Genomic DNA, 46,849 nt, shown 5'->3' on the forward strand with positions numbered 1-46,849 from the left:
AGATTACGTCCGTGTCTCCCCGCTCCCCGATGCGCTCACCGCGTTGACATCGCTGGCCGGATGGATCGAGGACTACAACGACAACCACCCCCACTCAGGGCTCAAAATGCGTTCGCCGCGCGAACATCGCGCACTGGTTTCTGCAACCGCCTAATTCCGTCCGGTAAAACGGGGGCCAGATCAGGTATAGACATCGAAGCAAGCGCTAATTGGCTGGACGCAAGAACCGGTTGGACGCTACCTTCCCGATCGGGAACGATCATCGTACGGCGCGGGCGTTCTGGAAAAGGACGGCATGCAGCCGGAAGATACCTTCAGGTGACGATGGAACGTTCTGACATCGTCCTACATGCGGTCGGGAAAGTCGCGGACCTTGTCGGGGGGAATGACAGCAGTATCGACTGCCAACCGACAGGCCGACCAGCGCGAGGATAGCCCAGTGTGGCAGCAGGCTAGCGTGGCAGGGTCATTGATCGTCTCCTGCCGGGTGCACTGCAAGGGAAGCGGGCCGCAGCGCGTTGAGTTCCGCGCGGGCGGCGACGAGGTCGCCGCGAAGGTCGGCGGAGCCGTGCGCCGCGGCCACCAGCGCGGCCGCGGCGAGCAGCCCGCCCTCCACCGCGCTGGCCGAATGCGAACCGCAGACGCGGCGGCTGTCGGCGTAGTCGCGGCCGCGCGCGAGCAATGCGGTCGCGCGGTCGGGCAGCAGTTCCGCCAGAATCAGCGCGAACGCCATGCCGTTGGCGGCATGGCCCGATGGATAGTCGCCGTTGGCGGCGAGCGCTGCCGTGCGGGGCTCGCAGATCGGCAGGTCGTTGCTCACGAACGGTCGCGCGCTATGCCAATGGCGCTTGGCCGCGCCGATGGCGGCGGAACGATCGGCGCCGAACCGGGCGAGCAATCGCGCGAGGACGGGCGTGCGGCCGATGTCGATCGCGAACCCGATCGCATCGCGGAAACGGGCCGGCAGGTCGTCGGACACGTCGGCCTGCGCCTGTCGCCAGCGCGGCGAACCGGCCAGCGCCCGCGCCTCGACGAAGCGGCGTGCATCCGCCAGTGCCGGGGGAGAGCCCGGCGCGGGCGGCCCCGGCAGGATCCGCGTCAGATCGGGGCGGTCCCGCGCGACGAGATAGCCGCCCAGACGCTCCACCGGCCCGTCGGTACAGCGCGTGGCGGCACGCACCGGATTGCAGCCGGCCGCCGCCCCGCCCGGCAGCATGACGCGATAGCCGCTCAGACGGCGATCCGGCCAGGGATAGTCCGTCGAGACATACTGCGCCCCGCTCGCCAGCGCCGCGTCGCGGCGGCGGGTGTCGCCATCGCGCGCCTCGCGCGTGCCGTCGTCGGCGCGGGTGCGGACGAGAAAGCCGGCGCGTACCGCCGCCGCGATCCGCGGCCCGTCGGCGACGGGGTCGTTGAGCGTGAGATAGGCCGCCGCCGGCGAGGCTTCGTCGGTGTTGACGAACATCGCGCGTCCTTCGAGCGCGCGTCGCGCGCCGCGATAGAGCGCGACCTTCGCCGGCCCCTCGTCGAGCGCGACGAGGACGCGCCCGCGCGCCTGCGCCAGCGTCGGCCAGCCCCCTGCCAGCACCGCGTCGCGCAGCGTCGGGCTGGTCCCCTGCACCTCGTCGGGGGTGATGAGGCGCCGGCCGGGCAGGCCGCTGCGCAGTTCGGTGTCGAGCATGTCGAAGCCGGCCGCGTCGAACCGTTCGGGGACGGGCGCCATCGGGCTCGCCTCGTCCTTGGCGTTGACGAGGATCAGGATCGCCGCGTGATCCGGATGCGCGTCGGACCATGTCCGTACCTCACGCAGGCAAGCGGCCAGCGTGAGGCAGGACGAGCCCCGGTCGATGCCGGGCATGTGCATCACCTTCAGCCCGGGCGCGGCCATGGCGGGACCATCGCCGGCCCGCGCATAGCGGCCGCCCGCATCGTCGCGGTACACATCCAGCTCGATCTGGCGCATCCCCGCGTCGAGCTGCGCAGTGAGGGGCCGGTGCGCATAGTCCAGCGCCACCGCCCGCGGATCGGCCGCGATCAGGCGCGCCATCACGGCGGGCGGGATCGCCTGCTTGTAGCTGTTGTGCGTGCCAACCGCGACGATGTCGTTGACCCGCAGCGCCGTGTCCTGCGCCCGCGCCGGTGCCGCCGTCGCGGCGACCAGCGCGATCACGCGCGCGGCGCGGATCACATCCGCCACCGTATGCCGGCGAGCAGTTGCCGGCCGCTGCGCGCATAGCTGCTCACCCGGTCGGAGCTGTCGACGAACTGGTCTTCCGCCTGATTGGTCAGGTTCACGCCCTCCAGCGTGACCGTGAAGCGCGGCGTGACGTTCCAGAACAGCGAGGCATCGACATAGGTCGCCGCGTTGACCCCGGCGATGTCGTTGCCGTTGGCCCCGGGAACCGCGGTCAGATAGCGGTCGCGATAGTTGATCGACGCGCGTCCGCCATAGACCAGTGTCTCGTAATACAGCGTCGCGTTGGCCGAGTGTTTCGACAGACCAACCAGCGGTTTGCGCACGCTGGTCGTCGCGGTCAGCGCATAGTCGGTATCCGAGCTGGTGTAGGTGTAGTTGGTGATCGCGCCCAGGTGCCGCAACACGCCGGGCAGGAAGGTGAACGCCTGTTGCGCGATCACCTCCACGCCCTTCAGGCTCGTGCCGGGGCCGTTGACCGGCTGGGTGAAGAAGAAGATGTCCTCGGGCCGCGCCACCTGCTGATTGCCGAGGAAGGCGATCGGATAGCCCGACGCGGCATAGGCCTGTTCGGTGGTGCGGTTGGTGATGAAGCTGTCGATCCGCTTGTAGAATGGGCCGACCGCGAAGAAGCCGTCGCGGGAGGGATAGAATTCCAGCGCGAGATCGACCGAATCGGCGCGGAACGGCTCAAGGTCAGGATTGCCCACCGACACGGTGCGCGTATTCACCTGCACCTGCCCGCCAGGCGTCAGCGATGTGAGCGTCGGGCGCGTGATGTTGCGGTTGGCGCTGGCGCGCAGCTGCAACCGGGGGGCCAGTTCGAAGACGAGGTTCGCCGATGGCAGCCAGTCGGTGTAGCTCCGCTCGAACGTCACGGGTTGCGCGACCCCGCCCACGACGACGGCACCGTTCGCGGTAGTCCGCGTCCGCGCGACGCGCACACCCGCATCACCGCGCACGACCATCCCCGCGAGTTCGCCGCGCAGGTCGAGTTGGGCATAGCCGGCCAGCACCTCCTCCTTGACGCGCCGGTCGTTCTCGCGATTGCGCGTCAGCGGAGTGGCGTTGGGGGCGATCAGCGACAGCGCCTTGTCGAAATCGACGTACATCCATTCGCGCGGCGCGCCCGCGGGCAGGTCGAGCGCCTTGCCGAAGGTATACGGCGATCGTGCGTACACCAGATCCGCGATCGTCCGGCCGCGCACGCTTGTCACGTCCTTCCCGAAATCGGCGGTGTCGAAGATGTAGCGGGTATGGCTCGCGCCCGCCCTGACTGTCACCGCGTCGTTCGTGCGATAGGCGAGGTTGAGCTTGCCGATCCGGTAGTCGTTGTCGACGACGTTGATGCGCGGCCGGTACAGGTCGAGCCGCAGCGCCGACGGATCGGTGAGCGAGAAGCCGTACGTCATCACCGGCACGCGATCGTTCGGGCGATAGTCATAGGCGAAATCGCGGTTGTTGGTCAGTGCCTGCAGCGTCCGCGTGTCGACCGTATAGTCCGACCCCTCGACGCCCGCGAGCAGGTCGACGGTCAGCCGGTCGGTCGGCTTCCATGTCGTCGTCAGCGCAATCTGGTGAAACTTCGTGTCGTTGCGGTCGCGGCGGTTGTCGATGCGGTTGTCGACGTTGCCGAATTCCGCTGCCACGATGTCGTTGCCCTGCGTGACCAGGCTGCGGATCGTCGTTTCCCGGATGCCGGTCGCATCGGTGCGGCTGAACGATTGAGCGTCGAGGAAATATTCCAGCCGGGTCGATTTCAGCCGCGCATACAGCACGTCGAGGTCGACATGCAGCGCATCGCTTGGCCGGAACTGGAACGCCCCGGTCAGGCCGAGCCGCTTCTGGTCGTGATCGAAGATGAAATAGCGCGGCGTCCGCGGGTAGAACAGCCGGTCGGAGCCGGTGCCGTTCAGCCGCGCGCGGGTCGCGGGATCGATCGCGGCCGACACGTTGGCAAGGGTCCAGCCACCGCTCGCCCAGCGCAGCGTCTGGTGACCGTCCTCGATCACCTGCCGCCGCGAATAGGCCGCCGACACCAATGCGCCCCATACGCCGTCGTCACTCGTCTTCGACACCACGAGCGCGGCCCGCGGGCCGACATCATCGGTGCGCGTCGCCCAGAACGCCTGCCCCGAGGCGACGACGTGGAAGCCGGGATTGTCGAACGGCCGCAGCGTGTGCAGGTCGACCGTCGCGGCGATGCCGCCTTCGTCCAGCGACGGCGACCGCGCCTTCACCACATCGATCCGGCTGAACAGTTCGGAAGCGAAGATGTTGAAGTCGAACGATCGCGACCGGTTCACCGCGCCACGCTGATCGGTGGTGCCGGTGGTCGCCAGCGCCTCCATGCCGTTCAACCGGACGCGGGTGAAATCGGCGTTCAGGCCGCGCACCGCGATCTGCCGGCCCTCGCCCGCGTCGCGCGTGATCTGCACGCCAGGAATGCGCTGGATGCTTTCGGCGACGTTGGTGTCGGGGAAGGCGGCGATGTCCTTGGCGAAGATGCTGTCGGTCAGCCCGATCGCATCACGCCGCGCGGCGATCCCACTTTCCAGACTCTTGCGCAGACCGGTGACGACGATGTCCTGTCCCTCGCCCTGCGCCGGGGCGTTCGCCGCATCCTGCGCCGGCTCGGGCGCGGCATGGGCGGATACGGCGACCGGGATCACCCGCGCCGGCGCCGCGCGAGGCGTCAGCACGACCAGATTGCCGCGGACCACCGGCACCAGCCCGGTGCCGCGCAGCATCGCGATCAGTGCGGCGCGCGGCGTCAGCCGCCCGGCCACGGCCGCCGCGCGCCGCCCCGCCGCATTGCCCGGCGCGACCATGACCTGAATGCCCGTCGCACGCGAATAGAGCGAGATGCTCTGCCTCAGATCACCGGCAGGGATCGCGAATTCAGCGTGCGCGGTCCATGATGCGGGCATCTGCGCCGCCATGGCGGCTTGCGGTACCAGTATCGCCATCGTCAGACTGAAAATACTGGCACCCATCATCGTCGAACGTCGCATGTATCTTTCCCCCAATCGGCTGCATGGCAGCCGTCACGAAAGGAAGACGTCAATCAACGACGGTACGGACATAAATAATTTATAGCATTTTTATGTCACTAATCATTCATTCCGGTGACAAGATCAGCGTAGATTTCGTTTCGGTTACGACAAATCCGTAGGTCATGCCGAGTGATCGTAACAGCGAGGGCGCGTCATCGATCCGAAACCGGCCGCTGATCGGCAGATCGGCCAATCCGGCTGGTGGTGATTGTACAATCGGCCCCGATTGCCGGTTGAGTATCGCCACCAGATCACCAAGCCGCAACCCGTCGACATCCAGCCAGCCCTGACGACGATCGTCGGCACGGGCATCGAAGCGTACCGCGGGGCCGGCATGTCCGCGCACGACATGCCCACGCCATCCCGCCGGCACCCGCTCGCTATATGTATCGTCCGTCCCGGCGACCCGCACCGCACCGCGATATACCGCGACATCCATTCGACCGACGGTGCGATCAATGTCGAACGCCGTGCCGAGTACGCGGACCTTGCCATCGCCTGCGCGCACCGTGAACGGCCGGGCGGGATCGTGCGCCACGTCAAAGAACGCCGCACCGTCCGCCAGCGTCACGTCCCGGGCCGTTTTCCCATAGCGGACGGTGAGTTGTGTCGCCCCTTCGAGGCGCACCCGCGTCCCATCGGGCAGCCGCACCGCGCGCGTTTCGCCCCGGCCGGTCCGCAGCGAGGCGATCCGATCCGGTGCCGGTCCAAGCCATGCCCGCGGAAGTCCGAACAGCACGACGAGCGCGACGACACCGGCCGTCGCGCCTGTCGTCACGCGGCGTCTGCGCGTCCGCAGTGCGCGCACCTCTTCGTTCGACAGCCGCCCGCGATCACGCCAGCTTGCGAGGGCGTCCGCCAGTTCCGGCGCGAAATCACGTTCCGTTGGCGCCATGTCATCATGATCGTTTCTCATGCGCCCTTGTCGATCCACAGATCGCGGCGACAAAGGGCCCGGCGCAAATCGGAGCGTGCGCGCGTCACATGCTTCTCGATCGCGGCAGGCGACAGGTCGAGATCCGCCGCGACCGTATCGATGGTATCGCCATCGAGCCGCCGCCGCAGGAACACCTCGCGCCGCAATGGTGGCATGGCCTCTATCGCCGCCACAAGGACATGGACGCGCTCCTGGTACAGCAGGACTTCGTCAGCCCGCAGCCGTGGGCATACAAGCGTTACCGGCACTTCGACCATCACCGGCCGCTTGCCGCTCTGCCGAAACCGGTCGCGGATGAGGTTCCCGGCCACCGCCAGGCAGAAGGCGGTGACGTCCTCCACCGTCCGCCGGGTGCGATAGGCATAAAGGCGGAGAAAGGTTTCTTGTACCAGATCGTCGCTGTCGCACCGGTCGCGTAGCCGGGACAGCGCAAAACGATGCAGCAAGGCGTACAGCGCCGGCTCGTCAACACCGCCTTGGCATGCCGCTGAATCCGGCGCTGTGCCGCTCGTCGATGCCACCCTGTCACTCCGCCCGTCGCTCAGCCTCGGCACCTAGGGATGCTTCGTGAAAGTGGAATGACAAGGGCGGGAGGAGCTCGCGGTTTCCGTATCGGGCGCAACGTTGCTCGTCCCGGGTCAGACCGCTGGCGACACCGGCGTCGCCTGTCATCCATGAGGGTTGCCGGCGACCGATGACCCGGACCCCGAAGGGCGGTGACAAATCCACCTAAGCGTGAGAACCTCTAAAGGATCAACGTCAAAATTGCTGGTGCTGCCGGTGAGGATTGAACTCACGACCTCAGCCTTACCAAGGATGCGCTCTACCACTGAGCTACGGCAGCACTCCGAGCCGGGGGAAACCCTCGGCGGCGGGAGGGGCCTATGTGCAGCCATTGGTCGGGATGTCAAGCGACGGTTGTCGAATTGGCCGCGAAAAGCGTAGAAAGCGCGAATGGACGACGATGAACGCAAGGCGCGGCTGGCACAGGCGCTCCGCCAGAACCTCCGGCGCCGTAAGGGGCAGGCGCGGGAACTGAACGATTCGCCGCCTTCTGCCGAACCCGACCCATCACCGCAGCGGTAATTCCTGCCGGGCAGGCGCGTTGACCGCGTCGACGTGGAGCGGCACGCTCGCCGCAACGAGGAATGGGAGAGGTGTCATGCGTCGCTGGTGGGTGCTGCTGGTCGCGTTGCTGGTCGGCCAGGGTGCGTGGGCGTCGCCGCTGCCGCCGTCCGGATCACCTGTCGCGGTGCATGGGCGGTTGGCCGTCAAGGGCAATCGGGTCGTCGATGGGCGGGGCGAGCCCTATGCGGTACAAGGCATGTCGCTGTTCTGGAGCCAGTGGCAGCCGCGGTACTATGATGCCGCGACGATCGACTGGCTGGTGCGCGACTGGCACATAACGGCGGTGCGGGCGGCGATCGGGGCGCAGTCGGGCGGCTATGACAAGCAACCCGATGTCGAAACCAGGCGAGCCGAGACGGTGATCGATGCGGCTATCGCCCAAGGGATCTATGTCGTGGTCGACTGGCATGCGCATCAACCGCGGGCCGACGATGCGGTGACCTTCTTCACCCATATCGCCCGCAAGTATCGCGGCGTTCCCAACCTGATCTACGAACCCTATAACGAGCCGCTGCCCGAACATGGCTGGGCCAAGGTGCTCAAACCCTATCACATCCGCGTGATCGGGGCGATCCGGGCGATCGACCCGGGCGCGTTCGTCGTGGCGGGCACGCGGAGCTGGTCGCAGGATGTCGACGAAGCGGCGGCCGATCCGCTGCCCTTTGCCAATGTCGCCTACACGCTGCATTTCTACGCGGCGACGCATAAGGCCGAGCTGCGCGCCAAGGCCGATCTGGCAATGCGGCGGGGCATTGCCCTGTTCGTCACCGAATATGGCACGACCGCCGCCAATGGCGATGCGCCGATCGATGCGGCGGAAACGCGTATCTGGTGGGAATGGTGCGCGAGGAACGGTGTCAGCTATCTGAACTGGTCGGTCGCGAACAAGGACGAGGCCTCGGCAATCCTGAAGCCCGGGACGCAGGCGGTGGCGGGATGGCGTGCCGGCGATCTGACCGGATCGGGGAAGCTGGTGCGGGGGCATCTGCGCACGCTTCGCTGACGGCGGCTTTCGTCGCGGTTCGGCGCATGGCATGGACGCGGGCATGACCGATCCCCGCCCGCTCGCCTATCGTCACACGCCCGGTGCCGGCCCGACGATCCTGTTCCTGCCCGGCTATGCGTCCGACATGGCCGGCACCAAGGCGCTGGCGATCGAAGCATGGGCCAAGGCGCGGGGGCAGGCGTTCCTGCGCTTCGACTATGCCGGATGCGGTGAGAGCCCCGGCGTGTTCGAGGAACAGACCCTGGCCGGCTGGGTCGACGACGCGCTGGCAATGATCGACTTGTGCGTCGACGGGCCGGTGGTGCTGGTCGGATCGTCGATGGGCGGCTGGATCGCATTGCTGGCGGCGCGCGCCCGGCCGGAGCGGATCGTCGGACTGGTCGGCATCGCGCCCGCGCCCGACTTCACCGACTGGGGCTTTTCGCAGGCCGAGAAGATGGCGATGCTGACCGAAGGACGGATCGAGCGGCCATCGCCCTATGCCGATACGCCGACCGTGTTCACCCGCGCCTTCTGGTCGTCGGGGGAGGCGAACCGGCTAATGCACGGCGATGTGCCAATCGACGTGCCGGTGCGGCTGGTACAGGGGCAGCGCGATGCCGATGTGCCGTGGGAGCGCGCGGTCCACCTCGCGTCGCGGCTTCGTTCAGCCGATGTGCAGACGGTGTTGGTCAAGGATGGCGACCATCGCCTGTCGCGCGACGGCGATATCGCGCTGATCCTGCGCGCCATCGAGGATGTGTTGAGCTGATGCTGTCATCGTTGCTGTTCCTCGCCCTGCAAGCCACCGCCGGGCCCCAGCTTCCGGCCGGGGCGACGCCCGAGGCCCGGTACGACCAGTGCGTCGATGCGGCGACGACGACGCCGGACGTGGCGGAGCGGATCGCGGGCCAATGGCGGCTGGCCGGGGGCGGGTTCCTTGCCCGCCAATGCCTCGGCATGAGCTATGCGACGCGGCAGAAGTGGAGCGCGGCGGCGGAGGCGTTCGAACAGGCCGCGCGCGAGGCGGAGGTGGCCAAGGACGTCCGCGCCGCCAATTACTGGGCACAGGCGGGCAATGCGCGGCTGGCCGATGGCGATACGATCGCGGCAGGCGCGGCGCTGGACGCGGCGCTGGCCAGCGGCGCGCTGACCGGACTGGCGCGGGGTGAGGCGCAGCTCGACCGGGCGCGGGTCCGCGTCGCGGCGGGCGATCTGGCGGGTGCGCGCGGCGATATCGACAGCGCGCTGAAGGACGCGCCGGCCGATCCCCTGGCATGGCTGTTGTCGGCGACGCTCGCGCGGCGGACCAGCGATCTTGCCCGGGCGCGAACCGACATCGCCGAAGCGGTGCGGCGGTCGGCCGACGATCCGTCGGTACAGCTGGAGCTGGGCAATATCGCCGGGCTGTCGGGGGATACCAAAGCGGCGCGCGCGGCATTCGAGGCGGTTCAGCGGCTCGCCCCCGACAGTGCGCAGGCAAAGGCCGCATCCGCCGCGCTCGATACCCTGCCGCCGGCCTGACGCGGTTGCGGGGATGCGACGGCGACCCGATATCCGGGTTCGAACCAACGGAGCCGTCGATGACCCGCTATCTCCATACCATGATCCGGGTGACCGACCCGGACGCCACAATCGCCCTTTTCGACATGCTGGGCCTGAAAGAGGTCCGGCGCATGGAGAGTGAGAAGGGGCGGTTCACGCTGATCTTTCTCGCCGCGCCGGGGCAGGAGGGCGTGGCCGAGGTCGAACTGACCCATAATTGGGACCCGGAGCCGTATGACGGCGGCCGCAATTTCGGCCATCTTGCGTTCCGCGTCGACGACATCTACGCCACGTGCCAGCGGTTGATGGACGCCGGGGTGACGATCAACCGCCCGCCGCGCGACGGCCATATGGCGTTCGTGAAGACGCCCGACGGCATCTCGATCGAGCTGTTGCAGGACGGGTCGCTGCCCGCCGCCGAACCCTGGGCATCGATGCCCAATGTGGGGACGTGGTGATGGAAGTCGTTCGCGTCCCCGTCCTTTCGGACAATTATGCGTGGCTGCTGCACGACGACGCGAGCGGTGAGACGGTGGCGATCGATCCGGGCGAGGGCGAGCCGCTGCTCGACGCGGCGGCGGCGCGCGGCTGGACGATCGGCGCGATCTGGAACACGCATTGGCATCCCGATCATGTCGGCGGCAACGCGGCGATCAAGGCGGCGACCGGCGCGGAGGTGACCGGCCCGGAGGCGGAGCGTACGAAGATCGCCGACCTCGACCGGGGCGTCGGCGAAGGCGCGATGCTGTCGGTCGGGGACGCGCAGGCGACCGTGTGGTCGGTGCCGGGGCATACCGCCGGGCATATCGCGTTCCATTTCGCCGACGAGGCGCTGCTGTTCACCGGCGATACGCTGTTCGCGATGGGCTGTGGTCGCTTGTTCGAAGGGACGGCGGCCGACATGTTCGGCAATATGCGGCGCTATGCCGACCTGCCCCCCGAAACGCGGGTCTATTGCGGGCACGAATATACGCTGTCGAACGGGCGTTATGCGCTGGTCGCCGAGCCGGACAATGCGGCCATCGTCGAGCGGATGCAGGCGGTCGAGGCGATGCGCGAAAGGGGCGAGGCGACGGTGCCGACCACGATCGGTGCGGAACTCGCCACCAATCCGTTTCTGCGCGCGGGGTCGGTCGAGGAACTGGCACGGCACCGCGCGGCGAAGGATGCGTTCTGATCGGATAAGGAGAGGCGGCATGAAGCGATTGGCATGGACAGCGGCGCTGCTGTTGGGTGCGTGTGCGACCCCGCAGCAACAGGCGGAGATGCAGGCGAAGGGCGACCGGCTGTTGGCAAAGACGCTGGAAGGGCGGGTCGCGGGCAAGCCCGAAAACTGCCTGCCGACGGGATTCATCGATGGTCCGCAGGTGGTCGGTGATTCGTTGATCTATCGTCAGAGCGGCAAGCGACTGTGGCGGACCCAGGTCCGCGACCGCTGCCCGTTCCTGCGCGACGATCAGATCGTGGTGTCGATCCTGTACGGGACCAATGTGTGCCGCAACGATCGCTTCCGGCTGATCGATCGCGGGGTGTCGATCCCGTCGGGCGACTGCACGTTCGGGGACTTCGTGCCGTACGACAAGGTGGGGTGACTCGCCCCGTTCCGTTTGGTTCGAGCTTGTCGAGAACTTGAGTGCCACGAGCAACCCGTTCTCGACGGACGCTTCTCGACTTCGCTCGAAGCTGCTCGAACTGAACGGGTTTATTTGGGGGGGGGNAGCGACTCAAATCCGTATTCCGCGCGATGCTGGCCAGCTGCTTGTCGACATAGGCGGCGTCGATCGTCACCGCCTGTCCCGCTCGGTCCTCGGCGTCGAAGCTGACTTCCTCCAGCAGCTTTTCCATGACCGTCTGCAAGCGCCGGGCACCGATATTCTCGATTTCCGCATTCACCTCCGCTGCGATCCGGGCGACGGCGGCGATGCCGTCGTCGGTGAAGTCGATGCTGACCTGTTCGGTCGCCAGCAGCGCGCGATACTGGGCCGGCAGCGACGCCTTGGTATCCGACAGGATCGCGATGAAATCCGCTTCGGTCAGCCCCTTCAGTTCGACGCGGATCGGCAGGCGACCCTGTAGTTCGGGCAGCAGGTCGCTGGGCTTGGCGACATGGAACGCGCCGCTGGCGATGAAGAGGACGTGGTCGGTCTTCATGGGGCCGTATTTGGTGGCAACCGTCGTCCCCTCGATCAGCGGCAGCAGATCGCGCTGCACGCCTTCGCGGCTGATCGATCCGCCGCCGCGCCCGTCGCTGACCGCGATCTTGTCGATCTCGTCAAGGAACACGATGCCGTTCGCCTCCGCGTCCGCCAGCGCGACGCGGCTGACCTCGTCCTGGTCGAGGCGCTTGTCGGCCTCTTCCTCGACCAGCTTGTCCCATGCGGCGCGGACGGTCAGCTTGCGGCGCTTCTGCTGGCCGCCGCCGAACGCCTTGCCCATCATCTCGGACAGGTTGATCATCTGTGGCGCGGCGCCGGGAATTTCGAACGGCATCTGCGGCGCGGCGTCGAGTTCGAGCTCGACTTCCTTGTCGTCGAGATGGCCGTCCGCGAAGCGCTGGCGGAAGGCTTCGCGGGTCGCCTCGCTGGCACCCTTGCCGGTCAGTGCGTCGAGTAGGCGGGCCATCGCCGCTTCCTCGGCCTTGTCCTTCACCGCGACGCGGCGGCGTTCGCGCTCCAGCCGGATCGCTTCCTCGACCAGGTCGCGGGCGATCTGTTCGACGTCGCGGCCGACATAGCCGACCTCGGTGAACTTGGTCGCCTCGACCTTCACGAACGGCGCGTCGGCGAGCTTCGCCAGACGGCGGCTGATCTCGGTCTTGCCGCAGCCGGTGGGCCCGATCATCAGGATGTTCTTTGGGGACACCTCGTCGCGCAGGTCGGGGCTGAGCTGCTGGCGACGCCAGCGGTTGCGCAGCGCCACGGCGACGGCGCGCTTGGCGTCCTGCTGGCCGATGATATGCGCGTCGAGCGCGGCGACGATCGCCTTGGGCGTCACATTGTCTTGCATGGGATGTCCGTCAGTTCGCGCTGTCGAGCGCTTCGAGGGTGACGCGATCGTTGGTGTAGACGCAGAGTTCGGCGGCGATGGCCAAGGCCTTGCGCGCGACCTTCTCCGCGTCGCCTTCATAATCTGACAGCGCGCGGGCGGCGGCGAGGGCGAAATTACCGCCCGAACCAATCGCGGCGATGCCGGCTTCGGGTTCGAGCACGTCGCCATTGCCGGTGACGACCAGCGTCACGTCCTTGTCGGCGACGATCAGCATCGCCTCCAGATTGCGGAGGAACTTGTCGGTGCGCCAGTCCTTGGCCAGCTCGACGGCGGCGCGCAGCAGCTGGCCCTGATGGCGTTCCAGCTTCGCCTCCAGCCGTTCGAACAGGGTGAAGGCGTCGGCGGTGGCACCGGCGAAGCCCGCGATCACCTTGCCATCGCCCAGCGGGCGGACCTTGCGCGCATTGGGTTTCATGACCGTCTGTCCGGCCGAAACCTGCCCATCCCCCGCGATCACCACCCGACCGCCGCGACGCACGGATACAATGGTGGTGCCGTGCCACACCGTCTCTTTGCTCATGGGCGCGGATATGGGGAGGGGGTTCGCCGGTGCAAGCGGGGGTGGTGGAGGGGCGGTCGCGAACGCTGTCGTTCCGTGTGGGGAGATTCCCCTCCACCAGCTTTGCTGGTCCCCCTCCCCGTGCCGGGGAGGATTTTAGCGTTCTACGCCCTTCGCCTTCCCCCATGCCCGTGCAGCGGTGTAGCCCAGGTAACCCGTGCCGAAGAGTGCGTACAATTCCTCCGGAATGCCGCGCAGATAGGCGGTCATGCCGCGGGCGATGCTCTCGGCCATGGCGGGCTGGACCGCCGAGATCAGGCCCATCGGGATCGCCCAGAGCAGCAGCGCGTACATGACGTAGAGGAAGCCGGGACGCGCGCGCGAGGTCCACGGATCGGTCGACTGCGCCTCCGCCACGATCGCCGAGAGTTGCGCCTTTACCCGTTCGAGATCGGCGCTCCCTTCGAGTTTGAGCAGTTCGAGCTTGGCGGCGTCCCTCGCGCGAGGGTCGGGAATCAGCTTGTCGAGCAGCGCCGCGATCGGCGCGATCAGGGTGTCGAGCATAAGTCCTCCCACAGGTTCAAAGGTCACAAAGGTCACACTCGCGACGTATCGACGCGGTGGGCCAGCCAGCCGTAGAGAAAGGCTTCGCTGGCGGGACGCGTTTCGGCGAGGCGGAGATAGCGTTCGCCCTGCAAGGCGTTGATCGCCTTTACCAAAACTGCTTCGGCAGCCGGGCCGCGCGTGGCGAGCAGGGTGTCGAGCGCGTACAACGTTTTCGCGCCGATGGCGCCATCGACCGCGACATCTGCCCAGTCGCGCTGCTCACGGTTCAGGGCGTTGAGCACGCGTTGCAGGAAGGTCGCGGCGACCGCCGGTCCCATGTTGACGCCGGTGTCGAACAGTTCGGCGGCAAGAGCGGGCGCGCGCGAAGCGACGCGGTCGAAGGCCGGGGCCTGCCAGTAGCTGCGACGGTAGAAGGTAGCGGCGGCGGCGCGCGGCAGTTCGCGGATCGGGCCGGCATATCCTTCGGCGCGGGCGACGGCCTGGGTAATGCCGAACCGCGTCGGACCGCCGCGATCGGCGGGGTGGTCGACATAGCCGCCTTCGCGGTCGATGACGTCTTCGATCAATGGGGTCGCGTCCATATTGTCCTCCTGTTGGATGGAGAACGTAACCAGAACGGTTCGTTGTAGGAAAGTCGGGTGGGTCGGCGTGGGGCCGATCGACCGGTCCGCGGTGTGGAGCTGTGCCGACCAATGCCCTATCGTCACTCCCGCGCAGGCGGGAGTCCATATACGCTGCGGTCGCCGATACACCAAAAGCCGTAGCGGCTATGGATTCCCGCCTGCGCGGGAATGACGAAAATACGTAGGAATCGCCGAAAGCCGATCCGGTCCTAGCTGAACAGCGCGTCGCGGCGGTGGCTGGCGGCAATTTCGGCCGGGGTCGGATGCCGCAGTACTCCGATCGTATCGGCATCGGGCGACCAGCGGATCAGCCTGGCGTCGGCGAATTGCCCCAGCCAATAGTCCATGCACCACCGTCCCCAGCGCGCGCGGAAGCGGGTCGCGTTGCGCAGGATCGCATCGAATTGGTGCAGCGGCGGAACATGAACCGCGTGATGCTGGTGCCAGGCGACCGCGCCGCCGACCCATGCCATCGGTACGCCCGCCGCCGCCAGCGCCCATGCGAAGTCGGTCTCCTCCCCGCCATAGCCGACATAGCCGGTGTCCATGCCGCCCGCCGCATCCCATGCGCCGCGTGGCAGGGCGAAGGACAGGCCCCATAGCTCGCCATGGCTCGGCACCGGGCGGACTTCGTCATCGGCGAGCGCAGGCTTGGCGGGATGGCGAACCGCCTGCGCCGGATCGACCGCGCCGGGCGGCAGGTAGCGGACCTCGCCCAGATAGCAGGCGGGATCATCGTCGAGCACCTCGGCATAGCGGGCAACCAGCGACGGCGACGGGATGCAGTCGACATCGAGGAAGATCAGGCTATCGCCGCGCGCCGCCAGGGCGGCCGCGTTGCGCGCCTCGGCCAGCGGCATCGGGTCGCCGGGCACGAACACTTCGCGCACCGGCACCCCTGGATCGGGCAGACTGGCGGGTGCGGCATCCTGCATATAGGCGATGACCAGCTCGTCGGGGGCGCGGGTCTGCGCGGCGATGCCCGACAACAGGTTGGCGAGGTGCGCGGTCCGCCCGCGCACCAGCGTGCAGACCGAGATCACGCCGACAGGCGCTGCTGCACCGGCTGCCCCCGGAAATGGGCGACCCCCTCCATGATCCCGAAGGCATAGCTGCGCCGCGCGACATAGCTGTGGGCGAGGTCGGGACGCTCTGCGAGGCCGTCCGAATAATTGCCGACGATGATCGCATGGGCGCAGGCGCGCAGCATTTCGACGTCGTTGCCGCTGTCGCCGGCGACGATCACCTGATCGCGGCGCATCCCCGCCCGCTGGCGGACATACTCGACCGCCGTCCCCTTCGACGCGGCGAGCGGCAGGATGTCGAGATAGCGGCCATGGCTGTGGATCACCGAGGCGGCGAAACCGGCATCGGCGAGCAGGTCGCGGACCCGCTGGGCGATGTCGGTTTCGCCGGCGGTGAAGTAACTCAATTTGTGGCTGCGCTGTTCGAGCGGGCTTTGCGGGCGCAGGTCGGACTGTGCGGCAAGCAGGGCGGCGATGGCCGCCCGGTCCCAGCCGGCATCGATCGTCGCCGTCCACGCATCGTCGCGGACATAGATTCCGCCATGGGCACGGTGATAGATTTCGGAGCCGACCGAGGTAATCATGACGGCGGGCGGCGCGACCTGATTCTGGGCAAGGATCGCCAGCGCGCTGTGCAGGCTGCGTCCGGTGGCGATGCCGAACAGCATGTCGTGCTGGTCGCCGTGCCACAGGTTGAACGCCTGCGCCGCTTCGGATTCGCCCAGCAGCGTGTTGTCGATGTCGGAGACCAGCAACAGGCGCGGGGTTTCCGCGACCGGGGCGGGCGGGGCGATCACCGCCTGCGCCAGTTCGGCATAGCGCGCGACATGCCCGTCCCAGTCGTACAGGTCGGCGGCGGTCGCCCCGGCGCGCGAATAGCGATCCCACAGCGCATCGTCGGACAGGATGGTCAGCATCGCCCGACCGATCGCCTGTGGATCGCGCGGGTCGACGAGGATGCCGTTCCCGCACCCTTCGATAATGTCGTTCGGCCCGCCGCTGTCGGTCGCAACTAGGGGCAGGCCCGACGCCGCCGCCTCCAGCAGCGTCAGTCCGAAGGGTTCGTTGAGCGCCGGGTTGACGAAGATGCCGCGCCGCGCGCGGGCATGGGCATAGATGGCGGGGACTTCGTGCGGGGCATGGGTCTTGGGGATCGCGACCGATCCGTACAGGTCGTAGCGGTCGATCAGCGCGAACAGTTCGGCCATGTTGCCGGCCAGTTCGGGTTCGAGGCTGCGCGGATCGTCGCGGGTGCCGGCGACGATCACCAGATTGGCGGCGGTCTGAAGCGCGGGGCAGCGGCCATAGGCATGGACCAGCGCGGCGAGGTTCTTCTTGCTGACCGGGCGGGCCAGCGCGAGGATCACCGGCTTCGACGGATCGGCGAGGAAGCGGTCGATCCGCGCATCGACCATCGGATCGGTACAGGTGCCCGCGAACATCGCCAGATCGCTGCCCGGCGGGATGATGCGGATGCGGCCGGGATCATAGCTGGCATAGCCGGCATATTGCACCTCCGCCTCGTCGCGGGACGAAGCGATGATCGCGTCGGCATCGGCGATCGCGCGGTCTTCGATGGCGATGCGGCGCTCCAGCCCCTGCGTCTCTGCACAGTCGGTGCCAAAAGCGATGCGCTTGACGCGTCCCAGTGAGTGGGCGGTGAAGAGATAGGGGATGCCCAGCCGCGCCTTGACCGCCGCCGCCACCGCGCCGGCATCGGCATAATGGGCGTGGATCAGGTCGGGGCGACGGTCCAGCCCCTCGATATGCGCGACCAGCGCGTCGACCATGCTGTCCTGTTCGCGCCACAGGGCTTCCTTGGGCAGATAGGCGTCGCTGGCCGAACGCAGGCGGACGATGCGCGTCGTGTCGTCGATCGGCTCCACCGCGTGCCAATAGCCATCGCCGAGCGCGCCGCCGCGAAAGGCGCGGGTGACGATATCGGTCCGGGTGATCGCATCGTTCCGACCGGTCGCGGCAACAAGATCAAGGAGGTAGCGGATGTGGCCGCCGGTATCGGCAGTGACGCCATATTCCACCTCGTGCGCACGAAGACAGCCCTGAAGCGCGAGATGGAGGATGAACATTACGGAACTTTCCCGTTAAAAAATACGGACTTGTGCCCGTCTTCACAGGAACCGTTCGGCTTTCGCTTGGTTCCGGTGGACGATGGTATCCCCGCTTCGGATCGCGCAGATCGCCCCCGTCATCTACCCCACGCCACCGGGCAGGACGGGCGGGACCGAACGGGTCGTGTCCGACCTGACCGAGGCGTTGATGGCGATGGGCCATCACGTGACGCTGATCGCCCCGAGCGACAGCGTGACCACCGCCCGCCATCTGTCGGCGCATCCCAGCCTGCAGGCGTTGCAGGCCTATCACGGTCCGGTCGCGCCGGGAGTGCCCGCCGCGCTGGAGGCGGCGCAGCTGGGGCTGCTGGCGCAGCACTGCCACGAATTCGACATCGTCCATTGCCATGGCGAGTTCGCCCATGCCGCGGTGCTGGGCAAGCGGATCGGGCAGAGCGTGACGACGGTCCACTGGCGGCTGGACGAGCTCGACCGCAAGCTGTTCTTCCACAGCTTTCCCGAATTGCCGGTCGTCGCGATCTCGGCGGCGCAGGCGCGCGACCTGCCGCGCGCCAACCGCGCGGGCGTGGTGCATCACGGCATTCCGGCCGAGCGGTTCTCGGCCGGTCCGGGTGGGCCGGGAGTCGCCTTTATCGGGCGGATGACCGACCAGAAGCGGCCCGATGTCGCGATCCGCGTCGCGCGCGCCGCCGGGCGGTCGATCCGGCTGGCCGGGGGCATCGATGTCGGCAATCCGCGCTATTTCGACGAACGGGTCGCACCATTGCTGGGCAACGATGCCGACCATGTCGGCGAGGTCGACGACCGCGCCAAACAGGCGTTGTTGGGCGAGGCGGCGGCGCTGCTGTTCCCGATCGACTGGCCCGAACCCTTCGGGCTGGTGATGATCGAGGCGATGGCCTGCGGGACGCCGGTGATCGCATGGGATCGCGGCAGCGTGCGCGAGGTCGTCGACAACGGCGTCACCGGCTTCGTCGTCAGGAACGAGGACGAGGCGATCGCGGCGCTGGCGCGCATCGATACGCTCGACCGGGCAAAGGTGCGCGAACGGTTCGAGGCGCGCTTCACCGCGACGCGCATGGCGGCGGAGTATGTGGCGCTGTACCGGCAACGGATCGCGCTGGCGCATGGGGCGGTGGCGTGAGGGTCGGGCTGATCAGCTGGGCCTATCCCCCCGAAAAGAGCGGCCTGTCGCGCGCTGCGCAGGAGATTGCGCAGGCGCTGGCCGAGGCGGGACATGACGTCCGCGTCGTGACGATGGACCGCCGCGACCGCAGCATGGACGGCGCGGTCGAGGTGATCGGCGCGCAGGTCGATGGCTGGCTGGCCCGGTTGCGGCGCTGGCCCGGCATCGGTCATGCGTGCGGCCCGGCGATGATCGCGCGGACGGTGCGGCGGCTGCATGCCGAGCGGCCGTTCGACGTGGTCGAGGCGACCAACTGGTATGCGCCGGGGCTGTGGGTCGCGCTCACCGGGCCGGTGCCGCTGGTCACCCGCAATTCGACGCCGGTCGCGACCAGCGCTGGGCGGCCCCGCACCCTGCGCGACCGGATCGACCGGTGGGCGGCGGTCGCGCTGGAGGCGCTGTCGGCGCGGCAGTCCGCCGGCCTGATCTCCAATACCGAAGCGCATGGTGCGAAGGTCGCGGCGCTGTACGGCACGGTGCCGCCGGGGCCGGGACATGCCGTGATCGGGCTGAGCCTGCCGCCCGCGATCGTGGCGGCCGGACAGGCCGCGCCCTATCCGCCGGGCAATGGCGCGCTGCGGATGTTGTTCGTCGGGCGCAACGAACCGCGGAAAGGAGCCGATGCGCTGATCGGCGCGCTGCCCGCGCTGGCGGCGGAGGCCGATGCCGGCACGCTGCCCGAGTTCCGGCTGACGATGATCGGGCTGCACCGCCACGAACTCGACCGGTTGCCACAGGCGGCGCTCCGGCGGATCGACGTCCATCACCGGGTCGAGGACGATGCGCTCCACGCCGCGCTAGCGGCGGCGGATATCGTCGTCGCGCCGTCGCGCTACGAGAGTTTCGGGCTGGTCTATCAGGAGGCGATGACGTTCGGCCGACCGATCGCGGCGTGCGGCGAGGATCCGAGCGCGAGGCTGTTCGTCGGCGGCAGCGGCGCGGGATTGCTGGCGCAGGATTGCACGGCCATCGCGCTGGGTGCGGTATTGCGGCGGATGCTGCGCGATGATGCGCTGCGGCTGGCGCTGTCGGCGGCGGCAAGGGTGGCGGCGGGGCGGTTCACCCGCGCCGGCCTCGCGGTGGAGACGGCGGCGGCCTATGTCGCGGCGGCGAACGGGCGGAGCAGGGCCGCCTCGTCGCTCGGGCGGCCGGCACCGGTCGACATGGCTTCGTAAACGCGCGACCGTTCGAGGACGCGCGACCGGCTGAGAAAATGGTCGATCGCCCCGGCAAGCGCGAGCGAGGTGCGTTCGAACGCCACCACCGGGCGTTCATGGACGATGCCGGCGAAGTGGACCTCGGCCCGGTTCAGCCGGTACTGGATGTCTGGCCACAGCGCCGATGGTACCCCGTCGACCCGGTTGCGGCGCGCCAAGCCTAGCGACTGCAGCCCATCGCGATCGGCCGCTGCGGTGAGCCAGCCGAGAGACGTCAGCAGCGCGACATCGGGCCGTTCGTCGGTATCGAGTTGCAGGATCCAGCCGGTCGTCAATGCCTGCACCCGGTTGCGTTGCGCGGCGAAGTCGCCGTCGAGCGGATGGGCGACGATCCGCGCCCAAGGTACTTGCCCGGTGAGCGCCGCCGCCTCGCCGGGCGTGCCGTCGAGCAGGACGATCGCGCGGGGAAAACCGGAGCGCAACCCCGTCAGCATCGCCGCGACCCCGTCGGCTTCACTGGCGCGCGCGATCATGCCGAGCGTCACGGCATGCGGCTGCGGTGTCGCAGGTTTACCGTCGACCAGCCCCAGCGCCCATGCCGCATTGCGGCGGGCATGGGGGGACAGCGCGAAGCTGTGTTCGGGCGTGCCGGTGCGCAGGGTGTCGGCGATCGCGGCGCGAAGCGCGGCCGGGTCGAAGGCGAGATCGGCGACCGTCAGCCCGCAATGGGTGCATTCGGGCAGCGCGCGGTCGTGCCAGTTGGCGTTGCCGCAGATCGGGCAGCGTGGCCAATCCTGATTCATCCCATCCGCCCCCTTGCGTTGCTGCGTCGGGGAACGCACGACGTCGTGTGGCGGTTCGGAGGATTGATGCGGGAAACGACCAACGACACGATCATCGTCGCAGGCGCGACCGGCGACCTTGGTGGACGGATCGCGAAGGCGGCCGTTGTACGCGGCGCGAAGGTGCGGGCGCTGGTCCGCCCCGAGACCGCGGCCGAGCGCATCGCCGCACTGGAAGCGATCGGGGCCGAACCCTGTCCGGTCGATTTCGACGATGCGCAGGCGCTGGCCCATGCCTGTCGCGGGGTGTTGTGCGTGGTATCGGCGCTGAACGGGCTGGGCGAGACGATTCTGGATACCCAGACACGGTTGCTCGATGCGGCGCTGGGCGGCGGGGCGGCACGGTTCATTCCGTCCGATTTCTCGATCGATTATCGCGCGTTGCCGACCGGCACCAACCGCAATTTCGACCTGCGTCGCGCGTTCCGCACCCGGATCGACACCGCGCCGATCATGGCGACGTCGATCTTCAACGGCGCATTCGCCGATATGCTCAACGGACAGATGCCGTTGATCCAGCGGCGGGTGCGGCGGGTGCTGTACTGGGGCGATGCCGACACGAAGTTCGCGCTGACGACCAAAGACGATGTCGCCGCCTATACCGCCGCCGCCGCGCTCGACCCCGCCGCGCCGCGCGACCTGCATATCGCGGGGGCTGAGGTCAGCGCGCGCGATCTGGCGGCGTTGATGGGCGAAGTGACGGGGCGGCCCTATGGTCTGCTGCGCGCCGGATCGCTGGCGGCGCTGTCGCGGATGATCGGGGTGACGCGCCGGCTGTTCCCCGCGCGCGATCAGGTGTTTCCGGCGTGGCAGGGGATGCAGTATCTCCACAATATGTTCGACGGTCGCGCACCGTCGGCGCCGGTGGATAACGGGCGGTATGACGTGGCGTGGACGCCGTTGCGCGAGGTGGTGGCGCAGGGATGATCCTATCCCCCTGCGCGGGGGTCACCGCGTTGCGTGTGGATCGAACCGCTCCAGCGGCAACACCATCCCCGCGACCACGAACCAGCTGCGGTCGACCGTCGCCGCCACCGCCTGATTGAGCCGCCCCGCCGCGTCGCGGAACCGGCGGCCGAGCGGGTGGTCGGGGACGATGCCCATGCCGACCTCGTTGCTGACCAGCAGCACCGGATGTGCCGCCCGGCCGATCGCGGCGAGCAGATCGGTGGTGTGGCGGTCGATATCATGGTCGCCCAGCATCAGGTTCGACAGCCACAGCGTCAGGCAGTCGACCAGTAACGGCCCCGTCGCCGCATCGATCGCGTTTGCCAGATCGATCGGGCATTCGACCGTGTGCCATCCCGGACCACGATCGGCGCGGTGGCGGGCGATGCGGTCGGTCATTTCCTCGTCCCACGCCTCCGCCGTGGCGAGATAGGTCCATGGCCCCGCCAGCGCCTCGCACGCCGCCTGCGCCAGCCGGCTCTTACCCGAGCGCGCGCCGCCCATGAACAGGGTTGTCGTCGCCATCTTGTCCTGTGCCCCGATGCGCTCTAAGGGCGCGGATGCGACAGGTTCCCAGAAACGGGATGAAAAGGGAACCCGGAAGCGCGTTTTAGACGCGTCATCCGGGGCTGCCCCCGCAACTGTGACCGGCGAGCCTTGCTCCTCCGCGTGCCACTGGACTTCGGTCCGGGAAGGCCGGGCAAGGCGACGACCCGGAAGCCAGGAGACCTGCCCGTCGCGGTTGTCCTTCGCGCGGACGGGGTGTGCCGGGCGATCGAGGGTTTCCTCGCGTGACGACGTCGTTTGGGGGTCGTGCGCGAATGGGAACAGCCTGTTCCCGCGTCATCGGTGCGCGTCCCCTTGGTTATGTCTGGGGGGAGTGCCTCATGAAGATTTCGAAGACCCGTTTGCTGTTGCTGCCGTGCCTGTTCGCGGCTGCCCCGGCCTTCGCGCAGAGCGCGCAATCGTCGGTCGGCCTCGAACGCGTGGCGGGGGAAGGCGACGAGATCGTCGTCACCGCCAACCGCGAAGCCCGCCCGGTCGATACCGTGGGGCAGGCGATCACCGTGCTCGACCTCGCCACCATCGAACAGCGGCAGGCGGTGGTCGTATCCGACCTGTTGCGCCAGACGCCGGGCGTCACCGTTACCCGCAACGGCGGCATCGGCACGACGACCAGCGTCAACATCCGCGGCGCGGACAGCGACCAGACCGTGGCGCTGATCGATGGCGTGAAGCTCAACGATCCGTCCTCGCCCGGCGGCGGGTTCAATTTCGGCAATCTGCTGGTCGGCAATATCGCCCGGATCGAAGTGCTGCGCGGGGCGCAGTCGGTGCTGTGGGGCAGCCAGGCGATCGGCGGCGTCGTCAACCTCATCACCCGCCAGCCGACCGACGCGCTGTCGATCAACGTGCGCGGCGAGGGCGGCTCGTTCGGCACCGGACAGGGGTTCGCGAACATCTCGGGCAAGGCCGGACCGGTATCGGCCAGCATCGGCGGCGGCTTCCTGACCACCGACGGCATCTCGGCCTATGCGCCGGGGCGCGAGGCGGACGGCTATCGCAACTATGGCGCGAACGGCAGCGTGTCTCTGGCGCTGGCCGACAGCGTGTCGGTCGATGTGCGCGGCTTCTATTCGAACGGGCGGACCGAGATCGACGGGTTCCCCGCGCCGACGTTCAGCTTCGGCGATACCCGCGAATACGGCGATGCCGAACAATGGACCGGCTATACCGGTCTGAACGCCGCGCTGTTCGACGGGCGGTTCCGCAACCGCATCGGCTATGCCCATACGTCGAGCAACCGGACCAACACCGACCCCGATGGCACGCCGACCGAGACGTTCCGGGGGAAGGGGCGCAACGACCGCATCGATTATCAGGGGTCGTTCGATATCACCGACGCGGTGTTCGCGACCTTCGGTGTCGAGCGCGAGGTGTCGCGCTTCACGACGTCGAGCTATGGCGGTCCGGCGACGACCGGTCGGGCGCGGCTGCTGGGCGTCTATGGCCAGTTGGCGGTGACGCCGATCGAGAACCTGACGCTGACCGGCGGCGTGCGGCATGACGACCACAATGTCTTCGGCGGGGCGACGGTGTTTTCGGGCAGCGGCGTGTGGTCGCCGAACGCCGGCAACACCGTGTTGCGCGCGAGCTATTCGGAAGGGTTCAAGGCACCGACCCTGTTTCAGTTGCAGAGCGAATATGGGAATGCGGCGCTCACCCCGGAGCGTTCGCAGGGCTGGGATGCGGGTATCACCCAGCGCGGGTTGAACGGCGCGGTCGAGGCGAGCGCGACATGGTTCGATCGCACGTCGAAGGATTTGATCGCGTTCGTGTCGTGCTTCGGCGTGACGGCCGGCGTCTGTGTGAGCAAGCCGAACGGCACCTATGACAATATCGCCCGCGCCGAGGCGAAGGGGCTGGAGTTCGCGCTGAAGCTGCGGCCGGTAGAGGCGTTCACCTTCGCTGCCGCCTATACGTGGCTGGATGCGCAGAACCGGTCGGCCGGGACCGCCAGTTTCGGGCGCAAGCTGGCGCGGCGGCCGGCCGACAGCCTGAGCGTCAACGCCGATTATCGCTGGGCGTTCGGGCTTGGCGTCGGCGCGACCGTCACCATGGTCGGCGACAGTTTCGACAATGCGTCGAACGCGCGGCGGCTGGACGGATATGTCCTGACCGATCTGCGCGCATCGTTCCCGGTGACCGAACGGGTCGACGTCTACGGCCGGGTCGAAAACCTGTTCGACGAACGCTATCAGACGATCTTCCAGTACGGGACGCCGGGGCGCGCTGCCTATGGCGGCGTGCGGCTGACCTACTGATGATCGACCTCGCCGAATATTGTGCGCATGGCGGGCGGGTGACCGCCGCCATGCGTGCGTTCGGCGGAGACGACTGGATCGATTTGTCGACCGGCATCGCGCCATGGGCGTATCCCCATGGCACGATCGATCCGGGCCATGACCGGCTGCCCGAACCGGGCGAACTGGCGGCGCTGGAACGGGCGGCGGCGCGGGCGTTCGGGGTGGCCGACCCTACAGCGGTGGTCGCGGTGCCGGGTACCGATCTGGCGCTGCGGCTGCTAGGGGTGATCCTTGCCGCCGAGCGACCGGCGGTGGTGCGGCCGGGCTATGCCGGCCATGCGGCGGCCTGGCCGCAGGCAAGCGCGGTGGCGGCGCTCACCGATCCGGGCGATGCCGATCTGCTGGTGCTGGCGAGTCCCGCCAATCCCGATGGCTTCGTCACGCCGGCGGACCATCTGCGGGCGCTGGCGCGGCGGATGACATTGGTGGTCGACGAAGCCTATGCCGATCCCGTGGCCGGTCTGGCGGCGGAGGCGTCCGACCGGCTGATCGTGCTGCGATCGTTCGGCAAATTCTATGGCCTGCCCGGATTGCGGCTGGGCTTCGTCCTTGCCGGGAGCGGGGTGGCGGACGCACTGCGTTCCCTGCTCGGCGACTGGCCGGTGTCGAGCGCGGCGGTGCGGATCGGGGCGGCGGCCTATGCCGATCGCGCCTTCGCCGACGCACAGGCGGAGCGGATCGCGACGGTCGGCGCACTGCTCGACCTCGCGCTGGCCGGGGCCGATATCATCGGCCGCGCGCCGTTGTTCCGGCTGATCGAGACCAGCGACGCGCACGCGCTGTTCCGCCATCTGTGCAACCATGCCATCCTGACCCGGCCGTTCGCCGACCGGCGCGACCGGCTGCGGATCGGCCTGCCAGCCGACGGGGCGGCGCTGTCCCGCCTGACCACCGCCCTGAAGGAGGTTATCCGATGACCGAGACGCCCGACGATCACGCCCGCCACAATGCCCGGATGCAGCGCATGGCGGTGGCGCGCGAAAAGATGCAGGCGCGCCGCACGCTCGAACGCGGGCTGCTGATCGTCCATACCGGCAATGGCAAGGGCAAGTCGTCGAGCGCGTTCGGCATGGCGATCCGCAGCATCGGCTGGGGGATGAAAGTCGCGATCCTCCAATATGTGAAGGGCAAGTGGGAGACAGGCGAGCGCAACTTCTTCGACGCGCATCCCGATCTCGCCAGTTTCGAGGTGATGGGCGAGGGGTTCACGTGGGAGACGCAGGACCGCGCGCAGGACATCGCCGCCGCCCGCGCGGCATGGGAACGGTCGAAGGAGATGATCCTCGACCCTGCGATCGACTTCGTCATCCTCGACGAGTTGAACATCGTGCTGCGCGACGACACGCTGCCGATCGCCGAGATCGTCGAATTTCTGAAAGACCGGCCGCTCACCAAGCATATCTGCATCACCGGCCGCAACGCGAAGCCCGAACTGCTCGACCTCGCCGATCTGGTCACCGAATTCGGTGAGGTGAAGCATCCCTATCATGCCGGGTTCAAGGCGCAGAAGGGTGTCGAATATTGATCCGTCCGCTCGCCCTGTTGCTCGCCGCGCCCGCGCTGGTATCGGCCGCGCCGCGCGCTCCCCGGATCGTGTCGATCAATCCGTGCGTCGATGCGGTGCTGCGCTTCGTCGCCGATCCGGCGCAGATCGTCGGCATCAGCCATTATTCGCAGGACGTGCGCGCGACGTCGGTGCCGCTGGCTTGGGCCAGGCGGTTCAAGGCGACGTCGGGCACAGCCGAGGAGGTGGTGGCGCTGCGCCCCGATATCGTGCTGGCGGGGCCACATGCCGAACCGGCGACGATCGCCGCGCTGAAACGGCTGAAGATCAAGCTGGTGCAATATCCGGTGGCGGAGTCGGTGCCGGAAAGCATGGATCAGGTCCGCGCCATCGCCGCAGCCACCGGCCATGCCGACCGGGGTGAGGCGCTGGCGGCGCGGATCGGGGCGGCGGCGATTCCTTCGACCGCGCGTCCAGTCGGGGCGCTGGTGTGGCAGGGGAATGGGCTGGTGCCGGGTAGTGGTACGCTGACCGACGACCTGCTCAAACGCGCCGGTTTTCGTAACATGAGCGCGGCCTATGGCCTCAGGCAATGGGACGTCCTCCCGCTCGAATATCTGGTTGCCGATCCACCGCGCGTGCTGCTGTCGACCGCGCCCGAAGGGGTGCAGGACGACCGGATGACCGGCCATCCGGCGGTGCGGCGGCTGGCGAAACATATCACCGTCGCCCCCTATCCCACGCGGCTGATGAATTGCGGCGGGCCGACGATCATCGCGGCGATGGCGCGGTTGCGACAGGTGCGTGGAGCAGTGACGTCATGAAGCGGCTGACCCTCGGCCTGATCGTCCTGTTGCTGCTCGCCGCCGCGCTTTCGGTTGCGGCGGGCAAGGTGTGGGTGCCGTTCGACGCGTGGACTGCCGACGATCCGCGATCGATCATCATCGTCGAACTGCGCCTGCCGCGCACCGTGCTTGCGTTGCTGGTGGGGAGTGCGCTCGGACTGTCGGGGGCGGTGATGCAGGGCTATCTGCGCAATCCGCTGGCCGATCCGGGGCTGTTCGGCGTGTCGTCGGGCGCGGCGTTCGGGGCGGTGATGGCGCTGTATTTCGGCTATGCCGCGCAGATGTGGCTGCTGCCCGGCTTCGCGCTGATGGGAGCAGGGGTGACGATGGCGCTGCTGGCGCTGATCGCGGGCCGGTCGGGCAGCCTGATCCTGTTCACGCTGGGTGGCATGATCCTGACCAGCATCACCGGATCGCTGACCGCGCTGGCGATCAGCGTCGCGCCGACGCCGTTCGTGTCGTCGCAGATCGTAACGTGGCTGATGGGGGCGCTGACCGATCGCAGCTGGGACGATGTGCTCGTCGCTGCACCGCTGATCGTGGCAGGTATCGGGCTACTGGCGCTGACCGCTCGGTCGCTGGATGCGCTGACGCTGGGCGAGGCGGCGGCGCGGTCGATGGGGGTCGATCCGGCGCGGCTGCAACGGCTGGTCATCGCCGGCATCGCGCTGACGGTCGGCGCATCGGTGGCGTCGGCGGGGATGATCGGGTTCGTCGGGCTGATCGTGCCGCATATGGTGCGGCCGTTCGCCGGCAATCGTCCGTCGGCAATCCTGCTGCCTTCGGCGCTGGCGGGGGCGGTGCTGCTGACTTTTGCCGACAGTCTGGTGCGGTTGGCCCCGACGGTCAGCGAATTGCGGCTCGGCATCGCCATGTCGATGCTGGGCGGGCCGTTCTTCCTGTACCTGCTGATCGCGATGCGGCGGAGGTTGGCATGACCGATCTGGTGGCCGATGCGATTTCGCTGACGCTCGGCGGGCAGCGCGTGCTCGACGCGGTGTCGTTCGCGTTCCGGCCGGGGCGGGTGACCGCGCTGCTGGGGGCCAATGGCGCGGGCAAGTCGAGCCTGCTCGCCTGCCTCGCCGCGCTGCGCCGGCCGGATAGCGGTGCGGCACGACTGGGCGGTCAGGACGTGCAGGCGGTCGACCGGCGCGCGCGGGCGCGGGCGATCGGGTTGCTGCCGCAATCGGCCGACGTGCATTGGGATATCGACGTCGCGACGCTGGTCGGCCTCGGCCGGCTCGCGCATCGCGGGCGCTGGGGGGAGGCGCAGGCCGACCGCGATGCGGTGGCGGCCGCGCTGGCGGCGACCGACATGACCGCGCTGGCCGGGCGGGGCGTCGAGCGATTGTCGGGCGGCGAGCGCGGTCGCGCGCTGCTGGCGCGGGTGCTGGCCGGCGAGCCCGACTGGTTACTCGCCGACGAACCGCTCGCCAGCCTCGATCCCGCGCATCAGTTGGACGTGCTGGCGCGGTTGCGCGGGGTCGCGGCCGGTGGGCGCGGGGTGGTGCTGGTGCTGCACGACCTGCATCTGGCGGCGCGGGTGGCGGACGATGCGGTGTTGCTGAAGGACGGGCGGATCGTGGCAAGCGGCGATGCGGACGATGTACTGACCGCGCCGGCCATCGCGGAGGCCTATGGCATCGATGTCGAGATCGGGCGCACGGCGCAGGGGCATCGCTATATCCTGCCGGTCGCGCGGTGATCGCGCTGGCGGCGCTGATCGTCGAGGCGGCGCTCGGCTATCCGCGCCGCTGGTGGCATCCGGTGATGGGCATCGGCGCGCTGATCGCGTGGGCAGAGCGGCGCTGGAACCGGCGGCGGCGGCTGGAGGGGGTGGTACTGGTCGTCCTGCTGGTAACGCTGTCGAGCGTGCTGGGTCTGGCGATCGAGCGATTGGGGACGGTCGTCACGATATTGGTCGCCACCACGGGGCTGGCGCAACGCAGTCTGCACGATCATGTCGCGGCGGTGGCGCGGCCGTTGATGGCGGGCGATCTTGCGGCGGCACGGCAAGCGGTGGCGATGATCGTCGGGCGGGATACGACCGCACTGGACGAAGCCGGCGTCGCGACGGCGGCGATCGAAAGTCTGGCCGAAAGTTTCTGCGACGGGGTGGTCGCGCCGGCGCTGGGGCTGGTGCTGTTCGGACTGCCGGGGCTGTTCGTGGTGAAGGCGATCAACACCGGCGATTCGATGGTCGGGCACCGTACGCCGGCGCTCGGCGCGTTCGGCTGGGCCGCGGCGCGTGCCGACGATGTCGTCAATTTCGTGCCGGCGCGGGTGGCGGGGGCATTGACCGCGCTGGCCGGCCGCGGTGGCTGGCACACCATGTTGCGCGACGCGCGCCACCACGCTTCGCCCAATGGCGGCTGGCCGGAGGCGGCGATGGCGGGTGCGCTGGGGCGGCGGCTGGGTGGGGCAGTGACCTATGATGGCGAACCGGCGCAGCGCGCGGTGCTGGGCGACGGGCCGCGGCCCGATGCCGGCGACCTGACCCGCGCGCTCGCCATCTATCGTGCCGCCTGCCTGTTGCTGTGGCTGCTGGTCGGGGGCGTCGCATGGCTGCGGTGATGATCCAGGGGACCGGATCGGATGTCGGGAAGTCGGTGCTGGTCGCCGGGCTGTGCCGGCTGTTGACCGATCGCGGGCTGCGGGTCCGCCCGTTCAAGGCGCAGAACATGTCGAACAACGCCGCCGTCTGTCCGGGTGGCGGTGAGATCGGCCGGGCGCAGGCGTTGCAGGCGATGGCCTGCCGGGTGCCGCCGACGACCGACATGAACCCGGTGCTGCTGAAACCGCAGAGCGACCGGACGTCGCAACTGGTCGTCGGCGGGCGGGTCGCGGGGGTGATGCGCGCGGGCGATTACCGGCGGCGGCGGCCCGAATTGCTGGCCGAGGTGCTGGCGGCCTATCGGCGATTGTCGGGCCAAGCCGATATCGTGGTGGCCGAAGGGGCAGGGTCGCCCGCCGAGATCAACCTGCGCGCCGGCGATATCGCGAACATGGGCTTTGCGCGCGCGGCGGGGGTGCCGGTGGTGCTGGCGGGCGATATCGATCGCGGCGGGGTGATCGCTTCGCTGGTCGGGACGCAGGCGGTGATCGACCCCGACGACGCGGCGATGATCCGCGGTTTTCTGGTCAACAAGTTTCGCGGCGATCCGGCGCTGTTCGACGATGGCCGCGCGGAGATCGTCGCGCGGACCGGCTGGCGCGATATCGGGCTGGTGCCGTGGCTGGCGGACGCCGCGCGCCTGCCTGCCGAGGATGCGGTGGCACTGGGACGCGGGGCCGAGCACGGCGAAGGCCCGCTGATCGCGGTGCCGATGCTGTCGCGTATCGCCAATTTCGACGATTTCGACGCGCTGGCGCACGATCCGGCGGTGCGGCTGCGGATGATCCCGCCCGGCCAGCCGCTGCCGGGCGATGCCGCGCTGGTGATCCTGCCCGGCACCAAGGCAACGATCGCCGACCTCGCTTTCCTGCGCGGACAGGGGTGGGATATCGATCTTGCCGCGCATGTCCGGCGCGGGGGGCAGGTGCTGGGGATTTGCGGCGGCTATCAGATGCTCGGGGCGTCGATCGCCGACCCGGACGGGATCGAGGGACCGGCCGGACGGGTAGCGGGCCTGGGGCTGCTGCCGATCGATACGGTGATTACGGGCACCAAGACGACGCGGCCGATCACGGGGACGTGGGTCGATGGTGCCGCGTTCGCCGGGTATGAAATCCATGCCGGCGTCACGACCGTCGCGCCGGGCACGCCGCCGCTGTTGCGCTTCGCCGATGGAACGCCCGATGGCGCGGTCGCGCGCGACGGGCAGATCGCCGGCTGCTATGTCCATGGCCTGTTCGATGCCGCCAGCGCGCGCGCGAGCCTGTTGCGGCGGATCGGCGCGCGGGGCGATCCGCTCGACCGGCGCGAGGGCATCGACGCGGCGCTCGACGGCGTCGCGCGGGCGCTCGAGGCGGCGCTGGATATCGACGCACTTCTGGACATTGCCGGGGAGGCCCCATGATCGACGAGATTCGCGCGCATCTGGACGCGCTGGCCAAGCCGCGCGGGGCGATGGGACGGCTGGAGGCGCTGGCGACCGAACTGGCGCTGACGCAGCGGCGGATCGATGCGCGGACCTCGCCCCGACAGGCGGTGTTGTTCGCGGGCGATCATGGCTGTGTGGCGGAGGGCGTGTCGGCATGGCCGTCCGAAGTGACGGCGATGATGGTCGCCACCATCCTGTCGGGCCGTGCGACCAGCAACGCGCTGGCAGCTGCCGCCGATTGCCCGTTGCGGCTGGTCGACGTCGGCATGACGGGTGCGCGGGTCGACGGGCCGGCCTTCTTTCGCGATGCGCGCCTCGCCGATGGCACCGCGCCGCTGGGTGCCCGCCCGGCGATGACGGTCGCACAGTTCGACGCGGCTTGGGGCATCGGTGCCAGCGAGGCGGAGCGCGCCATCGACGAAGGCGCGGTGCTGCTGATCGCCGGGGAGATGGGGATCGGCAACACGACCCCGGCCGCCTGCCTCACCGCGCTGCTGACCGGACTCGACCCCGCTGCGGCGGTCGGGCGCGGGGCAGGGGCGGACGACACGGTGCTTGCCGCCAAGCGCCGGGTCGTCGCCGCCGCGACCGATCGTGCGCGGGGCGGGGTCGATCCGCGTGCAGCGATCGCATCGGTCGCGGGCTATGAAATCGCGGCGATGGCCGGCTTCTATGCGGCGGGCGCGGCGCGGGGGGTGACGCTGCTGCTCGATGGATATGTCGCCACCGCCGCCGCCTTGATCGCGGAGACGCTCGCGCCGGGGAGCAGGAAGGCGATGATCGCAGGCCATCGGTCGGCCGAGCCGGGGCATCAGGCGGCGCTCGCCGCACTCGGGCTGACGCCGGTGCTCGACTGGGAGATGCGGCTGGGCGAGGGAAGCGGGGCGCTGACGGCGTTGCCGCTGCTCGATGCCGCGTCAGCGCTGCTCAACGACGTCGTGCGGCTCGATCAGATCGGGGCGGATCGTGCCGACTGACGTGCCGCGCTGGGCCGCGCCGTTGCTGGCGGTCCAGTTCCTCACCCGCCTGCCGGTGCCGGTCCTCGCCCGGCTGACGGCCGAACAGGCGGCGGCGGGGCTGGCGCGGGCGATGGCGTGGCTGCCGCCGGTCGGCACGCTGATCGGTGCGGTGACGGCGGGGGTGTTCGTCGTTGCCGGCTGGTTCTGGCCGCCACTGGTCGCGGCGACGCTGGCGCTGATCGTCGAGGCGTTGCTGACCGGTGCGTTTCACGAGGATGCGGTCGCCGATTTCTGCGATGCGTTCGGCGGCACCGCGTCGGGGGAGCGCGCGCTGACGATCATGAAGGACAGCCGCATCGGCAGCTATGGCGCGCTCGGGCTGGCGTTGAGCGTGGCCCTGCGGATCACGGCGATGGTCGCACTGCCCGCGCCGGTCGCGGCGGCGGCGATCGTTGGCGCGGCGACGGCGGGGCGGCTGTGCGCGGTGACGCTGGCGGCGATCGTCGCCCCGGTTGGTAGCGGCGCGGGGATGGCGGTGCGGGCCGGGCGGATGCCGCCCGGTCGCCTTGCGCTGGCGATGGTGCTGGCACTGCCCGGCCTCGCCCCGATCCTGTGGCTGCGGCCCGGTGCGATCGGCGCGGCGATCGGCGCGATTCTCGTGTTGCTGCTCTGGCTGCGCCGTTTTCTGATCGCGCGGATCGGGGGGAGTACCGGCGACTGCCTTGGCTTCGCTGCGGCGATGGGGCAGGTGGCGCTGCTGCTGGCGATCGCCGCACGGTGAAGGTGTTGCTGCTGCGCCATCCGCCGGTCGCGAAGGCATGGGCCGGGCGCTGTTATGGACGGTCCGACATGGGGTGGAGTCGCGAGGGCCAGACGCTGGCGGCGCGGATCGTCGCCGACCTCGCCGCCACAACGATTGACGCCATCGTCCATTCGGGCGCACTCCGCACCCGGCGGCTGGCCGAGCGGATCGCGCGCGGCCGAGACACCGCCGTTACGGCCGATCCCCGCTGGCTCGAACGCGACTTCGGCGCATGGGAGGGCCGGTCGTGGAACGCAATCTGGCGCGAGACGGGCGCGGAGATGGACCGGATGATGACCGATCCCGAAAGCTACCGTCCCGGCGGCGGGGAGAGCGGACGCGACCTTGCCGACCGGGTGCTGGCCGCATGGGCGGCGCTGCCGCGCGAACCGAGCGTGCTGGTCGTCGCGCATGGCGGACCGATCGCGACGCTGCGCACGGTGCTCGACGGCCAGTCGCTCGCTCGCGCGGTCGACTTCATCCCCGCCTGCGGTGAGCTCGTCGCGCTTCAGCGTTGCCAGTAGCGGACATGATCGACCCGCATCGACTGCGGGAATTTGCTGTCGTCGATGCCCATCTTGCCGCCCCAGTCGCCGCCGACCGCGACGTTCAGGATCAGGTCGAACGGCCGGTCGAACGGCCAAGCCGCGCGCCCGCCGGGCTGGTCGTTGGCGACGCGCATATAGCCGCGCCCGTCGATGCCGATGGTGATCGCCTGTGGGGTCCAGTCGAGCTGATAGTGATGCCATTGCCCGCACGCGGTCGGCACCTTGATCGCCCCGCCGCGCTGCGTGCCCTTGGCATGGTTGAACGCGGCCGTGTGCAGCGTCGCATGGACCAGATCGGGTTCGTAGCCGACCAGTTCGAGGATATCGATCTCGCCCTCGTCGGGCCATTTGCCATCGGGCGGCAGCATCCACAGCGCCGGCCAGATGCCGCGCCCGCACGGCAGCTTCGCGCGGATATCGTAAAAGCCATAGCCCATCGGCTTCGCCGACACGATCCGGGCGGAGGTATAGTCCTGCCCGCCGGAATCGCCGCCCTTCGGTTTCTCCCGCCGCGCCTCGATCACCAGCGCGCCATCGGCGATCCGGGCATTGGCGGGGGTGTTGGCGGGCGCATAATATTGCCGCTCGTTATTGTACCAACCGTCGCGATTGCGGCTGGTATCGAAGCGCCAGTGCGCGGGGTCGATGGTCTTGCCGGTAAATTCGTCGGCAAAGGTCGGCGTGCCGGCGGGTGGCGCGATGGCGATATCGACCGCATGGTTGCTGGCACCCAGCGTCGGCGCGTCCTGCGCCATCCCGGCGGTGGCGATTCCCGCCGCCATCATCGCCCACACCATCCGCATCGCGCAACCTCCTGCAATCGCGCCCGTATTCCGGCGCTTCGCCGGCATCGTACGAAGCGGACCCGTCCACGCGCAACCCCCCTGCCGGTCCGACCGTTCAGTGCGCGACTTTCCCATCATGGAGCAGACGGATGACGGTGCAGCAGTTCGACTATCGCGACGGCGACACGGTGTTGCAGGCGGGCGTGGTGTTCCCCGCCGGAGACGGCCCGGCCCCCGCCGTGCTGATCGCCCACCAATGGGCCGGACGCGGCGAGGACGAGCATCGGACCGCCGAGCGGCTTGCCGCCCTTGGCTATGTCGGCATCGCGATCGATATGTTCGGCAAGGACGTGAAAGGCGATCCGGCGGGCGACAACAGCCATTTGATCGGCCCGTTCCTGTCCGATCGCGCCGCGTTGTTGCAGCGGATGCGCGCGGCGGCGACCTTCGCCGCGTCACTCGACCGGGTGGACGCGACGAAGATCGCGGCGATCGGCTATTGCTTCGGCGGGCTGTGCACCCTCGACCTCGCGCGCGGCGGGGCCGACGGCGTGCTGGGCGTGGTCAGCCTGCACGGCATGCTCGATGGCAATGACCTCGGCGGCGACGGGCCGATCGCGGCGAAGGTGCTGGTCGAGCATGGCTGGCAGGACCCGATGGCCGCGCCAAACAAGGTACTGGCCTTTGCAGAGGAAATGGGCGCTCGCGATGCCGACTGGCAGTTGCACGCGCATGGCCGGGCGATGCACGCCTTCACCAACCCCCATGCCGCCGCGCCCGAAAAGGGCATGGCCTATGATGCCGATGCCGATCGCCGATCCTGGGCGTCGGTCGTCGCGTTCCTCGGCGAGCTGTTCTGACCGGCTTTGCGAACCCGCCGTCGCGCCCCCATCTATCCGGCACCCCAGTACGGAAGCCCATGATGACCGAATATCGCAAGACCGAGGCGGCAATCGCCCGCCTGACCCCCGAGCAATCCCATGTGACGCAGCAAAGCGGCACCGAACGGCCCGGCACCGGCGAATATCTGCACGAGAAGCGCGCCGGCCTCTATGTCGACATCGTGTCGGGCGAACCATTGTTCGCATCGGCCGACAAGTTCGATTCGCATTGTGGCTGGCCAAGCTTCACCAAGCCGATCGAGCCCGCAAATGTCGCCGAACTGCGCGACGCGACGCATGGCATGGTCCGCACCGAAGTCCGCTCGGCGGGCGGCGACAGCCATCTCGGCCATGTGTTCCCCGACGGTCCGCGCGACCGGGGTGGTCTGCGCTACTGCATCAACTCCGCCTCGCTCCGCTTCGTACCCAAGGAGGCGATGGAAGCGGAAGGGTATGGCGACTATCTCGATCAGGTCGAAGGATAACGCGTGCGGATCGTTGCCCCGAACCGGTTTCGGGGTAACGATCGCACCGGTCGGACAAGTCTGTTGCCGATCTGCAACACGCTCGACACTGTAATGATTACGTAACGATCTCGTAACGGTCGTTTCATTCCCCGTCGTCAGGGGCAACCCCAAGGCGGGAGCGTTAACGCTCCCCTAACAAGGGGCTTTCTGACATGGTTGGTATCTTCGCCCGGTCCTCGCGGGCCGTCGTCGTGCGCGCATTGCTGACGGGCGCGGCGTTCCTGCCCGTCGCCGCGCTGGCCGATCCGGTCGAGGATATGCCGGTCGTCGCCGATCCGGTGGCCCCCGAAGAGGAACAGGAAATCGTGGTGCGCGGCAGCCGCCCGATCGCCGAATCCGAAGCCGCCGCGCTCGAAATCCAGCGCAACAGCACCGCGCTTGTCTCGGTCATCGCCTCCGACGCGGTCGGTCGCCTGCCCGACCAGAATATCGCTCAGGCGATCAGCCGCCTGCCCGGCGTCGGCGTCGAGCGCGACCAGGGTCAGGCCCGCTACGTCAACCTGCGCGGCGCGCCGAAGCGCTGGACCACGCTGTCGTTCGACGGCGTGAACGTCGTCAGCCCCGAAGGTCGCGCCGCCCGGTTCGATTCAATTCCGTCGGCGATCGCCAAGCAGATCATCGTCCGCAAGGCAGTGACCCCGGACATGGTCGGCGAAACCATTTCGGGCAATGTCGACATCATCACCCGTTCGGGTTTCGACCAGAACGGGTTCCATGTCGCGGGCAAGGCCGCCTATGGTCTGGTCGAACTGGGCGACCGTCGCGAATTCGAAGGATCGCTGGTCGTGTCCGACCGGTTCGACACCGGCATCGGTGAATTCGGCATTGCCTCGTCGGCCAGCTTGTACCGGCGCGGCATGGTCACCGACAATTTCGAGACCGATTGGGAAACCGTGGCGCAGGACGCGCGGCCGGGCTTTGCCGACCGCATCTGGGCACGCGAGACCGAGAACAAGCTGTATCGCCTCGTCCGCAAGAACTATGCGCTGTCGACCCGGCTCGACTGGAAGCCGTCGCCCGACCACCGCATCTTCGCCGAAACCATCTATTCGGCGTTCCAGGACGACGAACAGCGCAACAACTACATCTTCGATCTCGACGATCAGCAGTCACGCCTGTCGACCGCAACCGCTGCCTGCGCGGTCAATGCGACGCCGGCCACCGGCACGACCGGCTATGCCGATGTCTGCACCGGCAATACCCCGCTGCAGGGCACCGTGTACGGTATCGATCTGAATTCGAACTTCACCGTGCGCGCGTACAAGCAGTCGGTGTTCACCAACACGCTGGGCGGTGACCATGATCTCGACACGTGGCGCGTATCGTGGCGGGCCAATTATAGCCGCTCGATCGACGACCGGACCCAGCCCGCACAGTTGAACTATGACAGCCCGTCGTTCGGCACCAACGGCGCGAACGCCGCCAACCGGCTGACCGTCGGCTACGACTTCACCGATCCGCAACTGGCACGCGTCCAGCTGTTCCGGACCATCCGCAACACCAATGGCACCTTTGCCCGCGGTGCCCGGGTGACCGCGATCGAGGATTTCCCGCGTTCACTTGTCCGCCTGCGCTCGCTGCTCGCGGCCGACACCACCGACGCCTATACCGCGCGCCTCGACGTGCAGCATGATGTCGACGGACTGTTCGGCGACAAGACGACCTTTGCGGTCGGCCTGCGCTTCGACGATCGCACCAAGTCGGTCGACGAACGCCTGCTCGACCTGAACAGCGCCGCGCAGTTCGCCGCCGCCAACATCCCGACCGGCTATGGCCAGATCGCGATCCCTGGCGGCTTTCAGGGCGAAATCCCGCTGGGCTACACCTTCCAGTATTTCGGCAAGGCCCAGCTCCTCGACCTCGTCGACCGCGCCAAGACGGTCGGCCGCTATGTCGACCAGACCGCCAACCTCTATGACGTGAACGAGCGCATCTATTCGGCCTATGCGATGGCGACGGTCGTCACCGAATGGGGCAATGTCGTCGGCGGCGCGCGGATCGAGCATATCCGCAATGACTCCGGCGCGTTTGGCACTGGACCGCAGCGTCTCGAAGTGAAAACCAGCCAGACGCTGGTATATCCGAGCCTGCACATCAACTATGACGTGAAAAAAAATTCGAAGGCGCGGCTGTCGTTCAGCACCGGCGCAGCCCGGCCCGATTATGACCAGCTTCGCCCGAACCTGACCTTCAACGACGCCAACCTGACGATTTCGGGCGGTAACCCCGATGCGAAGCCCGAAAAGGCAATGGGGGTCGATGCCTATGTCGAATATTATGGGTCGACCGGCGGGTTCCTGTCATTCGGTGCCTATTACAAGAAGCTGCGCGACGTGCTGTTCGATAGCAGCCGCACCTTTGGCCGCGATATCCTGAACTTCGGCGGCGTCGATCGATCGCAATATCTGTATTCGACGATCGACAATGGCGGCGACGGCTCGATCCTCGGTGTCGAAGGCGCGATCCAGCAGCAGCTCGATCCGTTCGTCGCCGATCTCGGCCTGCCCGAATGGGTCGGCGGCTTCGGCGTGCAGCTGAACGCCACGCTCAACCGCAGCCGCGCCGAGACCCCCGATGGCCGCCGCGTGCCGCTGCCGGGTGCTTCGAACGCCGTCTACAATATCGGGGCCTATTACGAAAAATACGGCTTCTCGGCGCGGGTCCAGTATCAGAACCGTTCGCGCTGGCTCGACGAACTGGGCGATTTCCAGAACATCAACGGCGTCAATCGCGGCGTCGACGGCGGCGACTTCTACTGGGCGAAGGATAACGAACTCGACGCCTCGCTGCGCTTTGCGGTCACCAGCCAGGTCGAACTGTTCGGCAATTTCAGCAATTTGCTGAACGGTCCCGGCCGGCGCTACGTCCGCGACGCCCGCTACACGATCGAGCGTGAGACGTTCGGCCGCCGCTATCAGGCGGGCGTGCGGGTGAACTTCTGATGCGGCGGTTCGCGGCCGCGGCGTTGCTGCTCGGCGGGTGTGGGGTAACGCCCCCGCCGCCGGTGACGCCGAATGCGGTGCCGATGGTCGCCGCAGTGGCGGAGACCGATCCGGTCGACACCGCTGCCGACGCCGCCGACGATCCCGCCATCTGGCGCAACCGGCGCAATCCGGCCGGGAGCCTTGTGATCGGCACCGACAAGCAGGCCGGCATTCATGTCTATAGCCTGTCGGGCAAACGGCTGAGCTTCACCCCCGCCGCGCGGCTCAACAATGTCGACCTGCGGGACGTCGGCGGCAGGGTGATCGCCGTCGCCAGCGACCGTGCGGACGTTGGCGAGGCGCATGTCGCGCTGTTCACCCTCGATACGGTTGCGGGCAAGCTGGTGCCGATGGGCCGCTATCCGGTCGGTCCCGGCGAAGCCTATGGCATGTGCCTGTGGACCCGCGCGCGCGATCACGCGCTGTTCGGTTTCGTCGTGATGAAGGACGGCCGCATCGATCAGGTGTCGATCGACACGACGGGCGCGACGCCGCAGGTCCGCACCGTGCGGTCGATGAAGGTCGGCACGCAGGCAGAGGGCTGTGTGGTCGACGACCGGACCGGGCTGCTCTACGTCGCCGAGGAGGATATCGGCCTGTGGCGCTTCGCCGCCGATCCCGCCGCGCCCGTCACCGGCACGGCCGTTGCCAAGGTCGACGGCACCACGCTGGTCGCCGATGCCGAGGGGCTGGCGCTGGCTCCCAAGGGGCGCGACGGCGGCTATCTGGTCGTCAGCAGCCAGGGCGACAATGCCTACACCCTCTACCGCCTGCCGGCGCTCACCTATGCCGGCCGTTTCCGCATCGGCGGTGGCGCGATCGACGGCACCAGCGAGACCGACGGCATTGACTTGATGCTTGGCGATTTCGGCCCCGGCCTGCGCCACGGCCTGATGGTCGCGCAGGACGGCGACAACGCGCCGGAGACACAGAACTTCAAGATCGTAGGCTGGGACACCATCCGAAAGGCACTCCGGCTGCGCTGAACGGCTTGTCGATCGGTACGGATCAGAACGTCGCCCCGGACCTGTTTCGGGGCGGCGTTTTGCGCAGGCGCGGCCTTGCTCACCGGGTAACGGCGCGATCCGATGTCATGTGTGTCTGAGATATCGCTGGATGCCCCGTGAGGACTAAGAGTTGCCTTTAGTTGCATAGCGATACGTTGGCTACCCTATATGCCGTTTGCGAAATATCGCCCTCGAGGCCAGGATGAGATTGGCTAACCTTTTAAGCCTTGAGCGATGGGTACGGAAGGCCGCAAACTAACGATCTGGCTGGACCGCGCGAGCATCGCGGAGAGTAGTCGGCGTTCGTGGAAAGTTGGGCTGGTGACCCACAAACGGCCATTCGCGCCGGCTACTCTGTATCCCAGGTTCAGACATTCATTCATGTCGAAGACGGACGTGCTGGGAATCGCATCAAAATCAGCTTGGCGACGCGTCAACGGCACAAAAACTCATGGTTCAGAGGGCTTGGATGTATCTCGCGTCCCGGTTCGTTCAACATTTGTCTCAGACGCGGTAACGCAGCGCTTCCAGCATCAAGCTGAATGCGGGCGATGGCTGTCGCCGACTAGGGTAATAAAGATAGTAGCCATCGAAGGGTTCGCACCAATCCTCCAGCACCCTCACAAGGGCGCCCGAGGCGAAGTGCCGGGCGACATGGCCCTCGACCGTGAAAGCGATACCCCGTCCAGCCAGCGCAGCGGCGACGATCAGGTCGGCATCGTTGAATACGAGCTGGCCCTCCGTTTTGACCTTCAACTCTTTGCCGTCGCGTTCGAACTCCCACGCGTACAAACCACCTGAAGTCGCCATGCGAAGGCTGATGCAATTGTGCTTCGCAAGATCATAGGGTGTTTGGGGTGTCCCATGCCGTTCCAGGTAGCTTGGTGCGGCAAACGCAGCCATGCGCAGCCTCGGGCCGATCGGCACCGCGATCATATCCTGTTCCAGTCGCTCACCGAGCCGAACACCGGCGTCGAAACGGCCGCTGACGATATCGACTAGGCCACTTTCGATACTGACCTCGACGTTGATGTCTGGATTGCCAGCCGTCAGTCGGTCGATGACCGGCCATAGCACCGCACGTGCCGCGTGTGCGCTCGAGGTAATACGAACCGTTCCAGCAGGGCGTTCACGCAGCTCGGTCAGCGAGGCGAGCCTATCATCGATGTCGTTAAGAGCGGGGCGCAGTGTTTCGATCAAACGCTCACCGGCTTCGGTGGGAGCAACGCTTCGGGTCGTTCGGGTCAGCAGTCGCAAGCCGAGTTTGGCTTCCAGTCGTCGCATCGTATGGCTTAGCGCCGACTGCGAAATGCCGAGTTTCGCCGCTGCTTTCGTAAAGCTGCGCTCCTCGGCGACGGCCAGAAACATGGCCAGGTTACCCAGATCCTCACGCTGCATTTCAAGTCGCCACCGAGCGTTTCATGACGTCATGTCATAGGCCCAAGCGATTTGCCCTGTCTAATCCCCAAGATAGCTTGGGCGTAAATAGGGGTTGCCGTGGTTCGGGCGCTTGATCGTCATTCCAGGCCGCTGCTTCGGCAACGGTCTGCACCCTTTTGAACCTCATGCGGGAGCAGTTGTGATGGACACTCGATCAACCCAGGGAATGAAGCGGCTTGGCCTGCTAGGTGCCGTCGCCTTGTCATTGCTGCCGATGCAGCCCTTGCTCGCGCAGCAAACGCCGCCCCCCCCGACGGAGACGATCAAGACGGTTGCCACGCATACCCCGACCGAGCAGCAGCTCATCGACCTGTCCAGGACCAAATGGGATTGGATGGCAGACAAGAAGGTCGACTCCCTCGCGACGCTCTTCGACGATCGCGCCATGTTCACCCACATGGGCGGAACGTGGGGCAAGACCCAGGAACTCGCCACCATCCAGAGCGGTGGTATCTGGTACAAGAAGGCATCGATCTACGCGGTTGACGTGCGGGTGTTCGGCAACACCGCGATCGTGCTGGAAGACCTCGATCTGGAGGCCGTCGTCGGCGGTCGAACCGTCACCAATCCATTCATGGTCACGGAAGTTTACAACAAGCAGGCTGGCAAGTGGCGTCTGGCCCAGCTCACCTTCTCGCGTCTCGTTCGGTCGGTGAAGACGAGCGCTGGCGGGGATTGATCCCAACTGGGATTAGAACGGGAGACGAGACGATGAAGGTCGCTTCTGCAACTGCCGCCGCGCTGGCGATGGCCGTGCCGGTCGAGGCGCAGGAGCGTCCGTCGGTTGCGCCCAGGAACATGCAGGCAATCGCGCCGGCACTGGCTGGCTACACCGACCGGGTGCTATTCGGCGACGTGTGGGTGCGGCCGGAGCTGGCCCCGCGTGATCGCAGCATCGTCACCCTGTCCGTGCTGATCGCAACGGGCAAGACCGCGCAGATGACGAGCCATCTTGGTCGTGGCCTCGATAACGGCATCAAGCCGTCCGAGGTCGCCGGCATGGTGACGCAACTCGCCTTCTACAGCGGATGGCCGAACGCTGTGTCGGCCTTGAATGAGGTCGAGAAGGTATTTGCCGCGCGCCACGTCGATCTGAAGCCGCTTGCAGCGGTGTCTCCGGCCACCGCGCCGCTCCCCGGCTCCGATCCCGTACGTGCGGCGACTGTTGACGGGACGCTCGCTCCGATCGCACCCAAGTTCGCGCAACTTACCAACGACGTCGTGTTCGCCGACTTGTGGCGGCGCACCGACTTGTCGCCGCGTGACCGCAGCCTCGTCACCATCGCCGCGCTTTCCGCAGGCGGTGATGCCGACCAACTCGCCCTCCACGTTCAACGTGGCCTCGAAAACGGGCTGACGCAGGCGCAGATCGTCGAGGCGCTGACCCATCTCGCTTTCTATGCAGGCTGGCCGAAAGCGAACGCCGCCATCGGCATCGCGGGCAAGGTATTCGCCAGACAAGAGGTTCCCACTATGTCAGACGTTCAGGTTATCCGTCCCGGTCAGGAACCGAAGGCTGGTCCCGTCGACTATTTCACCGGCAGCGTGTCGGTCGCATCGCCCTTCAAAGGCACCGGCGATGCGCGCCTTGGCGGTGCGACGGTGACGTTCCAACCGGGCGCGCATACGAACTGGCACACGCATCCGCTTGGGCAATTGCTGATCGTCACCGCTGGACACGGATGGGTCCAGGTCGACGGCGAGGCCGCAAAGCCGATCGCGACCGGTGACACCGTGTTTATCTCGCCGGGCGTCAAGCACTGGCATGGTGCGGCTCGCGATAGCGCATTGACCCATGTGGCGGTGTCGGAAGCGCTCGACGGTACGTCCGTGACGTGGCTCGAACCGGTCGCCGACGATTTATACAACAAGCTGTAACGGGAGCGACGGCGATGATGACCGAGATGGAGATGTCGAGGCGAGGTGTTCTCGCCGGCAGCGCCGCAGCGGCTGCGCTGGCCGCGGCCCCGCAAGTGGAGGCACAGCCCGCAAAAGCGGCTGCGCCCGCGACCATGCCGGTATCGCTAACCGTCAACGGCAAGCGTCGTGACCTCAACCTCGACACACGCACGACGCTGCTCGATGCGCTGCGCGAGCATCTGAAGCTCACCGGCACGAAGAAGGGCTGCGATCACGGGCAGTGCGGAGCCTGCACCGTCATCGTCAACGGGGAGCGGATCAATTCCTGCCTGAGCCTCGCCGTCCAGCATCAGGGCGACGAGGTGAGGACGATCGAAGGGCTAGGCACCCCGGACAAGCTCCACCCGATGCAAGCCGCGTTCGTTCGTCATGACGGCTATCAGTGCGGCTATTGCACGCCGGGCCAGATTTGTTCGGCCGTCGCGGTGCTGGACGAGATCAAGCGCGGTGTGCCGAGCAATGTCCAGGCCGATCTTTCCGCGCGACCGCAGCTGACCAACGCCGAAATGCGGGAGCGGATGAGCGGCAATATCTGCCGTTGCGGTGCCTATTCCAACATCGCCGAGGCGATGGCGGAAGTCGCGGGAGCAAAGGCATGAAGCCCTTCACCTATGAGCGCGCAAGGACCCCGGCCGAAGCCGCTGCCGCTGCCGCTGTTGCCCGTCAGCCCGGAGCAAAGTTCCTTGCCGGGGGCACCAACCTGCTCGACCTGATGAAGCTGGAGATCGAGACGCCCCGGCATCTGGTCGACGTCCAGGACCTGAAGCTCGATCGGATCGAGCCGACAACGGATGGCGGCTTGCGGATCGGCGCGCTGGTCACGAACACCGCGCTCGCTGCCGACACCCGCGTCCGTCGCGATTATGGCGTGTTGACCCGCGCGATCGTAGCAGGAGCCTCCGGCCAGCTTCGCAACAAGGCGACCACGGCGGGCAATCTGCTTCAGCGGACCCGCTGTCCCTATTTCTATGACCCCAACATGCCCTGCAACAAGCGCAAGCCGGGATCGGGCTGCGCCGCGATCGGCGGCTATTCGCGCCAGCTCGCCGTGATCGGTTCGAGCGACCAGTGCATTGCCACCTATCCCGGCGATATGGCCGTGGCGATGCGCGTGCTGGATGCGACCGTGGAGACGGTCAAGGCGGATGGCACGACCCGCGCTATCCCGATCGCCGATTTCCACCGTCTGCCCGGCGACAAGCCCCACCTCGACAACAACCTCGAAGCCGGTGAGCTGATTACGGCGGTGACGCTGCCCCGGCCGCTGGGCGGCACGCACCATTATGAGAAGGTTCGCGACCGGGCCTCCTATGCCTTCGCGCTCGTCTCGGTCGCGGCCGTCATCCAGAAGGACGGCAGTGGACGTGCAGCGTTCGGCGGGGTCGCGCACAAGCCGTGGCGGATCGACGCGGCCGACGCTTTGATGACTCAGGGGGCCGCAGTCGTGACGGCCAAGGCGTTCGCGAACGCCCGACCGACAGAGGACAATGCGTTCAAGATACCGCTCGCGACGCGAGCGCTTGCAGCCACCATCGCGGAAGGCAAGTCAGCATGAAGTTCGACACGCCAGCAGGCACCAACCCGATCGATCGGGCAAAGGTTGTCGGCAAGCCGCACCCGCGTATCGAGGGGCCGCTGAAGACGACCGGACGCGCCATCTATTCCTACGAGAACCACGAGGCCGCGCCGAACGCCGCCTATGGCTATGTCGTCGGTTCGGGCATCGCCAAGGGCCGCATATCATCGATGGATATGCGCGAGGCCAAGGCCGCGCCGGGTGTCCTCGCCATCGTGTCGGCCGATAATGCCGGCCCGATCAAGAAGCAGGGGTTCTACGTCGCCAAGCCGCTCGCGGGGCCGGAAGTCGAGCATTACCATCAGGCTATCGCGCTGGTCGTCGCCGAGACGTTCGAGCAGGCGCGTCATGCCGCATCGCTGATCCGCGTCGATTATGCGCGCGAGCAGGGCGCGTTCGATCTTGCCGCTGCACGGGCTGGCGCAAAGCCGCATCAGCGTCAGCCGGACGGTCGCATCGGCGACTTCGACACGGCTTTCGCATCAGCTCCCGTGAAGGTGGATGCGACCTACACCACCCCCGACCACAGCCACATGATGCTGGAGCCGCACGCCACGATCGCGCGCTGGGACGGCGATCACCTGACGATCTGGTCGGCGCAGCAGATCGTCGGTTGGGCGCGGCGCGACCTGGGTAAAAAGCTCGGCATCCCGCAGGACAGGATCCGCGTCGTCGCGACCTACATCGGTGGCGGATTCGGTGGAAAGGGTAGCGTCTGTTCGGACGCGATCCTCGCGGCGCTGGGCGCTCGCGCGGTCGGCCGGGCGGTGAAGGTGACGTTGCCGCGCCCGCTGATGCCGAACAATACGTCGCATCGTCCGGCCACGATCCAGCGCGTCCGTCTGGCGGCGGGTCGCGACGGCAAGCTGGTCGCGGTCGGTCACGAAACCCTATCGGGCAATCTGCCGGGAGGCGGCCCGGAGATTGCGGCTGCGCAGACGCAGTTGCTCTATTCAGGGACCAACCGTCTCAACCTCACCCGGCTCGCAACGCTCGACCTGCCCGAAGGCAATGCCATGCGCGCACCGGGCGAAGCGTCGGGCCTGATGGCGCTCGAAGTGGCGATGGACGAGCTGGCCGAAAAGCTGGGGATGGACCCGGTGGAGCTACGCGTCATCAACGATACCCAGGTCGTACCCGGCGAGGAAGGCCAAACGCCGCGCCCCTTCTCGATCCGTCAGCTCGTCCCCTGCCTGCGCACGGGTGCCGAGCGGTTCGGGTGGAAGGACCGTCCGGCTAGGCCCGGCAGTCGCCGTGAAGGCCGCTGGCTGATCGGCATGGGGATGGCATCCGCTATTCGCAGCGCGCCGATCATTCCGGCCAGCGGGCGTGTCACGCTCGACGGCAACGGCATCGTGACCGTCGAAAGCAACATGACCGACATGGGGACCGGCAGCTACACCATCATCGGCCAGACGGTCGCGGAGATGATTGGCCTGCCGCTCGATCGCGTCGTGGTAAAGCTCGCCGACTCGAATTATCCCGAAGCCTTCGGGGGTGGCGGACAGGGTGGTGCCGCATCCGCCACGGCCGGTGCCTATGCCGCATGCGTCAAGCTGCGAGAGGCTGTGGCGACAAAGCTCGGGTTCAACTCCGCCGACGCTGAGTTCGTCGACGGCGAGGTACGTGCCGGCAATCGGCGGGCGCCGCTCGCCCAGGCCGCGAAAGACGGTGCGATCATCGCTGAAGACAGGATGGAATATGGCGACCTGTCGCAGCGGTTCTCGCAGCAGACCTTCGGCGCGCATTTCTGCGAGGTTGCGGTCGACGCCTATACCGGCGAAATTCGGATCCGGCGGATGCTCGCCGTGTGCGCGGCCGGACGCATCCTCAACCCGATGACCGCGCGAAGCCAGGTGATCGGCGGCATGGTCGGCGGTGCGGGCGCGGCGCTGATGGAAGAGCTGGCGGTCGACACGCGGTTCGGCTTCTTCGTCAATCACGACCTCGCCGGATACGAAGTGCCGGTCCACGCCGATATCCCGCATCAGGAGGTGATTTTCCTGGAGGAAACCGATCCCACCATGTCGCCGGTGAAGGCAAAGGGTGTGGGCGAGCTTGGCATTTCCGGCGTCGCACCGGCCATCGCCAATGCGGTCTATAACGCGACCGGGGTCCGGGTCCGGGAATATCCGATCACGCTCGACAAGCATCTGGCGAAGCTGCCGGAGATTTGATGAAAGGGGATGCTGGATCGCCAACTCGCGACATACTTGAGCGAACGACCCAGATGCGGACGTCCGCCTTCGCTTAGGCCATCCTCGAAAGCGGTCGTTCTCTGTGGATGGCTCCCGCGTTGCAAGGGTAATTTGACGATCTGACGTAGGGTCG

General features: G+C 67.7%; 44 protein-coding genes, 1 tRNA gene, 1 pseudogene and 1 riboswitch. Of the genes and pseudogenes, 31 read left to right on the plus strand and 15 right to left on the minus strand.

The genetic code is table 11. From position 1 onward, the window contains the following. Window positions 1–154: integrase core domain-containing protein (locus ASE91_RS19830; RefSeq protein ID WP_156357932.1), on the plus strand; the 154-nt coding region annotated here is incomplete at its 5' end. 312 nt (window positions 155–466) lie between these two features. Here the strand turns inward: ASE91_RS19830 and ASE91_RS18310 are convergent. From ASE91_RS18310 to ASE91_RS18330, 5 genes are all read right to left on the minus strand, one after another. After that, the gene (locus ASE91_RS18310) at window positions 467–2,188 is read right to left on the minus strand and encodes a Ca2+-dependent phosphoinositide-specific phospholipase C (protein ID WP_200911290.1); all 1,722 of its coding nucleotides are present in this window, start codon (window positions 2,186–2,188) and stop codon (window positions 467–469) included. Next, window positions 2,185–5,208 (minus strand): TonB-dependent receptor, encoded by a 3,024-nt coding sequence (locus ASE91_RS18315; RefSeq protein ID WP_056629032.1) that lies wholly within the window; start codon window positions 5,206–5,208, stop codon window positions 2,185–2,187. Before ASE91_RS18315 ends, ASE91_RS18310 begins: the two co-directional genes overlap by 4 nt. A 106-nt stretch (window positions 5,209–5,314) precedes the next feature. Further along, complete coding sequence (locus ASE91_RS18320; protein ID WP_056629035.1) at window positions 5,315–6,145, minus strand: FecR family protein; 831 nt, start codon at window positions 6,143–6,145, stop codon at window positions 5,315–5,317. Window positions 6,146–6,162: 17 nt separating this feature from the next. Then, window positions 6,163–6,708 carry an RNA polymerase sigma factor gene (locus tag ASE91_RS18325; protein ID WP_162233693.1) on the minus strand — a complete coding sequence of 182 codons (546 nt, stop codon included), beginning with the start codon at window positions 6,706–6,708 and terminating at the stop codon, window positions 6,163–6,165. A 248-nt stretch (window positions 6,709–6,956) separates the two neighbouring features. After that, a tRNA-Thr gene (locus ASE91_RS18330) sits at window positions 6,957–7,031 on the minus strand. Between the two features lie 110 nt (window positions 7,032–7,141). Between ASE91_RS18330 and ASE91_RS20900 the strand changes: the two genes are divergently transcribed. The 7 genes from ASE91_RS20900 to ASE91_RS20815 all read left to right on the plus strand — a co-directional run bounded on the left by ASE91_RS20900 (window position 7,142) and on the right by ASE91_RS20815 (window position 11,437). After that, window positions 7,142–7,273, plus strand: a complete 132-nt coding sequence (locus ASE91_RS20900; protein WP_268795977.1) for a hypothetical protein — start codon at window positions 7,142–7,144, stop codon at window positions 7,271–7,273. Window positions 7,274–7,349: 76 nt separating this feature from the next. After that, a complete protein-coding gene (locus tag ASE91_RS18335) occupies window positions 7,350–8,318 on the plus strand; it encodes a glycoside hydrolase family 5 protein (protein ID WP_056629037.1) in 969 nt (322 codons plus the stop codon). 43 nt (window positions 8,319–8,361) lie between these two features. After that, complete coding sequence (locus ASE91_RS18340) at window positions 8,362–9,072, plus strand: alpha/beta hydrolase (RefSeq protein ID WP_056629107.1); 711 nt, start codon at window positions 8,362–8,364, stop codon at window positions 9,070–9,072. Continuing rightward, entirely contained in the window at window positions 9,072–9,824 is a 753-nt protein-coding gene (locus tag ASE91_RS18345) for a tetratricopeptide repeat protein (protein ID WP_056629040.1), read from the plus strand. The genes ASE91_RS18340 and ASE91_RS18345 overlap by 1 nt, the downstream gene beginning before the upstream one ends. Before the next feature lie 59 nt (window positions 9,825–9,883). Further along, window positions 9,884–10,303, plus strand: a complete 420-nt coding sequence (locus ASE91_RS18350) for a VOC family protein (RefSeq protein ID WP_056629041.1) — start codon at window positions 9,884–9,886, stop codon at window positions 10,301–10,303. Further along, a complete protein-coding gene (gene gloB / locus ASE91_RS18355; protein WP_056629110.1) occupies window positions 10,300–11,022 on the plus strand; it encodes a hydroxyacylglutathione hydrolase in 723 nt (240 codons plus the stop codon). Before ASE91_RS18350 ends, gloB begins: the two co-directional genes overlap by 4 nt. 19 nt (window positions 11,023–11,041) lie before the next feature. After that, window positions 11,042–11,437 carry a hypothetical protein gene (locus tag ASE91_RS20815; protein ID WP_235530569.1) on the plus strand — a complete coding sequence of 132 codons (396 nt, stop codon included), beginning with the start codon at window positions 11,042–11,044 and terminating at the stop codon, window positions 11,435–11,437. Between the two features lie 126 nt (window positions 11,438–11,563). On the opposite strand, the pseudogene hslU reads toward ASE91_RS20815, so the two are convergent. The 6 genes and pseudogenes from hslU to ASE91_RS18385 all read right to left on the minus strand — a co-directional run. After that, window positions 11,564–12,851, minus strand: a pseudogene (gene hslU / locus ASE91_RS18360) (ATP-dependent protease ATPase subunit HslU); the annotation flags it as partial. Window positions 12,852–12,861: 10 nt separating this feature from the next. Continuing rightward, window positions 12,862–13,413 carry an ATP-dependent protease subunit HslV gene (gene hslV / locus ASE91_RS18365; RefSeq protein WP_055757729.1) on the minus strand — a complete coding sequence of 184 codons (552 nt, stop codon included), beginning with the start codon at window positions 13,411–13,413 and terminating at the stop codon, window positions 12,862–12,864. Between the two features lie 135 nt (window positions 13,414–13,548). Further along, on the minus strand, window positions 13,549–13,956 hold the full coding sequence (locus ASE91_RS18370) for a holin family protein (RefSeq protein ID WP_056000551.1): 408 nt from the start codon (window positions 13,954–13,956) through the stop codon (window positions 13,549–13,551). A 32-nt stretch (window positions 13,957–13,988) separates the two neighbouring features. Next, entirely contained in the window at window positions 13,989–14,540 is a 552-nt protein-coding gene (locus ASE91_RS18375) for a glycoside hydrolase family 108 protein (RefSeq protein WP_056629045.1), read from the minus strand. A gap of 251 nt (window positions 14,541–14,791) precedes the next feature. Beyond that, complete coding sequence (locus tag ASE91_RS18380; RefSeq protein WP_200911291.1) at window positions 14,792–15,625, minus strand: glycosyltransferase family 2 protein; 834 nt, start codon at window positions 15,623–15,625, stop codon at window positions 14,792–14,794. Then, window positions 15,622–17,694, minus strand: coding sequence for an HAD-IIB family hydrolase (locus ASE91_RS18385; RefSeq protein WP_056629047.1), 2,073 nt, complete (start codon window positions 17,692–17,694; stop codon window positions 15,622–15,624). The genes ASE91_RS18380 and ASE91_RS18385 overlap by 4 nt, the downstream gene beginning before the upstream one ends. Window positions 17,695–17,776: 82 nt before the next feature. On the opposite strand from ASE91_RS18385, the gene ASE91_RS18390 reads away from it, so the two are divergent. Next, the gene (locus tag ASE91_RS18390; protein WP_056629050.1) at window positions 17,777–18,841 is read left to right on the plus strand and encodes a glycosyltransferase family 4 protein; all 1,065 of its coding nucleotides are present in this window, start codon (window positions 17,777–17,779) and stop codon (window positions 18,839–18,841) included. Further along, entirely contained in the window at window positions 18,838–20,058 is a 1,221-nt protein-coding gene (locus ASE91_RS18395; RefSeq protein WP_056629053.1) for a glycosyltransferase family 4 protein, read from the plus strand. The genes ASE91_RS18390 and ASE91_RS18395 overlap by 4 nt, the downstream gene beginning before the upstream one ends. On the opposite strand, the gene ASE91_RS18400 is transcribed toward ASE91_RS18395, so the two are convergent. Then, window positions 19,980–20,843, minus strand: coding sequence for a hypothetical protein (locus tag ASE91_RS18400; protein WP_056629056.1), 864 nt, complete (start codon window positions 20,841–20,843; stop codon window positions 19,980–19,982). The genes ASE91_RS18395 and ASE91_RS18400 overlap by 79 nt on opposite strands. 66 nt (window positions 20,844–20,909) lie before the next feature. On the opposite strand from ASE91_RS18400, the gene ASE91_RS18405 reads away from it, so the two are divergent. Then, window positions 20,910–21,809: an NmrA family NAD(P)-binding protein gene (locus ASE91_RS18405; RefSeq protein ID WP_056629058.1), complete on the plus strand. Its 900-nt coding sequence runs from the start codon at window positions 20,910–20,912 to the stop codon at window positions 21,807–21,809. A gap of 21 nt (window positions 21,810–21,830) precedes the next feature. On the opposite strand, the gene cobU is transcribed toward ASE91_RS18405, so the two are convergent. Continuing rightward, entirely contained in the window at window positions 21,831–22,355 is a 525-nt protein-coding gene (gene cobU / locus ASE91_RS18410; protein WP_056629061.1) for a bifunctional adenosylcobinamide kinase/adenosylcobinamide-phosphate guanylyltransferase, read from the minus strand. 25 nt (window positions 22,356–22,380) lie between these two features. Then, a riboswitch (cobalamin riboswitch) is annotated at window positions 22,381–22,581 on the plus strand. Window positions 22,582–22,717: 136 nt separating this feature from the next. Here cobU and ASE91_RS18415 point away from each other — a divergent pair. Genes ASE91_RS18415 through ASE91_RS18465 form a run of 11 tightly spaced genes read left to right on the plus strand, consistent with a single transcriptional unit; the run spans window position 22,718 to window position 33,374 of the window. Then, on the plus strand, window positions 22,718–24,655 hold the full coding sequence (locus ASE91_RS18415; protein WP_056629065.1) for a TonB-dependent receptor plug domain-containing protein: 1,938 nt from the start codon (window positions 22,718–22,720) through the stop codon (window positions 24,653–24,655). After that, window positions 24,655–25,614, plus strand: a complete 960-nt coding sequence (locus ASE91_RS18420) for an aminotransferase class I/II-fold pyridoxal phosphate-dependent enzyme (RefSeq protein ID WP_056629069.1) — start codon at window positions 24,655–24,657, stop codon at window positions 25,612–25,614. The genes ASE91_RS18415 and ASE91_RS18420 overlap by 1 nt, the downstream gene beginning before the upstream one ends. Then, entirely contained in the window at window positions 25,611–26,222 is a 612-nt protein-coding gene (gene cobO / locus ASE91_RS18425; RefSeq protein ID WP_056629072.1) for a cob(I)yrinic acid a,c-diamide adenosyltransferase, read from the plus strand. The genes ASE91_RS18420 and cobO overlap by 4 nt, the downstream gene beginning before the upstream one ends. Then, window positions 26,219–27,025 (plus strand): ABC transporter substrate-binding protein, encoded by an 807-nt coding sequence (locus ASE91_RS18430; protein WP_235530570.1) that lies wholly within the window; start codon window positions 26,219–26,221, stop codon window positions 27,023–27,025. The genes cobO and ASE91_RS18430 overlap by 4 nt, the downstream gene beginning before the upstream one ends. Next, the gene (locus tag ASE91_RS18435; RefSeq protein ID WP_056629076.1) at window positions 27,022–27,984 is read left to right on the plus strand and encodes a FecCD family ABC transporter permease; all 963 of its coding nucleotides are present in this window, start codon (window positions 27,022–27,024) and stop codon (window positions 27,982–27,984) included. Before ASE91_RS18430 ends, ASE91_RS18435 begins: the two co-directional genes overlap by 4 nt. Beyond that, on the plus strand, window positions 27,981–28,751 hold the full coding sequence (locus ASE91_RS18440) for an ABC transporter ATP-binding protein (protein ID WP_056629080.1): 771 nt from the start codon (window positions 27,981–27,983) through the stop codon (window positions 28,749–28,751). The genes ASE91_RS18435 and ASE91_RS18440 overlap by 4 nt, the downstream gene beginning before the upstream one ends. Next, window positions 28,751–29,620, plus strand: coding sequence for an adenosylcobinamide-phosphate synthase CbiB (gene cbiB, locus ASE91_RS18445; protein ID WP_056629119.1), 870 nt, complete (start codon window positions 28,751–28,753; stop codon window positions 29,618–29,620). Before ASE91_RS18440 ends, cbiB begins: the two co-directional genes overlap by 1 nt. Then, a complete protein-coding gene (locus tag ASE91_RS18450) occupies window positions 29,608–31,065 on the plus strand; it encodes a cobyric acid synthase (protein ID WP_056629083.1) in 1,458 nt (485 codons plus the stop codon). Before cbiB ends, ASE91_RS18450 begins: the two co-directional genes overlap by 13 nt. Further along, the gene (gene cobT / locus ASE91_RS18455; protein ID WP_056629086.1) at window positions 31,062–32,066 is read left to right on the plus strand and encodes a nicotinate-nucleotide--dimethylbenzimidazole phosphoribosyltransferase; all 1,005 of its coding nucleotides are present in this window, start codon (window positions 31,062–31,064) and stop codon (window positions 32,064–32,066) included. The genes ASE91_RS18450 and cobT overlap by 4 nt, the downstream gene beginning before the upstream one ends. Continuing rightward, window positions 32,056–32,829: an adenosylcobinamide-GDP ribazoletransferase gene (locus ASE91_RS18460; RefSeq protein ID WP_235530571.1), complete on the plus strand. Its 774-nt coding sequence runs from the start codon at window positions 32,056–32,058 to the stop codon at window positions 32,827–32,829. The genes cobT and ASE91_RS18460 overlap by 11 nt, the downstream gene beginning before the upstream one ends. Next, window positions 32,826–33,374 (plus strand): histidine phosphatase family protein, encoded by a 549-nt coding sequence (locus ASE91_RS18465; protein WP_056629088.1) that lies wholly within the window; start codon window positions 32,826–32,828, stop codon window positions 33,372–33,374. The genes ASE91_RS18460 and ASE91_RS18465 overlap by 4 nt, the downstream gene beginning before the upstream one ends. Here the strand turns inward: ASE91_RS18465 and ASE91_RS18470 are convergent. After that, complete coding sequence (locus ASE91_RS18470; RefSeq protein WP_082454131.1) at window positions 33,359–34,201, minus strand: glycoside hydrolase family 16 protein; 843 nt, start codon at window positions 34,199–34,201, stop codon at window positions 33,359–33,361. The two genes, ASE91_RS18465 and ASE91_RS18470, sit on opposite strands and share 16 nt — an antisense overlap. A gap of 131 nt (window positions 34,202–34,332) precedes the next feature. On the opposite strand from ASE91_RS18470, the gene ASE91_RS18475 reads away from it, so the two are divergent. The 4 genes from ASE91_RS18475 to ASE91_RS18490 all read left to right on the plus strand — a co-directional run bounded on the left by ASE91_RS18475 (window position 34,333) and on the right by ASE91_RS18490 (window position 39,561). Next, complete coding sequence (locus ASE91_RS18475) at window positions 34,333–35,043, plus strand: dienelactone hydrolase family protein (protein WP_056629090.1); 711 nt, start codon at window positions 34,333–34,335, stop codon at window positions 35,041–35,043. Between the two features lie 62 nt (window positions 35,044–35,105). After that, on the plus strand, window positions 35,106–35,549 hold the full coding sequence (gene msrB / locus ASE91_RS18480; protein ID WP_056629124.1) for a peptide-methionine (R)-S-oxide reductase MsrB: 444 nt from the start codon (window positions 35,106–35,108) through the stop codon (window positions 35,547–35,549). Between the two features lie 194 nt (window positions 35,550–35,743). Beyond that, window positions 35,744–38,533 carry a TonB-dependent receptor gene (locus tag ASE91_RS18485; RefSeq protein ID WP_056629093.1) on the plus strand — a complete coding sequence of 930 codons (2,790 nt, stop codon included), beginning with the start codon at window positions 35,744–35,746 and terminating at the stop codon, window positions 38,531–38,533. Next, the gene (locus ASE91_RS18490; protein WP_235530572.1) at window positions 38,533–39,561 is read left to right on the plus strand and encodes a phytase; all 1,029 of its coding nucleotides are present in this window, start codon (window positions 38,533–38,535) and stop codon (window positions 39,559–39,561) included. Before ASE91_RS18485 ends, ASE91_RS18490 begins: the two co-directional genes overlap by 1 nt. Window positions 39,562–40,086: 525 nt before the next feature. On the opposite strand, the gene ASE91_RS18495 is transcribed toward ASE91_RS18490, so the two are convergent. After that, window positions 40,087–40,980 (minus strand): LysR family transcriptional regulator, encoded by an 894-nt coding sequence (locus tag ASE91_RS18495; RefSeq protein ID WP_056629094.1) that lies wholly within the window; start codon window positions 40,978–40,980, stop codon window positions 40,087–40,089. 112 nt (window positions 40,981–41,092) lie between these two features. On the opposite strand from ASE91_RS18495, the gene ASE91_RS18500 reads away from it, so the two are divergent. From ASE91_RS18500 to paoC, 5 genes are all read left to right on the plus strand, one after another. Beyond that, window positions 41,093–41,701, plus strand: coding sequence for a nuclear transport factor 2 family protein (locus ASE91_RS18500; protein WP_235530573.1), 609 nt, complete (start codon window positions 41,093–41,095; stop codon window positions 41,699–41,701). A gap of 68 nt (window positions 41,702–41,769) precedes the next feature. Next, a complete protein-coding gene (locus ASE91_RS18505) occupies window positions 41,770–42,900 on the plus strand; it encodes a (R)-mandelonitrile lyase (RefSeq protein WP_200911293.1) in 1,131 nt (376 codons plus the stop codon). 14 nt (window positions 42,901–42,914) lie between these two features. Continuing rightward, complete coding sequence (gene paoA / locus ASE91_RS18510; protein WP_443024330.1) at window positions 42,915–43,541, plus strand: aldehyde dehydrogenase iron-sulfur subunit PaoA; 627 nt, start codon at window positions 42,915–42,917, stop codon at window positions 43,539–43,541. Continuing rightward, the gene (locus ASE91_RS18515) at window positions 43,538–44,497 is read left to right on the plus strand and encodes an FAD binding domain-containing protein (protein ID WP_056629099.1); all 960 of its coding nucleotides are present in this window, start codon (window positions 43,538–43,540) and stop codon (window positions 44,495–44,497) included. The genes paoA and ASE91_RS18515 overlap by 4 nt, the downstream gene beginning before the upstream one ends. Then, window positions 44,494–46,695, plus strand: coding sequence for an aldehyde oxidoreductase molybdenum-binding subunit PaoC (gene paoC / locus ASE91_RS18520; RefSeq protein ID WP_056629101.1), 2,202 nt, complete (start codon window positions 44,494–44,496; stop codon window positions 46,693–46,695). Before ASE91_RS18515 ends, paoC begins: the two co-directional genes overlap by 4 nt. Window positions 46,696–46,849 lie beyond the last annotated feature (154 nt).

Origin of the sequence: Sphingomonas sp. Leaf62, assembly GCF_001421915.1 — a bacterium.
Lineage (GTDB): Bacteria > Pseudomonadota > Alphaproteobacteria > Sphingomonadales > Sphingomonadaceae > Sphingomonas.

Coding starts and splice junctions, on each gene's coding strand:
- ASE91_RS18440 (WP_056629080.1), top strand. CDS start 27,981: ATGACCGATCTGGTGGCCGATGCGATTTCGCTGACGCTCGGCGGGCAG.
- ASE91_RS18415 (WP_056629065.1), top strand. CDS start 22,718: ATGAAGATTTCGAAGACCCGTTTGCTGTTGCTGCCGTGCCTGTTCGCG.
- ASE91_RS18515 (WP_056629099.1), top strand. CDS start 43,538: ATGAAGCCCTTCACCTATGAGCGCGCAAGGACCCCGGCCGAAGCCGCT.
- ASE91_RS18490 (WP_235530572.1), top strand. CDS start 38,533: ATGCGGCGGTTCGCGGCCGCGGCGTTGCTGCTCGGCGGGTGTGGGGTA.
- ASE91_RS18485 (WP_056629093.1), top strand. CDS start 35,744: ATGGTTGGTATCTTCGCCCGGTCCTCGCGGGCCGTCGTCGTGCGCGCA.
- ASE91_RS18420 (WP_056629069.1), top strand. CDS start 24,655: ATGATCGACCTCGCCGAATATTGTGCGCATGGCGGGCGGGTGACCGCC.
- ASE91_RS18345 (WP_056629040.1), top strand. CDS start 9,072: ATGCTGTCATCGTTGCTGTTCCTCGCCCTGCAAGCCACCGCCGGGCCC.
- paoA (WP_443024330.1), top strand. CDS start 42,915: ATGATGACCGAGATGGAGATGTCGAGGCGAGGTGTTCTCGCCGGCAGC.
- ASE91_RS20900 (WP_268795977.1), top strand. CDS start 7,142: ATGGACGACGATGAACGCAAGGCGCGGCTGGCACAGGCGCTCCGCCAG.
- ASE91_RS18505 (WP_200911293.1), top strand. CDS start 41,770: ATGGCCGTGCCGGTCGAGGCGCAGGAGCGTCCGTCGGTTGCGCCCAGG.
- cobU (WP_056629061.1), bottom strand. CDS start 22,355: ATGGCGACGACAACCCTGTTCATGGGCGGCGCGCGCTCGGGTAAGAGC.
- ASE91_RS18385 (WP_056629047.1), bottom strand. CDS start 17,694: ATGTTCATCCTCCATCTCGCGCTTCAGGGCTGTCTTCGTGCGCACGAG.
- msrB (WP_056629124.1), top strand. CDS start 35,106: ATGACCGAATATCGCAAGACCGAGGCGGCAATCGCCCGCCTGACCCCC.
- ASE91_RS18370 (WP_056000551.1), bottom strand. CDS start 13,956: ATGCTCGACACCCTGATCGCGCCGATCGCGGCGCTGCTCGACAAGCTG.
- cobO (WP_056629072.1), top strand. CDS start 25,611: ATGACCGAGACGCCCGACGATCACGCCCGCCACAATGCCCGGATGCAG.
- paoC (WP_056629101.1), top strand. CDS start 44,494: ATGAAGTTCGACACGCCAGCAGGCACCAACCCGATCGATCGGGCAAAG.
- ASE91_RS18495 (WP_056629094.1), bottom strand. CDS start 40,980: ATGCAGCGTGAGGATCTGGGTAACCTGGCCATGTTTCTGGCCGTCGCC.
- ASE91_RS20815 (WP_235530569.1), top strand. CDS start 11,042: ATGAAGCGATTGGCATGGACAGCGGCGCTGCTGTTGGGTGCGTGTGCG.
- ASE91_RS18475 (WP_056629090.1), top strand. CDS start 34,333: ATGACGGTGCAGCAGTTCGACTATCGCGACGGCGACACGGTGTTGCAG.
- ASE91_RS18315 (WP_056629032.1), bottom strand. CDS start 5,208: ATGCGACGTTCGACGATGATGGGTGCCAGTATTTTCAGTCTGACGATG.
- hslV (WP_055757729.1), bottom strand. CDS start 13,413: ATGAGCAAAGAGACGGTGTGGCACGGCACCACCATTGTATCCGTGCGT.
- cobT (WP_056629086.1), top strand. CDS start 31,062: ATGATCGACGAGATTCGCGCGCATCTGGACGCGCTGGCCAAGCCGCGC.
- ASE91_RS18470 (WP_082454131.1), bottom strand. CDS start 34,201: ATGCGGATGGTGTGGGCGATGATGGCGGCGGGAATCGCCACCGCCGGG.
- ASE91_RS18340 (WP_056629107.1), top strand. CDS start 8,362: ATGACCGATCCCCGCCCGCTCGCCTATCGTCACACGCCCGGTGCCGGC.
- ASE91_RS18400 (WP_056629056.1), bottom strand. CDS start 20,843: ATGAATCAGGATTGGCCACGCTGCCCGATCTGCGGCAACGCCAACTGG.
- ASE91_RS18320 (WP_056629035.1), bottom strand. CDS start 6,145: ATGGCGCCAACGGAACGTGATTTCGCGCCGGAACTGGCGGACGCCCTC.
- ASE91_RS18350 (WP_056629041.1), top strand. CDS start 9,884: ATGACCCGCTATCTCCATACCATGATCCGGGTGACCGACCCGGACGCC.
- ASE91_RS18335 (WP_056629037.1), top strand. CDS start 7,350: ATGCGTCGCTGGTGGGTGCTGCTGGTCGCGTTGCTGGTCGGCCAGGGT.
- ASE91_RS18435 (WP_056629076.1), top strand. CDS start 27,022: ATGAAGCGGCTGACCCTCGGCCTGATCGTCCTGTTGCTGCTCGCCGCC.
- ASE91_RS18405 (WP_056629058.1), top strand. CDS start 20,910: ATGCGGGAAACGACCAACGACACGATCATCGTCGCAGGCGCGACCGGC.
- ASE91_RS18375 (WP_056629045.1), bottom strand. CDS start 14,540: ATGGACGCGACCCCATTGATCGAAGACGTCATCGACCGCGAAGGCGGC.
- ASE91_RS18450 (WP_056629083.1), top strand. CDS start 29,608: ATGGCTGCGGTGATGATCCAGGGGACCGGATCGGATGTCGGGAAGTCG.
- ASE91_RS18390 (WP_056629050.1), top strand. CDS start 17,777: ATGGTATCCCCGCTTCGGATCGCGCAGATCGCCCCCGTCATCTACCCC.